Origin of the sequence: Actinomadura sp. 9N407 (assembly GCF_044326315.1) — a bacterium.
Lineage (GTDB): Bacteria > Actinomycetota > Actinomycetes > Streptosporangiales > Streptosporangiaceae > Spirillospora.
The window spans coordinates 1-53827 of record NZ_JBIRAW010000031.1; the positions used below are offsets into that span (position 1 = coordinate 1).

Annotated in this window: 56 protein-coding genes (1 of these 56 cut by a window edge); 26 read left to right on the top strand and 30 right to left on the bottom strand. The window is 71.6% G+C overall.

Annotation, left to right across the window (positions count from 1 at the left end; all coding sequences use genetic code 11):
* Positions 1 to 171: 171 nt before the first annotated feature.
* The 4 genes from ACH34Q_RS35765 to ACH34Q_RS35780 all read right to left on the bottom strand — a co-directional run bounded on the left by ACH34Q_RS35765 (position 172) and on the right by ACH34Q_RS35780 (position 4452).
* Positions 172 to 600, bottom strand: coding sequence for a hypothetical protein (locus tag ACH34Q_RS35765; RefSeq protein WP_395987587.1), 429 nt, complete (start codon positions 598 to 600; stop codon positions 172 to 174).
* An 86-nt stretch (positions 601 to 686) separates the two neighbouring features.
* Entirely contained in the window at positions 687 to 1940 is a 1254-nt protein-coding gene (locus ACH34Q_RS35770; RefSeq protein WP_395987588.1) for a CynX/NimT family MFS transporter, read from the bottom strand.
* Positions 1937 to 2638 (bottom strand): FadR/GntR family transcriptional regulator, encoded by a 702-nt coding sequence (locus ACH34Q_RS35775; protein WP_395987589.1) that lies wholly within the window; start codon positions 2636 to 2638, stop codon positions 1937 to 1939. The genes ACH34Q_RS35770 and ACH34Q_RS35775 overlap by 4 nt, the downstream gene beginning before the upstream one ends.
* A gap of 80 nt (positions 2639 to 2718) precedes the next feature.
* The gene (locus tag ACH34Q_RS35780; RefSeq protein WP_395987590.1) at positions 2719 to 4452 is read right to left on the bottom strand and encodes a DUF2207 domain-containing protein; all 1734 of its coding nucleotides are present in this window, start codon (positions 4450 to 4452) and stop codon (positions 2719 to 2721) included.
* Positions 4453 to 4565: 113 nt separating this feature from the next.
* On the opposite strand from ACH34Q_RS35780, the gene ACH34Q_RS35785 reads away from it, so the two are divergent.
* The 4 genes from ACH34Q_RS35785 to ACH34Q_RS35800 all read left to right on the top strand — a co-directional run bounded on the left by ACH34Q_RS35785 (position 4566) and on the right by ACH34Q_RS35800 (position 7681).
* A complete protein-coding gene (locus tag ACH34Q_RS35785) occupies positions 4566 to 5531 on the top strand; it encodes a neutral zinc metallopeptidase (protein ID WP_395987591.1) in 966 nt (321 codons plus the stop codon).
* A gap of 104 nt (positions 5532 to 5635) precedes the next feature.
* Positions 5636 to 6016, top strand: a complete 381-nt coding sequence (locus ACH34Q_RS35790) for a VOC family protein (RefSeq protein ID WP_395987592.1) — start codon at positions 5636 to 5638, stop codon at positions 6014 to 6016.
* A gap of 13 nt (positions 6017 to 6029) precedes the next feature.
* Positions 6030 to 6425 (top strand): YciI family protein, encoded by a 396-nt coding sequence (locus ACH34Q_RS35795; RefSeq protein ID WP_395987593.1) that lies wholly within the window; start codon positions 6030 to 6032, stop codon positions 6423 to 6425.
* Positions 6422 to 7681 (top strand): RNA polymerase sigma factor, encoded by a 1260-nt coding sequence (locus tag ACH34Q_RS35800; RefSeq protein WP_395987594.1) that lies wholly within the window; start codon positions 6422 to 6424, stop codon positions 7679 to 7681. Before ACH34Q_RS35795 ends, ACH34Q_RS35800 begins: the two co-directional genes overlap by 4 nt.
* On the opposite strand, the gene ACH34Q_RS35805 is transcribed toward ACH34Q_RS35800, so the two are convergent.
* Complete coding sequence (locus tag ACH34Q_RS35805; RefSeq protein WP_395987595.1) at positions 7646 to 8713, bottom strand: hypothetical protein; 1068 nt, start codon at positions 8711 to 8713, stop codon at positions 7646 to 7648. The genes ACH34Q_RS35800 and ACH34Q_RS35805 overlap by 36 nt on opposite strands.
* A 145-nt stretch (positions 8714 to 8858) precedes the next feature.
* Between ACH34Q_RS35805 and ACH34Q_RS35810 the strand changes: the two genes are divergently transcribed.
* The 3 genes from ACH34Q_RS35810 to ACH34Q_RS35820 all read left to right on the top strand — a co-directional run bounded on the left by ACH34Q_RS35810 (position 8859) and on the right by ACH34Q_RS35820 (position 10268).
* A complete protein-coding gene (locus ACH34Q_RS35810; RefSeq protein ID WP_395987596.1) occupies positions 8859 to 9329 on the top strand; it encodes a helix-turn-helix domain-containing protein in 471 nt (156 codons plus the stop codon).
* Positions 9326 to 9802 carry a hypothetical protein gene (locus ACH34Q_RS35815; RefSeq protein WP_395987597.1) on the top strand — a complete coding sequence of 159 codons (477 nt, stop codon included), beginning with the start codon at positions 9326 to 9328 and terminating at the stop codon, positions 9800 to 9802. The genes ACH34Q_RS35810 and ACH34Q_RS35815 overlap by 4 nt, the downstream gene beginning before the upstream one ends.
* A gap of 133 nt (positions 9803 to 9935) precedes the next feature.
* Positions 9936 to 10268 (top strand): DUF2516 family protein, encoded by a 333-nt coding sequence (locus ACH34Q_RS35820; RefSeq protein WP_395987598.1) that lies wholly within the window; start codon positions 9936 to 9938, stop codon positions 10266 to 10268.
* A 4-nt stretch (positions 10269 to 10272) separates the two neighbouring features.
* Here ACH34Q_RS35820 and ACH34Q_RS35825 read toward each other — a convergent pair whose 3' ends face one another.
* Together ACH34Q_RS35825 and ACH34Q_RS35830 are read right to left on the bottom strand one after the other, a co-directional pair.
* A complete protein-coding gene (locus ACH34Q_RS35825) occupies positions 10273 to 11127 on the bottom strand; it encodes an SGNH/GDSL hydrolase family protein (protein ID WP_395987599.1) in 855 nt (284 codons plus the stop codon).
* A 289-nt stretch (positions 11128 to 11416) separates the two neighbouring features.
* On the bottom strand, positions 11417 to 12052 hold the full coding sequence (locus ACH34Q_RS35830) for a TetR family transcriptional regulator (RefSeq protein WP_395987600.1): 636 nt from the start codon (positions 12050 to 12052) through the stop codon (positions 11417 to 11419).
* 71 nt (positions 12053 to 12123) lie between these two features.
* Between ACH34Q_RS35830 and ACH34Q_RS35835 the strand changes: the two genes are divergently transcribed.
* Positions 12124 to 14466: an MMPL family transporter gene (locus tag ACH34Q_RS35835; protein WP_395987601.1), complete on the top strand. Its 2343-nt coding sequence runs from the start codon at positions 12124 to 12126 to the stop codon at positions 14464 to 14466.
* A 28-nt stretch (positions 14467 to 14494) separates the two neighbouring features.
* Here the strand turns inward: ACH34Q_RS35835 and ACH34Q_RS35840 are convergent, their stop codons facing one another.
* The gene (locus tag ACH34Q_RS35840; protein WP_395987602.1) at positions 14495 to 17641 is read right to left on the bottom strand and encodes a BTAD domain-containing putative transcriptional regulator; all 3147 of its coding nucleotides are present in this window, start codon (positions 17639 to 17641) and stop codon (positions 14495 to 14497) included.
* A 150-nt stretch (positions 17642 to 17791) separates the two neighbouring features.
* On the opposite strand from ACH34Q_RS35840, the gene ACH34Q_RS35845 reads away from it, so the two are divergent.
* Together ACH34Q_RS35845 and ACH34Q_RS35850 are read left to right on the top strand one after the other, a co-directional pair.
* On the top strand, positions 17792 to 19033 hold the full coding sequence (locus tag ACH34Q_RS35845) for an MFS transporter (protein ID WP_395987603.1): 1242 nt from the start codon (positions 17792 to 17794) through the stop codon (positions 19031 to 19033).
* A gap of 29 nt (positions 19034 to 19062) precedes the next feature.
* Positions 19063 to 20178 (top strand): alkene reductase, encoded by a 1116-nt coding sequence (locus tag ACH34Q_RS35850; protein ID WP_395987604.1) that lies wholly within the window; start codon positions 19063 to 19065, stop codon positions 20176 to 20178.
* Positions 20179 to 20245: 67 nt separating this feature from the next.
* Here the strand turns inward: ACH34Q_RS35850 and ACH34Q_RS35855 are convergent, their stop codons facing one another.
* Positions 20246 to 20668, bottom strand: coding sequence for a PaaI family thioesterase (locus ACH34Q_RS35855; protein WP_395987605.1), 423 nt, complete (start codon positions 20666 to 20668; stop codon positions 20246 to 20248).
* Positions 20669 to 20735: 67 nt separating this feature from the next.
* Between ACH34Q_RS35855 and ACH34Q_RS35860 the strand changes: the two genes are divergently transcribed.
* Positions 20736 to 21176: a MarR family winged helix-turn-helix transcriptional regulator gene (locus ACH34Q_RS35860; protein WP_395987606.1), complete on the top strand. Its 441-nt coding sequence runs from the start codon at positions 20736 to 20738 to the stop codon at positions 21174 to 21176.
* A gap of 51 nt (positions 21177 to 21227) precedes the next feature.
* On the opposite strand, the gene ACH34Q_RS35865 is transcribed toward ACH34Q_RS35860, so the two are convergent.
* The gene (locus ACH34Q_RS35865) at positions 21228 to 21713 is read right to left on the bottom strand and encodes a MarR family winged helix-turn-helix transcriptional regulator (RefSeq protein WP_395987607.1); all 486 of its coding nucleotides are present in this window, start codon (positions 21711 to 21713) and stop codon (positions 21228 to 21230) included.
* A 106-nt stretch (positions 21714 to 21819) separates the two neighbouring features.
* Here ACH34Q_RS35865 and ACH34Q_RS35870 point away from each other — a divergent pair, with 106 nt between their 5' ends.
* The gene (locus tag ACH34Q_RS35870) at positions 21820 to 22965 is read left to right on the top strand and encodes an SGNH/GDSL hydrolase family protein (RefSeq protein WP_395987608.1); all 1146 of its coding nucleotides are present in this window, start codon (positions 21820 to 21822) and stop codon (positions 22963 to 22965) included.
* Between the two features lie 102 nt (positions 22966 to 23067).
* Here the strand turns inward: ACH34Q_RS35870 and ACH34Q_RS35875 are convergent, their stop codons facing one another.
* A complete protein-coding gene (locus ACH34Q_RS35875; RefSeq protein WP_395987609.1) occupies positions 23068 to 23736 on the bottom strand; it encodes a DsbA family protein in 669 nt (222 codons plus the stop codon).
* 174 nt (positions 23737 to 23910) lie between these two features.
* On the opposite strand from ACH34Q_RS35875, the gene ACH34Q_RS35880 reads away from it, so the two are divergent.
* Positions 23911 to 24273 carry a hypothetical protein gene (locus tag ACH34Q_RS35880; RefSeq protein WP_395987610.1) on the top strand — a complete coding sequence of 121 codons (363 nt, stop codon included), beginning with the start codon at positions 23911 to 23913 and terminating at the stop codon, positions 24271 to 24273.
* On the opposite strand, the gene ACH34Q_RS35885 is transcribed toward ACH34Q_RS35880, so the two are convergent.
* Genes ACH34Q_RS35885 through ACH34Q_RS35895 form a run of 3 tightly spaced genes read right to left on the bottom strand, consistent with a single transcriptional unit; the run spans position 24176 to position 25721 of the window.
* Positions 24176 to 24598: an MmcQ/YjbR family DNA-binding protein gene (locus ACH34Q_RS35885; RefSeq protein WP_395987611.1), complete on the bottom strand. Its 423-nt coding sequence runs from the start codon at positions 24596 to 24598 to the stop codon at positions 24176 to 24178. The two genes, ACH34Q_RS35880 and ACH34Q_RS35885, sit on opposite strands and share 98 nt — an antisense overlap.
* Positions 24599 to 24647: 49 nt before the next feature.
* Positions 24648 to 25019 carry a hypothetical protein gene (locus tag ACH34Q_RS35890; protein WP_395987612.1) on the bottom strand — a complete coding sequence of 124 codons (372 nt, stop codon included), beginning with the start codon at positions 25017 to 25019 and terminating at the stop codon, positions 24648 to 24650.
* Between the two features lie 54 nt (positions 25020 to 25073).
* Positions 25074 to 25721, bottom strand: coding sequence for a maleylpyruvate isomerase family mycothiol-dependent enzyme (locus tag ACH34Q_RS35895; protein WP_395987613.1), 648 nt, complete (start codon positions 25719 to 25721; stop codon positions 25074 to 25076).
* Positions 25722 to 25815: 94 nt separating this feature from the next.
* On the opposite strand from ACH34Q_RS35895, the gene ACH34Q_RS35900 reads away from it, so the two are divergent.
* On the top strand, positions 25816 to 26256 hold the full coding sequence (locus tag ACH34Q_RS35900) for a MarR family winged helix-turn-helix transcriptional regulator (RefSeq protein ID WP_395987614.1): 441 nt from the start codon (positions 25816 to 25818) through the stop codon (positions 26254 to 26256).
* Positions 26257 to 26263: 7 nt separating this feature from the next.
* Here ACH34Q_RS35900 and ACH34Q_RS35905 read toward each other — a convergent pair whose 3' ends face one another.
* Positions 26264 to 27160: a cytochrome d ubiquinol oxidase subunit II gene (locus ACH34Q_RS35905; RefSeq protein WP_395987615.1), complete on the bottom strand. Its 897-nt coding sequence runs from the start codon at positions 27158 to 27160 to the stop codon at positions 26264 to 26266.
* On the bottom strand, positions 27157 to 28572 hold the full coding sequence (locus ACH34Q_RS35910; RefSeq protein WP_395987616.1) for a cytochrome ubiquinol oxidase subunit I: 1416 nt from the start codon (positions 28570 to 28572) through the stop codon (positions 27157 to 27159). Before ACH34Q_RS35910 ends, ACH34Q_RS35905 begins: the two co-directional genes overlap by 4 nt.
* A gap of 92 nt (positions 28573 to 28664) precedes the next feature.
* Here ACH34Q_RS35910 and ACH34Q_RS35915 point away from each other — a divergent pair, with 92 nt between their 5' ends.
* The 3 genes from ACH34Q_RS35915 to ACH34Q_RS35925 all read left to right on the top strand — a co-directional run bounded on the left by ACH34Q_RS35915 (position 28665) and on the right by ACH34Q_RS35925 (position 31434).
* Positions 28665 to 29102 (top strand): BlaI/MecI/CopY family transcriptional regulator, encoded by a 438-nt coding sequence (locus tag ACH34Q_RS35915; protein ID WP_395987617.1) that lies wholly within the window; start codon positions 28665 to 28667, stop codon positions 29100 to 29102.
* Positions 29099 to 30010, top strand: coding sequence for a M56 family metallopeptidase (locus ACH34Q_RS35920; RefSeq protein WP_395987618.1), 912 nt, complete (start codon positions 29099 to 29101; stop codon positions 30008 to 30010). The genes ACH34Q_RS35915 and ACH34Q_RS35920 overlap by 4 nt, the downstream gene beginning before the upstream one ends.
* A gap of 149 nt (positions 30011 to 30159) precedes the next feature.
* Entirely contained in the window at positions 30160 to 31434 is a 1275-nt protein-coding gene (locus tag ACH34Q_RS35925) for an MFS transporter (protein ID WP_395987619.1), read from the top strand.
* Here the strand turns inward: ACH34Q_RS35925 and ACH34Q_RS35930 are convergent.
* From ACH34Q_RS35930 to ACH34Q_RS35940, 3 genes are all read right to left on the bottom strand, one after another.
* On the bottom strand, positions 31367 to 31837 hold the full coding sequence (locus ACH34Q_RS35930) for a pyridoxamine 5'-phosphate oxidase family protein (RefSeq protein WP_395987620.1): 471 nt from the start codon (positions 31835 to 31837) through the stop codon (positions 31367 to 31369). The two genes, ACH34Q_RS35925 and ACH34Q_RS35930, sit on opposite strands and share 68 nt — an antisense overlap.
* A 44-nt stretch (positions 31838 to 31881) precedes the next feature.
* Positions 31882 to 33345, bottom strand: a complete 1464-nt coding sequence (locus ACH34Q_RS35935) for an MFS transporter (protein ID WP_395987621.1) — start codon at positions 33343 to 33345, stop codon at positions 31882 to 31884.
* Between the two features lie 83 nt (positions 33346 to 33428).
* Positions 33429 to 33917 carry a MarR family winged helix-turn-helix transcriptional regulator gene (locus ACH34Q_RS35940; RefSeq protein ID WP_395987622.1) on the bottom strand — a complete coding sequence of 163 codons (489 nt, stop codon included), beginning with the start codon at positions 33915 to 33917 and terminating at the stop codon, positions 33429 to 33431.
* 279 nt (positions 33918 to 34196) lie between these two features.
* On the opposite strand from ACH34Q_RS35940, the gene trpS reads away from it, so the two are divergent.
* On the top strand, positions 34197 to 35159 hold the full coding sequence (trpS, locus tag ACH34Q_RS35945; protein ID WP_395987623.1) for a tryptophan--tRNA ligase: 963 nt from the start codon (positions 34197 to 34199) through the stop codon (positions 35157 to 35159).
* A gap of 89 nt (positions 35160 to 35248) precedes the next feature.
* On the opposite strand, the gene ACH34Q_RS35950 is transcribed toward trpS, so the two are convergent.
* Complete coding sequence (locus tag ACH34Q_RS35950) at positions 35249 to 35851, bottom strand: TetR/AcrR family transcriptional regulator (RefSeq protein ID WP_395987624.1); 603 nt, start codon at positions 35849 to 35851, stop codon at positions 35249 to 35251.
* A 113-nt stretch (positions 35852 to 35964) separates the two neighbouring features.
* Here ACH34Q_RS35950 and ACH34Q_RS35955 point away from each other — a divergent pair, with 113 nt between their 5' ends.
* Positions 35965 to 38172, top strand: coding sequence for a sensor histidine kinase (locus tag ACH34Q_RS35955; protein WP_395987625.1), 2208 nt, complete (start codon positions 35965 to 35967; stop codon positions 38170 to 38172).
* On the opposite strand, the gene ACH34Q_RS35960 is transcribed toward ACH34Q_RS35955, so the two are convergent.
* Positions 38065 to 38670, bottom strand: coding sequence for a DNA-binding response regulator (locus ACH34Q_RS35960; RefSeq protein WP_395987626.1), 606 nt, complete (start codon positions 38668 to 38670; stop codon positions 38065 to 38067). The genes ACH34Q_RS35955 and ACH34Q_RS35960 overlap by 108 nt on opposite strands.
* Positions 38671 to 38755: 85 nt before the next feature.
* Between ACH34Q_RS35960 and ACH34Q_RS35965 the strand changes: the two genes are divergently transcribed.
* Both ACH34Q_RS35965 and ACH34Q_RS35970 read left to right on the top strand, forming a co-directional pair.
* The gene (locus ACH34Q_RS35965; protein WP_395987627.1) at positions 38756 to 39499 is read left to right on the top strand and encodes an ABC transporter ATP-binding protein; all 744 of its coding nucleotides are present in this window, start codon (positions 38756 to 38758) and stop codon (positions 39497 to 39499) included.
* On the top strand, positions 39499 to 41925 hold the full coding sequence (locus tag ACH34Q_RS35970; RefSeq protein ID WP_395987628.1) for an FtsX-like permease family protein: 2427 nt from the start codon (positions 39499 to 39501) through the stop codon (positions 41923 to 41925). Before ACH34Q_RS35965 ends, ACH34Q_RS35970 begins: the two co-directional genes overlap by 1 nt.
* 52 nt (positions 41926 to 41977) lie before the next feature.
* Here the strand turns inward: ACH34Q_RS35970 and ACH34Q_RS35975 are convergent, their stop codons facing one another.
* From ACH34Q_RS35975 to ACH34Q_RS35995, 5 genes are all read right to left on the bottom strand, one after another.
* A complete protein-coding gene (locus ACH34Q_RS35975) occupies positions 41978 to 42913 on the bottom strand; it encodes a saccharopine dehydrogenase NADP-binding domain-containing protein (RefSeq protein WP_395987629.1) in 936 nt (311 codons plus the stop codon).
* Positions 42889 to 43722 (bottom strand): class I SAM-dependent methyltransferase, encoded by an 834-nt coding sequence (locus tag ACH34Q_RS35980; protein WP_395987630.1) that lies wholly within the window; start codon positions 43720 to 43722, stop codon positions 42889 to 42891. The genes ACH34Q_RS35975 and ACH34Q_RS35980 overlap by 25 nt, the downstream gene beginning before the upstream one ends.
* A 138-nt stretch (positions 43723 to 43860) precedes the next feature.
* Positions 43861 to 44223: a VOC family protein gene (locus tag ACH34Q_RS35985; RefSeq protein WP_395987631.1), complete on the bottom strand. Its 363-nt coding sequence runs from the start codon at positions 44221 to 44223 to the stop codon at positions 43861 to 43863.
* Between the two features lie 51 nt (positions 44224 to 44274).
* Complete coding sequence (locus ACH34Q_RS35990; RefSeq protein ID WP_395987632.1) at positions 44275 to 44532, bottom strand: DUF397 domain-containing protein; 258 nt, start codon at positions 44530 to 44532, stop codon at positions 44275 to 44277.
* Between the two features lie 389 nt (positions 44533 to 44921).
* Positions 44922 to 45803, bottom strand: a complete 882-nt coding sequence (locus tag ACH34Q_RS35995) for a helix-turn-helix domain-containing protein (protein ID WP_395987633.1) — start codon at positions 45801 to 45803, stop codon at positions 44922 to 44924.
* Positions 45804 to 46570: 767 nt separating this feature from the next.
* Here ACH34Q_RS35995 and ACH34Q_RS36000 point away from each other — a divergent pair.
* From ACH34Q_RS36000 to ACH34Q_RS36010, 3 genes are read left to right on the top strand one after another with little or no spacing between them, the layout of a single operon-like run.
* Positions 46571 to 47218, top strand: a complete 648-nt coding sequence (locus tag ACH34Q_RS36000; RefSeq protein WP_395987634.1) for a hypothetical protein — start codon at positions 46571 to 46573, stop codon at positions 47216 to 47218.
* 33 nt (positions 47219 to 47251) lie between these two features.
* Entirely contained in the window at positions 47252 to 47890 is a 639-nt protein-coding gene (locus tag ACH34Q_RS36005) for a TetR/AcrR family transcriptional regulator (RefSeq protein ID WP_395987635.1), read from the top strand.
* The gene (locus ACH34Q_RS36010) at positions 47880 to 48968 is read left to right on the top strand and encodes a winged helix DNA-binding domain-containing protein (protein WP_395987636.1); all 1089 of its coding nucleotides are present in this window, start codon (positions 47880 to 47882) and stop codon (positions 48966 to 48968) included. The genes ACH34Q_RS36005 and ACH34Q_RS36010 overlap by 11 nt, the downstream gene beginning before the upstream one ends.
* Before the next feature lie 18 nt (positions 48969 to 48986).
* Here the strand turns inward: ACH34Q_RS36010 and ACH34Q_RS36015 are convergent, their stop codons facing one another.
* Positions 48987 to 49475: a MarR family winged helix-turn-helix transcriptional regulator gene (locus ACH34Q_RS36015; protein ID WP_395987637.1), complete on the bottom strand. Its 489-nt coding sequence runs from the start codon at positions 49473 to 49475 to the stop codon at positions 48987 to 48989.
* Positions 49476 to 49521: 46 nt separating this feature from the next.
* Between ACH34Q_RS36015 and ACH34Q_RS36020 the strand changes: the two genes are divergently transcribed.
* Positions 49522 to 50271 carry a DODA-type extradiol aromatic ring-opening family dioxygenase gene (locus ACH34Q_RS36020; protein ID WP_395987638.1) on the top strand — a complete coding sequence of 250 codons (750 nt, stop codon included), beginning with the start codon at positions 49522 to 49524 and terminating at the stop codon, positions 50269 to 50271.
* A gap of 83 nt (positions 50272 to 50354) precedes the next feature.
* Here the strand turns inward: ACH34Q_RS36020 and ACH34Q_RS36025 are convergent, their stop codons facing one another.
* The 3 genes from ACH34Q_RS36025 to ACH34Q_RS36035 form a co-directional block, all read right to left on the bottom strand.
* Complete coding sequence (locus ACH34Q_RS36025) at positions 50355 to 51188, bottom strand: NAD-dependent epimerase/dehydratase family protein (protein ID WP_395987639.1); 834 nt, start codon at positions 51186 to 51188, stop codon at positions 50355 to 50357.
* Positions 51189 to 51318: 130 nt separating this feature from the next.
* Positions 51319 to 52767, bottom strand: coding sequence for an ATP-binding protein (locus ACH34Q_RS36030; RefSeq protein ID WP_395987640.1), 1449 nt, complete (start codon positions 52765 to 52767; stop codon positions 51319 to 51321).
* Entirely contained in the window at positions 52768 to 53460 is a 693-nt protein-coding gene (locus ACH34Q_RS36035) for a response regulator transcription factor (protein WP_395987641.1), read from the bottom strand.
* A gap of 115 nt (positions 53461 to 53575) precedes the next feature.
* Here ACH34Q_RS36035 and ACH34Q_RS36040 point away from each other — a divergent pair, with 115 nt between their 5' ends.
* A protein-coding gene (locus ACH34Q_RS36040; RefSeq protein WP_395987642.1) for a PepSY domain-containing protein crosses the window boundary here: on the top strand, positions 53576 to 53827 show its 5' portion. Its footprint extends 357 nt past the window's final position; the window shows 252 of its 609 coding nt (coding positions 1-252); the start codon lies at positions 53576 to 53578; its stop codon lies beyond the right edge, outside the window.

The window sequence follows — 53827 nt, forward strand, 5'->3', positions numbered from 1 at the left end:
GTACGGCGGCGAGCAGCAGGTGGGCGCGATCCGTCCAGCGCCAGGAGTCTTCTGACCTCGCCTGCCCGAGATGTTGACTCGTGGCGTGTTCGCCTCCAAGAGCGACGCCAGGGGCGAACACGCCACGAGTCAACGGGAGCGGGTGGTCCGGCGGAGGGGCATGGTCACGCATTAACCCCGGCTGGACCACCAGTGGGAGCGGCGCTTCTGGCGAGGCGCCTTCTGCTCCAGGATGCCGACGCCTCCTGGCTGGCTCTCGGGACGGCCCTCCTGCCCGGCGGCGCCGTGCGGACGCAGCGGGACCTCGGGGCTGCCCTCCTGGTCGGCGGGCGGGTCGACGTACTCGGTCTCGCCCGGTGCGTAGCTGTGCGAGTACATGCCGGGTGAGTAGTGGTAGAGGCCGCCCTCCATCGGGCCCCGGTGCGGCGACTGGTCGGGGCGTCCGGGCTTGACCTTCCTGGACGAGGCCCTGATGATCAGCGTCAGCCAGGTGATGAGGGCCAGCGCGATGATCAGCGGGCCGAACAGCAGGGTGGAGCCCGAGCCGACCTGGCCCGGGTCGGCCAGGACCGGTGCGTGGGCCAGGACCGTCATGTCCACGTGATCCACCTCCGGGGTGAGTTGCCGGAATGCTCGGCTACTTCAGCCCCTACCCCGCAGATGGCCGATGACCCGGGGTTGACCTGCTATCTCCCGGAAGGTGGCGAAACATGGGTCTGGCCTGCGGGTTCGCGGGCCGGGGCCTGGATCGTACGGTTCCGGCCGGCGGCGAGCCCGGGCAGCGCCAGCCCGGCGGTGATGGCGAGCACCACCGCGATCGGCACGTTCCAATCGCCGGTGGCGTCGTACAGGGCGCCGATGACCAGCGGGCCCAGCGCCGCGATCAGGTAGCCGCAGCCCTGCGCCATCCCGGACAGCTGGCCGGCCACCCGGACGTCATGGGCCCGCAGGCCGATGAACGCCAGCGCGGTCGCGAACCCGAAGCCTTGGCCGACGCCGAGCACGACCGCCCAGAGCCAGAGCGAGCCGGTGGGCGCCCACGCGACCCCGGCGAAACCGGTGAACGTCAACGTCACGGCCGCGAGGACGAGGGGCCGCTGGTCGCGCATCCGCCGTTCCAGGAACGGCACCGACAACGCGCCGAACGCCTGCAGGAGGCTGCTCAGCCCCAGCAGGTAGCCGGCGGCCTCCTCGCTCATGCCCCGGTCCTGGAAGATCGTGGGGAGCCAGCCGACGGTGATGTACGCCAGCAGCGACTGGACGCCCATGAACAGCGTGACCTGCCAGGCCAGCTTGGAGCGCCACACGGTCGCCGCCACGGCTCGTACGGGAGGACCGGCGGGCGCCGTGGAAGCGGCGGGGGAGGACGGGGCGGGCCTGCGGAGCAGCCGGGGCAGCCAGGCCGGCCCGGCGAGTGCCGCCGGGATCGCCAGCAGGCCCAGCGGCGGCCGCCAGCCGCCGCCCAGGGCGTTCTGGAGCGGGATCACGACGGCGGCCGACAGCGCGGCGCTGGACGTGATCGCCACCGTGTAGACCGAGGTCACCAGGGTGATCGACTGCGGATGGTCGCGCTTGATGATGGCCGGGATGGCGATGTTGCCGATGCTGATCGCGATCCCGGCGGCCAGCGAGCCGGCGAACAGCGCCACCGGGGCGTCCAGCAGCCGGACCAGCAGCGCGACGACCAGCACCGCCATGCTCGTCACCAGCAGCGTCTCGCCGCGCGGGGCGCGCCGGATGAACGGTGCCGCCAGCCCGTACGCGCCGAAGAACAGCAGCGGCAGCGTGGTGAGCGCGCCCGCCGCCGTACCGGACAGGCCGAAGTCGTCCCGGATGCTCGTCAGCAGCGGCCCGACCGCCACGATCGCGGGCCGCAGGTTGACGGCGACCAGGACGAGCAGCGCCAGCCCGGCGATCAGCGAGAGCCGCCGCGGCGTCACGGGTCCTCCCGGTCCGGGTCGGCGGCGACCAGCGACTCCAGGACGGCCAGCGTCGGCTCCACGACGGCCGCCGCGGCGCGCGCGGCCCCGGCGGCGTCCCGGGCGATGATCGCGTCCAGGACGGCCCGGTGCGCGGCCGGTCCGGCCTCGGGGACCTCGTGGTCGAGCCGGATCGTCCGCATCGAGACGCGGAGCCGGTCGAGGAAGAACCGGTGCGCCTCGATCAGGACGGGATTGCGGGTGGCCTCGACGACGCCGAGGTGGAAGCGGGCGTCGGCGTCCCCGAAGGCGTCCGCGTCGGAGGCGGCGTTGCGGGCCTCCAGCAGCCGGGTGAGCCGGTCGATGTCGTCGGCGGTACGGCGGCGCGCGGCCAGCCGGGCGGCCTGGACGTCATAGGCGAGCTGGACCTCGAACACGTCTCGCAGGGTCGCGCGGGCGACGCGGCGCAGCAGGGGCCGCGGATCGGCGCTGCTGCGCACGTACGTCCCGTCGCCGCGCCGTACCTCCAGCACGCCGACATGGGTGAGCGCGCGGATGGCCTCGCGGACCGCCGGGCGGCTCACGCCCAGCCGCGCCGCCAGATCGAGTTCGCCGGGGATGCGCTCGCCGACCTGCCAGCCGCCGCCGCTGATCTCGGCCTGCAGCTGGTCGAGGACGGCGTCGACGGTCGAGCCGCCGGGAACGGGACTGAGGGCCACGACACTCCCATCGGTAAGATGTCAGACATCTTACCGAAATCGCCCGGCCGGGCTGGGCGGCCCCAGCCGGGACCGGCGGCTCACAGCCCCCGGGACTGGGAGATCGAACCCGACGTGGCCAGCGTGAACGTGCGCATCGACTCGGCGAACTTCGACAGGTCCCACTCGGCCGGGCCCTCGTACCAGTAGAGGTTGTCGGCGCCCTCTTCGCGCTCGCCCGCGTCCTCCACGGTCTGCGCCCACTTCGGTACGGCGTCGAAGACGACCGCGTACGGCAGGAAGCGCGAGAACAGCGCGATCCGCTGCGGTGCCCCGACCGTCCGGCCCGCGCCGTCGGGCAGCTCGCCGCGTTCCAGGAACGCGCGGAAGCCGATCGTGTGCGCCAGGACGGTCGCGCCGCGCGCGGTCTTGGCCGGCATGTACTGCCCGCCGTACGCCAGCGCGGCCCCCGCGATGATCACCGCGAGCCCGACCAGGGCCAGATCCGTGAACAGCGCCAGCGCGACCGTCCCGGCCACGCCGAGCGCGGTCAGCACCATCCCGGCGATCGTCCAGCGGGACCGGACCGTGTCCGGGCGCCGCGCGAACCAGCCCTGCTCCACCACGTCGTCGTACATCGCCGACCGGACCTTGGCCAGCTTGGTCGCGAACGTCCCGCCCAGCTCCGACAGCTTCACCGAGCCGCGCACGGCTCCGTCCGGCGCGGTGAACAGGGCGTCCAGCAGCAGCCGCTCGTACCGCTGCAGGTCCTCCCCGGCGTCCCGCTCCAGCCGCCGCAGCGCCCAGTCGAGCCGGCCGGTGACCGCCCGGTCCTCCTCCTCGATCATCAGGTAGCCGCGGACGGCGAGGTCCACGATCGTCGCGGTGACGTCGATGACGTCGGCCCGCTCGTCGATCAGCGTGCCGATCTGCCCGGGACGGACGCCGTCCGGCGGCTCGAACTCCGACCCCGCGACCGGCGCGTGATCCCCCTCGGCGGCCTTCCTGCCCACCACCCGGGCGTCCCGTCCGCGCAGCAGGTACAGCGCGCCGATCCCGGCGGCCAGCAGCGCGAGCAGACCCAGCAGCGCGGCGGCGGTGACCCCGTTCACCGAGAACGCGGTCGCCACCGTGTGCCGCCGCTCGTAGATCGGCTTGCCGCCGGTCGCCCCGGCCGGAAGGCCGACGACCACGGTCAGGTACTCGCCGGAGAGCATCCGCTGCTGGGAGAAGACCCCCTGCGTGCGGGAGTGGTTGGTGTAGAACTGCGTGCACCCGATGGAACTGTCCAGCGGGCCGGAGAAGCAGTTGACGTGCCGGATCGCCGTGCCGCCGTCGACGGTGACGCGCGCCTCGTCGACCGGGACGTTCCAGCCGCCGATCGCCGTCCAGCGCAACTCCTCGAACCGCCCCATCGGCGACACCGCGCCGCGCACCTCGTACTCCAGGACGACCGTGCGCCGCCCGTTCAGGGCCGCCGCCCCGGTGACCTCGACGACGGTACGGGTGTCCTGCTCGGTGATCGCCACCTTGGTGGGACCGCCGTCGGGACTGGAGGCGCGGACACCCGAGATCGGCGTGATCCGGTCGTGGGTGATGCTGTCGTGCCGCCGGGTGACGAACGAGCGCTCCAGCCCGCGGCCGCCGCCGAACTCGTAGGTGATCGTCTCCCGGACCCGGGCGACACCGCCCGGACCGGTCGTCAGCATGACCTCGTCCTTGATCACCCGCTCGGGTGCCACGGCCGTGGCGGCCGCCGCCGGAGCGGGGACGAGCGAGGCGAGAAGGGCGGCGATGGCCAGGGAGACGACCATTGACCGCAAGCGACCCAACATGGCGGCAAATGCTAGCGGCTGCGGGCGTCCGCCGGGCCCGACGGCGCTGACCTGCGGCGCTGAGCGGTCCGGCCGGTTCGTGTCGTTTGCTGCCTGTGCGATGATTTTTCGCTATGGCAGGCCACACCCCCCGACCGGCGGCCGCGGAGGCGGCGTCGAGCGGCCTGCCCGGGGGACCGCAGGGGCCCGTCTACCGGTACGAGCCGCGCCGTCGGCCGCAGCGCCGGGCCGGTGGAGGGGCCGTCGCCGCGATCCTGGGCGGCCTGGCCTCGCTGGTCGTCCTCATGATCCTTGGGTTCGCGGCGTTCGGCGGCGGTGACGGCGGCCTGACCGCTTCCGGCCTCCGCCCCGGGGCCGCGGTGCCGAAGGAGACCGCCACCAAGAACGGGCTGTACGCGACCGGCAAGCTCACCCCGGTCGGCTGCCGCCTGCCCGGCATCGCGCCGGGCACCGACTCCATGCGCCGCTTCATGAACGTCCTGAGCGACTGCCTGGACGCCTCGTGGAAGGGGCAGTTCGGCAAGGCGCGGATGCCGTTCAGCCCGCCGTCCCGCGTCTTCTGGGACGGCCCGGGCCGCAGCCCGTGCGGGACGTACCCGAGCCCGGGCGCCTCCGCCTTCTACTGCCCGGCCAACAACACGATGTACGTGGGCCTCGAGCACATCGTGGAGACCTCCGGCGGCGAGCCGCTGTCGAACTTCGCGGTGTTCGCCCGGGTGATCGCCCACGAGTACGGCCACCACGTCCAGGACCGCTCCGGGATCCTGCTGTACGGGCAGCAGTTGATGGAACGCTCTGACCCCCTCGCCCGTACCGAGGCCAGCCGCCGCCTCGAACTGCAGGCCCAGTGCCTGGCGGGGGCGTTCCTCGGCACCGAGCGCGACACGCTCCCGATGACCCGCGAGCAGTACGCCGCGCTGATCGTCGACGTCCGGGGCCGCGGCGACGATCACCAGCCCGCCGAGGAGCGCGACCACGGCTCCAGCGACAGCTACGCCGGCTGGGTGATCGAGGGCTACAAGGACGGAGACCTCGCCGTCTGCGACACCTGGACCGTCCCCCCGTCCGACGTCGACTGAGAATTCGACCGGACTTTCTCGTCCAGGGACGTCGAAGCCCGGCCGCCGGCTCCGTTCTCTGCTGTGAGGGGCCCACCAGGGGCCGCCACGAGGGGAGGACGAGCATGGGAAATCCAGTGGTGCACTTCGAGATCATCGGTACCGATCCGGCGAAGCTCCGCCGCTACTACGGCGATCTGTTCGGGTGGGACTTCCATGTCGGCGACGCGGCCACCGATGAGGTGTCCGCGCCGGGCGGCTACGGGTTCGTGGAGGCGGACTCGGCCGGCATCAACGGCGGTGTCGGCGGAGGCGAGGGCTGCGAGGCCCGCGTCCTGTTCTACGTGGACGTCCCCGACGTCGAGGCCGCGCTCCGCAAGGCCGAGAGCCTCGGCGGCAAGCGCACGCTGGGCCCGACAGGGGTCCCGGGAGGCGATCTGGTGGTCGGCCAGTTCACCGACCCCGAAGGCCACCTCGTCGGCGTCGCCGGCCACGCCGTAACGTGAGACCGGAGGAACGATGAAGTACCTGCTCTTGATCTACAGCAACTCGGAGAACTGGGAACACCCGATCTTCCTGCGCGATCCCCGGTTCCTGGCGCTGCCGGAGGCCGAACGGGACAGGCTGTCCCAGCAGTTCGGCGACCTGCTCGAGGAGATCGGCGAATCCGGTGAGCTCGTCGTCGGCACGCCGCTGGCCGACCCGGTGAACACCCGCACCATGCGCGTGCGCGACGGCGTACCGGCGCCCACCGACGGGCCGTACCTGGAGGCCAAGGAGCAGCTGGCGGGCTACTTCGTCGTCGACTGCGACAGCCCCGAACGGGCCGCCGAGATCGCCTCGCGCTTCCCCGACGCCCGGTTCGGCGCCGTGGAGATCCGCCCGATCATGGGGCAGTCCGGCCAGGAGATGTGAGCGCGGGCACCGCGGTCGAGGACCTGCTGCGCCGGCTGGCGCCGCGGGCCCTCGCCGCGGTCGCCCGGCACTACGGCAACTTCGAGACCGCCGAGGACGCCGTACAGGAGGCCCTGCTCACCGCCGCGACGCACTGGCAGCGCGACGGGATCCCGGAGAACCCCCAGGGCTGGCTGATCAGGGTCGCCTCCCGCAAGATGGCCGACCGGCTGCGCAGCGAACGGGCGAGCCGGCACCGCGAGGAGAAGGCGGCCGCGCGCATCCCGCCGGACGAACTCCTCGCCCCCGCCGCCGACGCCGAGGAACCGGCCCGGGACGACACCCTGACCCTGCTGCTGCTCTGCTGCCATCCCAGCCTCACCCCGCCCTCCCAGGTCGCGCTCACCCTGCGCGCCGTCGGCGGCCTCACCACGGCGGAGATCGCCCAGGCGTTCCTGGTCCCCGAGCCGACCATGGCCCAGCGCATCGCCCGCGCCAAGCAGCGGATCAAGGCCTCCGGCGCCCGCTTCCGCCCGCCGCCCGAGCACGAGCGGGCCGACCGGCTCCGTCCCGTCCTGCACGTGCTGTACCTGATCTTCAACGAGGGATACACCGCCAGTTCGGGCCCCCACCTGCAGCGCGGCGAGCTGACCGGCGAGGCGATCCGGCTGGCCCGGACCGTACGGGACCTGGTGCCCGAGGACGGCGAGGTCGCCGGCCTGCTGGCCCTCATGCTGCTCACCGACGCCCGCCGTCCGGCCCGTACCCGCCCCGACGGCGCCCTCGTCCCGCTCGCCGAGCAGGACCGAGCCATGTGGAACCGGGACTCCACCGACGAGGGCCTCACCCTGATCACGAGCACCCTGGCCCGCGCCCCGATCGGCCCGTACCAACTCCAGGCCGCGATCGCCGCCGTGCACGCCGAGGCGCCCCGCCACGAGGACACCGACTGGCCGCAGATCGTCGCGCTCTACCAACTGCTCGAAGACCTCGCGCCCAACCCGATGGTCACCCTCAACCACGCCGTCGCGGTCGCCATGGCCTCAGGCCCGCACGCGGGCCTGGCACTCCTGGAACCCCTCGACGACCACCTGTCCGGCCACCACCGCCTGCACGCCGTCCGCGCCCACCTGCTGGAAATGGCCGGAGACCCCAAGGGCTCCGTCTCCAACTACCGCACGGCCGCACGCCTGACCACGAGCATCCCCGAACAGAACTACCTACGAGACCGCGCGGCCCGCCTACTCGAAGCGGATCCGCCCGAGGGCCGCTCGTGACGCTGCGACGGCTTCGGCGGAGACCCGCTCGACGGGCTGTTCGGCGCTGTAGAGGATCGTGATCAGGACGTTCCCCTTACGCGTGACGACCTGCGCTCGCGCGGAATCCTCGTACTTCACCGTGCCCATGCAGGCCTCGTCGCCCAGTCCGGAGACCATCGACGGGCAGTCGCGGTCGACCCGGGCCTGAAAGAGGGTGCGCGCCTTCTCGGAGGCGCCGCTTCCGCTGCCTACGCCGCGTTCCTGCAGTTCAAGACGGACGCTCATCTCCGGTGGCGGGTCGTCCGATCCCCAAGAGCAGGACAGGTCCTCATCGGAGACGCCGTTGTCACGGTCGGTCGCCGGGGCCCCCGGCACCAGCCGCGCGATGGTCGTACGGTCGACGACCGTGCAGGCGTCCGGGAGCCGGGCCGCCTCATCGCGTCCCGGCCACCACGCCTGGGTGGACGGGCTGGTGATGTAGAGCGCGAAGGCCGCGATACCGCACAGCATCACCAGGACCAAGCCGTCCGCGATCAGCATCGGGATCCGGCTCTTGGGGGCCACCGGGCGTACGGCCACCCGAGGACGGTGCCACCCGGCTCTCGCATAGACGGGTTCCAGCAGGGCGTTCAGTTTCCGCCTGGACGTGAACGGGCCGATGGTCGGCGAGGCGAGGGGGATCGGGCGCCCTTGCACCCTGAAGAGCATGAGCTTGTGCCCGGTCCAGGGCGGTCCGATCATCAAAGTGATGCGGACGACCTGATCCCAGGGGACACGGATCTGGGAGCGGCCGCGCCGCCGCGTCACCCCCTGGCTGTCCACCACCGTGTCCCCGCGAAGGGCCGGCGGCGCTCCGATGAACGACGGGAGGAACATCCCGACGGTACTGATCGCCATGGGCAGGAAGCCGAACAGCCACCTGCCGTTGTCCGCGGCCAAGAGCAGGCCGAAGACGAAGCACCACACGCCGGCGACCGCGAGAAGGACCAGCAGAGGCCGTCTGCGGGAGGGCTCGAGGACGAGGGGATCGGGCTCATCCGGGGAGGACATGGGCGGAGCCTAACGACGTCCGTGGGGTCTCAGGGGCGGGTCTTGTGTTAGTACGTTCCATCGGGAAACGGCATGTGAGGACTCTCACGGCCGGGTGCTAGCTAGAGTGCTTGCAATTGCAAGCACCATGACGCAGGGTGGATTCATGGCAAGTTCGAAGGTCGGTTCGCTCGGGGAGTACATCCGGGAGCAGCGCACGCGGGCGAAGATCTCGCTGCGCCAGCTCGCCGATGTCTCAGGGATCTCCAACCCGTACCTGAGCCAGGTCGAGCGCGGCCTGCGCAAGCCGAGCGCCGAGATCCTGCAGCAGATCGCCAAGGGGCTGCGGATCTCCGCCGAGGTGCTGTACGTGCAGGCCGGGATCCTGGAGGAGCGCGAGGCCGACACCGATGTGCAGGCCGCGGTCCGGGCCGACCTGATCCTCACCGAACGGCAGAAGCAGGTGTTGCTCGACATCTACGCGTCGTTCCTGAAGGAGAACGAGGCCGACGGCGTCCTCGCCGAGCACGAGCACGAGCACGAGCACGAGGACGAGTACGAGACCGAGGACGAGACCGAGGAGGCTCCGGAGGACCGAGTCCCGGAGCCCGGGGAACGAAGGGAAGAGGTCGTATGACGCTAGCCAGCAACCTCCGTGAGAACAAGGCCGTCTACACCGTCGCCGGCGCCGGCGACCTGGCGGTGGCCAAGCTCCGCGAGGTGCCCGAGCAGGTCGAGAAGGTCCGCGAGAACGCGGGCAAGTACCAGGTCGAGGTTCGCGAGAACCTGGACAAGTACCGTGACCGGTACCGCGAGCAGGTCCGCGAGACCGTCGGCAAGTACCGTGGCGAGGTCCGCGAGAACGTCGGCCGGGTCGAGGTCAAGGACCTGCCGGGTGCCGCGGTGGCGTACGTGACGCACGTCGGCACCCGCACCGTCGAGTTCATCGACGAGCTGGCCGAGCGCGGCAAGAAGGTCGTGCACCGCGAGGCCGTCGAGGTCGCCGAGATCACCGAGAAGCCGGCCCCGAAGCCGCGCGCCGCGCAGCCGAAGAAGCCCGCCCAGGGCCAGGCCGGGACCGGGACCGCCGCGAAGAAGAGCGACAGCTGAGCCGCCCCGCCTCGGCGGGAACGCCGGCTCCGATCAACGAGATGGGCCCGGCCGGGATAGTCCGGCCGGGCTCTTTCGTTGACTAGGGTGGGCACGCACGATTTCACGGCGACGAGAGTGGTGATCTTTACCGATGGAGGCCCTCTCCTACTTCTTCTGGTTCCTGGCGATCGTCGCGTTCGTCTTCGAGGTCGTGGCCCTCGTCGACATCCTGCAGGTACCCGAGGGCGCATTCCCCGCGACCGACAAGCAGACCAAGAAGCTCTGGCTGATCCTGCTGGTCGTCGCCAACGTGGTCGGCCTCGGCGGTGCGGTCGGGTTCCTGCCGCTGCTGTCGTTCCTGCCGATCGCGGCGTTCATCGTGGCCGCGATCTACCTCGCGGACGTGAAGCCGGCGGTCAAGCCGTACAAGAAGAAGGGCGGGAAGGGCGGCAACGCCGGATCCGGCCCGTACGGCGGCTGGTGACGTCCTAAGGCCTGGCCCCGGCCCGACGGCCGTCCGCGCCGTCCGCGCCGGGGACCTCCTGCTGGGTGGACGAGATCGTGGGCGCCGCGTCCGGCTGCGCGGGCGGGGTGTAGGTGACCTTCGTACGGCCGAGGACGGGCTTGTCCAGCTTCATCGCCCGCAGGTCGCCGGCCAGCCGCTCGGCGATGTGCCGGTTGCCCTGCGGGTTGGGGTGGGTGCCGTCCTGGCGGATCAGCCGGGCCGCGTTTCCGGTGCCCTTCCGCGGGTTCCCGGTGATCCACCTGCCCGCCAGCGGGTCGATGAACGGGATCCGCCGCGATGACGCGACCCCGCGCAGGGCGTCCCTGACCATCAGCGCCTTCGGGCCGGGGTCGCCGCCCCACATCGGGCCCATCAGCACCACCTGCGTGCGGGGCCAGCGTGACCGTACGGTCTCCAGCAGCGCGCTCGCCTTCTCCGTGATCACGCCGGGCGGCATCCGGACGTCGTTGTGCCCGCCGGAGATCAGCACCATGTCCGGTTCGGGGCGCCAGGCCAGCTGCGCGCCGAACAGCGAGGCGAACGACGCGGTGGTACCGATGGTGTTGGCGAAACCCGTCCTGGCCTGCCCGGCGACGACGATCTGCCAGCCGAGGGCGCGGGCGGTCTCCGCGGCGTAGGCGCGTTCGGGCGGGAGGCCGCGGATGCCGACGGTGTAGCTGTCGCCCAGCACGAACACCACCGGTGCGCGCTTCTCCGGCTCGGCGCGAGGGCCGGCGGCCGGCCGGCCCTTCCCGAACTTGTCCAGCTGGACGGCAGTGGCGACGCCGACGCACGACACGAGCACCACGGCCAGGACGGCCCAGGCCAGTCGGGGCACGCTGCAAGCCCTCCACGCTTCTCGGATAGTCCGTCGTACCGGATCGGGGAGCACGCCCCGCCCGTCAGCACGGACGAACCAGCAGGGTCCGAGGGCATCAGCCTCGACAGGTCCGCATTTTAGCCCGGCGGCGGGGCCGCCGGATCAAGATCCCGAACTGTGTCCACCAACGTCCACCCGCGCCCGGCAATGTTGACTCGTGGCGTGTTCGCCTTATACGCCAGGGCCGGAGGCGAACACGCCACGAGTCAACGGAAGGGGCGGCGCGGCGAAGGGGGCGGTCACCGCACTAGACAGGCGGGGGTGGGGCGGTCATGGCGTCGATCGAGCCGAGCCCGTGCTCGACGATGGCCAGCGCCCGGTCCAGGGCCGCGCGGGTCGAGAGCGGGTCGTACCCCTGCCGGCGGCAGTGCACGAGGACCGCCTGCATCCCGCCGATCGCGATCCCCGAGGCCGCCACCGCGTCGATCTCGCCGATCCCCGGGCACAGCTCGTGCAGCCGCGCCTCGATCTCCTCCTGGGTGTCGGTCAGCCGCTGCAGTGCCCGGGCCTGCAGGCCGGGGCGTTCCAGGACCAGCCGGATCTGGACGGGGCCGTACGCGCCCTGCTCGGAGACCAGCGCCTGCATGATGTCGATGACGGCGCGCCGCAGGGCCTGCAGCGGGGACTCGCCGGGCTCGCGCCGGGCGAGGCGTTCGGCGACCTCGGCGAGCCGGTCGTCGATCTCGGCGAAGACCACGTCCTCCTTGCTCGGGAAGTAGCTGAAGAAGGTCCGGGGCGAGACGTCGGCGGCGGCGGCGATGTCGGCGATCGTCGTCTCCTCGTAGCCGCGCTCGGCGAACAGCCGCAGCGCGGCGGCGGCCAGCGCCGAGCGGGTGCGCTGCTTCTTGCGTTCGCGCAGCCCGGGCTCGTCGGCGTGATGCATGTCACTAATATTACCATGACTGCAAAGTTGCAGCTATTGCAAAAATCTACGGTACGTGCTGATCTGGGAACATGGCGCGATTCCTGGACCGGCTCGGCCGCTTCTGCGTACGGCGGCGGCGCGCCGTCTTCGGTCTGTGGGCCGCATTGATCCTGGCCACCGGCGTCCTCGGGATCGTGCAGGGCGGCATCTTCGTCCAGCAGAGCACGCTGCCGGGCACCGAGACGCAGCGCGCCATCGACACCCTGCGCCAGGACTTCCCCGCCATGACCGGCCCGACCGCCACCGCGGTCTTCCACTCCACCGCGGACGCCAGCCCCGGCGACTGGCGGGTCGCGCTGGCGGTCGGCCAGTCGATCGACAACATCTACGCGCTCGACCGCGTCGCGTTCACCGAGAACCCCTACGTCCAGGGCATGGGCGGGATGAAGAGCCACGACGCGGTCGTGATCAGGCTCAACTTCACCGGTGACCTGAGCGATGTCGGCCAGTCCGACCTGGACGCGCTCGACAAGGCCGTGGAGCCGGCCCGGATGGCGGGGCTGGAGGTGAAGTTCGGCGGCATCACCGCGATGCTGCTCAACCAGCCCAAGGGCGGCCCCCAGGAGGGTGCCGGGATCATGCTGGCGATGGCCGTGCTCCTGCTGGCCTTCGGCTCATGGCTGGCCGCCGGCATCCCGATCCTGGTGTCGCTGTGCGGGCTGGCCATCGCCTACTCGCTGATCCACTTCGCCGCGTCGCTGTTCGAGGTCCATCCGACGGCACCGATGATGGCCGCGATGCTGGGGCTCGGCGCCGGGATCGACTACGCGCTGTTCATCGTCACCCGCTATCGCCAGCAGCTGGCCGAGGGCGACGACGTCCCGACCGCGGTCGGCCGCGCGATGGCGAACGCGGGCCACGCCGTCGTGTTCGCCGGCGGGACGGTCGTCTTCGCGATCTGCGGGCTGTTCCTGTCCGGGATCGACTTCATCGGCCGGATCGGCGTCTCCGCCGCGCTCGCCGTGTGCCTGATGGTGGTGGGCGCGCTGACCCTGCTGCCGGCGATCCTCGGTGCCCTCGGCACCCGGATCGACCGCTACAAACTGCCCCGGGTCAGACCCGACCGCGCGTCCGAGCGCTGGACCCGCTGGGGACGGCATGTGAACCGCAAGGCCTGGCCGTACGCGATCGTCGCCACGCTCATCCTGCTGACGCTGGCGATCCCGACGCTCAGCCTGCGGCCCGGGGTGATGGCCGACAGCACCGCCTCGCCGCAGATGACGTCCCGGCAGGCGTACGACGTCGTGGCGCGCGAGTTCGGCGCCGGCCACTACAGCCCGTTCGTGATCGTCGCCAAGGTCCCGGGCGTCGCGGAACGGCGCGAGAAGCCCAAGGTGGAGACCGAGGACAAGGACAAGAAGGAGGCCGAGGAGCCCTCCGGGCTGAACGGTCTGTCCGGCCTCACCGGCCCCGCGCCGGTGGTCCCGTCCGCGACCCCCGAGCCGGGCGGCGAGGCACCCGTGGTCAAGGGCGCCCCCGACCTGACGAAGAAGCCGCGCAAGGACGCCGTCCTGCTGGCCCAGGATCTCCAGCGCCGCGTCTCCGAGGTGCCCGGCGTGGCGTTCACCGCCGAGCCGATCGTCACGGGTACGACCGCGACCCTGCAGGTCATCCCGGCCGGGGCCCCGCACGATGAGGCGACGACCGACCTCGTGCACCGGCTGCGCGGCGTCGAGATCCCGGCGATCAAGAAGGCTCACCCGGGCACGACGATCTACCTGGGCGGCGAGAACCCCGCGATCATCGACCTGGCCGACACGGTCGGGGACCGGATGGTCACCGTGGTGATCGCCGTGGTCGGGGTGGCGCTGCTCCTGCTGGTCATCGCGTTCCGCTCGATCCTGGTCCCGATCAAGGCCGCGCTGATGAACCTGCTGTCGATCGGAGCCTCGTTCGGCGTGGTCACGGCCGTCTTCCAGTGGGGCTGGGGGATCGGCCTGCTCGGCGTGGACCAGCCCATCCCGATCATGTCGTTCGTCCCGCTGTTCATGTTCGCCCTGATCTTCGGGCTGTCGATGGACTACGAGGTCTTCCTGCTGTCCCGGATCAAGGAGGAGTACGAGCGCACCGGCGACCCGCACGAGAGCGTGGTCACCGGCATCGCCGCCACCGCCCGCCTGATCACCTCCGCCGCGCTCATCATGATCTTCATCTTCGCCAGCTTCGTCCCGCAGCCCGACCCGACCATCAAGATGATGGCGCTGGGCCTGGCCGTCGCCGTCGCCGTGGACGCCACGATCGTCCGCCTCGTCCTCGTACCGGCCCTGATGAGCCTGCTCGGCCACGCCAACTGGTGGTTCCCGGGCCGCAAGCGCCCGGCCGTCGTGGCCTCGGAGAAGGCTGCGAAGCAGGAACTCGAACGCGTTCCCTGATCGCCCGTGGGGGAGGCCAGGCCCTCGGTCACGGCTCCTTGGTGCGCGTGCCGCGCTCGAACGCGTCGGTGAAGGCCTCCTCGCCCAGGGCGGCGGTCGCGGCGGCCGTGACCCGGTCGACGTCGCCACGTTCGGCGGCGGGCAACGGGGCGTCCACGCTCCGGCGGGCGGCGTCGGCGGACCCCAGGAGCAGCGCGGCGCGGTCGGCTTCTCCGGAAAGCAGCAGCGCGCCCGCCAGGCCCTCCAGGGAGAGCGCCAGGGCACGGGGGTCGTCGAGCGTACGGGCGATCTCCAGGCCGCGCTGGTGGTACGCGGCGGCCCGGGCCCCATCGCCGCGGAGTTCGGCGGTGAAGCCGAACTCCGCGAGCAGCAGATGCTCCCCGATCCGGGACGAGTCGAACTCGTCACGGAGGCGCCCCAGGTACGCCTCCGCGGCGTCGAGGTCGCCCGAACGGCGGGCACCGAGCGCGAGCCCCATCAGCGCGTGCGTCTCGCTGTACCGGTGGCCCTGCTCGACGGCCAGCCGCCGCGCCCGCTCGTGCAGGTCGTGCGCGCGGTCCCAGTCGTGCGCCAGCAGGGCGAGCCGGCCGAGGCCGGAGAGCCGCGCGGAGACCTCCGTCTGGAGGCCCAGCTCGCGCGCGATGCGCAGCCCTTCCTCCTGGCGGCGCCCGGCCTCCGCGTAGTCGCCCCTGATCTCGGCGAGCGTGGCCAGCGGCGGTACGGTCTGCAGCTCTCCCCAGCGGTCACCGAGGTCGCGGAAGAGGCGTGCGGCGCGCGGGCCGTCCTCTCCGATGGTTTCCAGGTCGCCTTGGACGAGCGCGAGCAGTGCCCCCAGCCCCAGTGCGGCGGCGGTACCCCAGCGGTCGCCGGCCTCGGCGAACAGATCCCGCGCCTGGGCGTTGGCCTTCTCGCTCGCGGCCGGGTCCCCAGCGTGGAACAGCCCGTAGGCGTACAGCCAGACGGCGCGGCCATGACGCACCGGGTCGGCGATGTCGCCGTCGCCTTGCTTGCCCGCCGCGGACCGATCCCCGGTCAGCAGCGCGAACGCGGCGCGCAGGAGGCGGGGCTCGGCGGCGTCCGGGGCGGCGTCCACGACCGCTGTCAAGGTGCGCAACGCCTCGTGCAGGCGGCCGCGCAGCATCCACCACCAGCTCAGGGCCGTGGCCAGTCGTACCGTCTCGTCCACGGCCGGAAGCCGCAGCGCCTCGTCGAGCGCCGCGCGCAGGTTGGCGGACTCCAGGTCGAGCCGGTCGAGCCACTCGCGCTGGCCGGCCTCCCGCAGGCGCGGTGCGGCGCGCTCGGCCAGTTCGAGGTGGTGGCGCAAGTGCCGGTCGCGGGTGGCGCCGAGGTCGCCGGCCTCCTCCAGCCGTTCCAGCGCGTACGCGGCGACGGACTCCAGCAGCCGGTAGCGCGGCCCCGTCCGGCCCTCCACCATCGTGACCAGCGACCGGTCGACCAGCCGGGTGACCAGTTCGAGAACGTCCTCGCCGCGCACGCCGTCGCCCGCGCAGACGGCCTCCGCCGCGTCCAGGGCGCAGCCGTCCGGGTGCACGGCGAACCGGCGCAGGACGACGCGCTCGGGCGGGCTGAGCAGCTCCCAGCTCCAGTCGATCATGGCGCGCAGCGTCTGCTGCCTGGCCGGAACGCCCCGACGCCCGGTGCCCAGTACCCGGAACCGATCGGTGAGCCGCGCCGCCAGCTCCCGAGCGCCGAGGGCCCGGACGCGTCCGGCGGCCAGTTCGAGGGCGAGCGGGATGCCGTCGAGCCTGCGGCAGATCTCCGCGACGGCCTCCCTGTCACCGTCCAGCCGGAATCCAGGGGCGGACTCGGCGGCGCGCGACGCGAACAGCCGTACGGCGTCGTCCTCCTGGAGCGGTTCCACCTGGTAGACCGACTCGCCCGCGAGCCCCAGCGGCTCGCGGCCGGTGGCAAGGATCCGCAGCCCGGCGGCGGTGCGCAGCAGCAGTTCCGCCAGCGCGGCGGCAGGGTCGACCACCTGCTCGCAGTTGTCCAGCACGAGGAGCAGCCGCCGGTCCCGCAGCGCCGCGGCGAGCCGCTCGGCGGGCGCGGCCGGTACGCCCGTTCCCGCCGGCCCGGACGGCATCTCGTCGCGGATGCCCAGGACGGCGGAGATCTCCTGGGCCAGCTCGGCGGTCCCCGCGCGCTGGGCGGCGAACTCGACGAACCACACCCCGTCCGGGAAGGCCCCGGTGTCACCGGCGAGCCGTGCCGCTGACTCCACCGCCAGCCGCGTCTTGCCCACCCCGGCCGGTCCCGAGAGCGTCACCAGGCGCGCCGCCGAGAGAAGGCCGGTGATGTCGTCCAGGCACCGGTCGCGGCCGATCAGCGCGGTGAGCGGGACCGGCAGGTTCGCCCGTGCCGGTGGTGGAGGGGCCGGCGCGGCGGGCTCGGCTTCGGATCTCCCCGGTACGGGCGGGCTCAGCGCCGCGTCCTGCCGCAGGATCGCCTCGTGCAGCGCGGCGAGTTCCGGGCTCGGATCCAGCCCGAGTTCGTCGGCCAGCAGCCGCCGCAGCTCCGCGTACGAGGCCAGCGCCTCGCCCTGTCGGCCCGCCAGGTACAGCGCCCGCATCTGGACGGCCCGCAGCCGTTCCCGCAGCGGATGGCGTACCACCAGGTCCGCGAGCTCCCCGGCGAGCATGGCGTGGTCCCCGGCGTCGAGACGGGCCTCGGCCCGTTCCTCCAGTACGGCCAGGCGCTGGTCGGTGAGGCGGTCCACGGCCGCCCGCACGAACGGCTCGTCCGCGAAGTCGGCGTACGCGTTCCCCCGCCACAGCTCCAGCGCCCGGCCGAGCAGTGCGGACCGCGCCCGCGGATCGCCCTCCGCACGGGCGCTCGCGACCAGCGAACCGAACGCGTCCGCGTCGACCTCGTCGCCGGGGCCGTCGAGCCTGAGCCGGTACCCGGGCGCCTGGTGGACCACGCGGTCGCGGCCGAGGACGCGGCGCAGCATGGAGACCTTCGACTGCAGGGCGTTGGCCGACCTGCCCGGCGGGTCGTCGCCCCACAGGTCGTCGATGAGCCGGTCGGCGGACACCAGCCTTCCCTCATGGACGAGCAGGGCGGCCAGCAGTGCCCTGACCTTCACCTCGGGAATCGTGACCGGTTCCCCCGCCGCGTCCCACACCATCACCGGACCCAGCACGCCGAACCGCATGTCCGCACCGTACACACGGCGCGGCGGCGGCCGGCCGTCAGCGGGCCATCAGCGCCTCCGAAGCAGCCTGCGGGACGGTCGTTCCCGTCGGCGGTACCGCCCGCGACGCGCCGGGCTCACCCGCCGCACGTTCGACCAAGGAGCATCACCGTGAAGACCAAGGAGCCGGACTCCGCGTCCCCAAGGATTCCCACGTCCCCGAGGACCAAGGAGCCTGGCGAATCCGAGCGGAAGCTGCCCATACCGGCGCTGCTGGCGCTGGCGACTGCCGTTTTCATCACCAGTCTGACCGAGACGCTGCCGGCGGGCCTGCTGCCCGCGATGAGCGCCGACCTGCACGTCAGCGAGGCCGCGACGGGGCAGACCGTGACGATCTATGCGCTCGGGACGGTCCTCACCGCCGTACCGCTGACCGCCGCGACGGCGGGGTGGCGGCGCAAGCGCCTCCTGCTGGCGACCGTCGCGGCGTTCGCCGTCGCCAACACCGTCACGGCGCTGTCCACGGACTACCTGCTCACCATGACGGCGCGGTTCGCCGCCGGGGTGGCGGCCGGCCTCGCTTGGGCGCTGCTGGCCGGGTACGCCCGCCGGATGGCGCCCGCCCATCTCCAGGGCCGGGCGATCGCGATCGCGATGGCGGGCATCCCCGTCGCGCTGGCCCTGGGCGTCCCCGCGGGCACGTTCCTCGGCACCGTCCTCGGCTGGCAGGCGGCGTTCCTGCTCATGACCGTCCTGACCGCCGTCCTCATCGGCTGGATCACCGCCGTCGTTCCGGACTTCCCCGGCCGCCGGCGGGACGAACGAGGGAGCGCGCCGCGTCCGCGCCCGCTCCGCATCCCCGGAGTGGCGCCCGTCCTGGCCGTGACCCTGGTGTTCGTCCTGGCCCACACGATCCTCTACACCTACATCGCCACGTTCCTGAACGAGCTGGGCATGGGCGGATCCATCGACGTGGTCCTGCTGGTGTTCGGTGCCTCGTCGCTGCTGAGCATCTGGATCGTGGGCGTGCACATCCATCGCCGCCTGCGCGCGCTGACCGTCGCCGGCGTGCTGCTCGTCGCCGCGGGCGCGGGCGTCCTGGCGCTGTGGTCCGGCGGCACCGCCCTCGTCTACGTGGCGGTGGCCCTCTGGGGCCTCGGCTGGGGCGGCGCCCCGACGCTGCTGCAGACCGCCGCCGGTGACGCCGCGGGCGACGCGGTGGACGCGGCGCAGGCCCTGCTCGTCACCCTCTGGAACGCGGCCATGGCCGGCGGCGGGATCGCGGGCGGTCTCCTGCTCGGCCTGTTCGGCCCGTTCTCGCTCCCGTGGAGCGCGCTCGTACTCCTCGCACCCGTCCTGGCGGTGGTGCTCGCCGCCCGGATCCACGGCTTCCCCGTACGCGGCAACCGCTGACCAGGCACTCGTTCAGAAGGGATCACACCATGACCACCGCGACCCTCGACCCCGTGCTGCTCGTTCCCACCCGGCTGGGCGGCCTGGCGCTGCCGAACCGCCTGGCGATGGCGCCGATGACCCGCAACCGCGCCGACGCCGACGGCGTTCCCGGGGACCTGATGGCGGCCTACTACGCGCAGCGCGCCACCGCCGGCCTGATCATCGCGGAGGCCGCCACCCCGAACGCCGTCGGGCTGACCTACCCCAACATTCCCGCGATCTACGCCCCGGCGCACGTGTCCGGATGGCGGCGGGTCACCGGCGCGGTACGGGAGGCGGGCGGGCGGATGTTCCTGCAGCTCCAGCACGGCGGCCGGATCGGGCACCCCGACAACAGCGGCCTGCACCCCGTCGCGCCGTCGCCCGTCCCGCTCCCGGACACCGTTCACACCCCCGTGGGTCCGCAGGCCGCCGTCGTCCCCCGCGAGATGACCCTGGACGACCTCCGCGCCACTGTGGCCGACTTCGCCGACGCCGCGCGCAACGCCGTCGAGGCGGGCTTCGAGGGTGTGGAGGTGCACTCCGCCAACGGCTACCTGCTGCACCAGTTCCTGTCCCGCCGCACCAATCACCGCACCGACGCCTACGGCGGCACGGTCGCGAACCGCATCCGCTTCACCGTCGAGGTGACCCGCGCCGTCGCCGCCGCCATCGGCCCCGAACGCGTCGGCGTACGGATCTCGCCCGGGATCACCGCGAACGCCATGCGCGAGGACGACATCGACGACGTCTACCCGGCACTCGTCAGCGCCCTCGCGGAGATCTCCCCGGCTTACCTGCACATCGTCCACGCCGACCCTGGTCAGCCCCTGTTCCACACCCTCCGCGAACTGTGGCCCGCGACCCTGATCGCCAACCCGAAACTGCCCGATGTCACCACCGAGCACGTCGTTCACGAGGCTGGTCACCTGCTGGACGCCGGCGCCGACCTGGTGGCGCTCGGCCGCCCGTTCCTAGCCAATCCCGACCTCATCGAACGCCTCCGTACCGGCGAGCCGCTCAACCCCGTACAGGACCAGCACCTCATGTACGTGGGAGGCGCGACCGGCTACATCGACTACCCGACCCTGGACACCGTCCGCCGGCCCGCTCGCTCCCGTTGACTCGTGGCGTGTTCGCCTCATGCGTGCTCACCGGTCTTTCCAGACCCACCGTGCCCAGCCGGCCGTGTCAGCCACCGTTCGGCTGGGGCAGAGCGATGGAGCCTTGCGCGACGGCGCACAGGGTCTCCGCGCCTTCCCCGCCGACCGTGGAGATCTCGCAGCGGCAGATGACGCGGGTCCGGCCGGCGCGGACGACGTGCGCATGGGCGCGCAGCGTCGTACCGATGGCGGGCCGCAGGTAGTCGATGGTGAATCCGGCGGTGACCACGCTGCCACCCGTCACCGTGCCCGCCGCGAAGGTCAACGTGTTGTCGGCGGCGTAGGCGAGGACGCCACCGTGCACGATGCCGTTCTGCTGGAGCAGCTCGTCCTGGATGTCCAGTTCCAGCGTCGCCGCTCCGTCGCCGAAGGCCAGCAGCCGGGCGCCGAGCAGCACGCTGAACGGCTGCGCCTCCAGCACCTTCCGCGCGCCCTCCAGGTCGATCGTCATCCGCGCTCCTCACTTCACTGATGAAGTGAGCATGGTATCGGCCGGGAGCGTCTGTCAAGATCGGCCTATGTCCGAGCCCGAGCAGCGCCTGTACTTCCTGCTGCAGCGCGCGGCCCACCGGCTGCGCATCGCGGCCGACCGGCGCTGCCTGGCCGCCGCCGGGGTCACCACGGCGCAACTGGGAGCGCTGTTCGCGATACAGGACCAGCCGGACATCACCCAGCGGCAGCTCGCCCAGACGCTCGGACTGCGCGAATCGGCCGTCACCGCGCTCGTCACGCGGCTCACCGGAGCGGGACTCATCGCCCGCTCCCCGCATCCGCGCGAGCACCGGGCCATGGTGCTGCGGCTGTCCGAGCACGGTGCCGACACGCTCCGCGCAGCACAGCCGGAGATCGACCGCTTCAACGCCGAACTGCGCGCCGGACTCGGCGACGCCGCGTTCACCGAGACCGCCGCCGCTCTCAGCATCCTCGCCTACGACGACATGGCCGCCCCGAACGCGTGACCGGGGCACAAGCGCCCAGCCCTTACGGCAGATGCGTTTCGGGCTGTGAGTTCAGCTGCCCGAGGTCTCGTCGGGAGTGAGTGCGGCGGCCTCGGGATGGACGGTGTCGCGGACGATGCGGAGGCCGTCGGCGAGTGATGCGAGCTGGTCGGAAGTCAGCACCCCGGTGAACCATCGTTCGATGAAGTCCAGGTAGCTGGGCAGGACCTGCTCAAGGCGTTCGGCACCGGCGGGCGTGAGCACCGCATAAGTGGTGCGGCGGTCCTCGGCGCAGGCCTCGCGTTCGGCCAGTCCGGAACGGGCCAGCCGGTCCATGAGGCGGGTGACGCCGCTGGTGGACAGCCGGATCTGGGCGGCCAGGTCGGTCATCCGCAGCCGTTGGCCGGGCGAGCGGCTCAGCCGCATCAGGGCGTTCAGGTCCAGACCCGACAGGCCGTGCTCCTTCAGGACGGGCTGCATCCGGTCCACCAGCCCGCCGCTGGCCTCGAGGAGCAGTCCCGAGTACGTGAGGCGCGGGTCATTGAAGAGGTCGGTCACGCTACGACACTACCCGTGATGATTGATCCGGGGATAGTTGACACGAGGAATGATTCCGCTCATGCTTGCGTCAGCAATATTCCGCACAGCAAGTAATGGAGGCGTCATGCGCGATCTGCCGGGAACGACATGGGTGGCCGGGTTCCGGACCGCGGTGATCAGCCCGTACGAGGAGATCAAGCTCGCTGCGCCGCGCGGCTTCAACGGCCAGACGGTGCGCCAGGTGCTGCGGATGGCGGGCGGTGGCGAGCGCCTGCGGGTCCGGCTGAGCAACCGGTACGGACGGGACCCGCTCGAGATCGGCTCCGCACGGGTCGCGGTGCGCGAGTCGGAGGACGAGATCGTGCCCGGGAGCGACACCGGCCTGCGGTTCTCGGGGGCGGCGCAGGTGACCGTCCCGGCGGGCGGCGACGTGGTGAGCGATCCGGTGGAGATGCCCGTGAAGGCGGGCGTCGAGCTGGCGCTGAGCCTCTACCTGCCGGGTGAGACGGGCTTGGCGACGTACTCCCACCAGCCGATGCAGACGGCCTTCGTGGCGGACGGGGACCTGACCTCCGCCCCGGGACTGCCCCAAGCCGAACGCGTGCAGGCGAGGTTCTACGTGACCGGGGTGGACGTGCTCGCCCCGGAGGGCACCGCGATCGCCGTCGCCTTCGGGGACTCATGGTTCGAGGGCTTCGGGACGACCGTCGACGCCGACCACCGTTCGGTGGACGCCCTCAACGAGCGGCTGGACCAGGGCTGGGTGGTGAACCAGGGAATCGGGGGCAACCGGCTTCTGATCGACGAGATCGGCGAGCACGCGCTGGCGCGTTTCGACCGGGACGTGCTGGGAGTGCCCGGCGCGACGCACGTTCTGGTCCACTTCGGTATCAACGATCTCGGGCTGCCCGGCATGGTGGGCCGCCCGCCCGCGACGGCGGAAGAACTGATCGACGGCTTCACCGAGCTGTCCCGGCGCGCGCATGAGGCCGGCCTGGCCGTCCTGGGCGCCACCATCGGCCCGTTCGCGGGTGTCATCTACCCGGGGATCAGCACGCCCGAAGGGCTGGCCGCGCGGCGGCGGGTGAACGAGTGGATCCGTACCGGTGACGCCTTCGACGCGGTCTTCGACGTGGCGCGCGCTGTCGGCGACCCCGCGAACCCCGACTTCATCCGGCCCGAGTTCGACAGCGGTGACGGCATGCATTTCAACGACGCCGGCGCCCGCGCCATGGCCGAGTCGGTGGACCTACGAACCCTGCCCCTGTGACCCGCCCTGCCCCTGTGACCCGCCCCTGACCGCCTCGCCCTGCCCGTTGACTCGTGGCGTGGTCGCCCTTCCCCTGCCGCAAAAAGGCGAACACGCCACGAGTCAACGGGGTGCGGTAGCTCGATCCTCGGCCGCCTGGCGGAGCGCCTGCTCGAAGGCGGCCGGGTCCTGGGCGCCGGAAATGCCGTAGTGGGCGTCGATGACGTAGAAAGGCACCCCGCTGATCCCGTACGCCTGGGCCTGGGCCATGTCCGCTTCGACGTCGGCGTCGTACGTCCCGGCGCGTAGCGCTTCGAGCACCTCTTCGCGGTCCAGGCCCACGTCAGCCGCGAGATCCGCCAAGTCCTCGTCGTGCCCCACGTGCCGGCCCTGCTCGAAGTAGGCCTGGAAGAGGCGCTCCGCCATCTCGAGCTGCAACCCGCGCTTCTTCGCGAGATGCAGCACCTGGTGCGCCTTGAGCGTCTTGGTGTGCCGAACGGCGTCGAAGTCGTACGCCAACCCGGCGTCGGCCGCGATCTGGGTGACCCGCGCGAGCATCTCTCGTACCTGCGCGACCGGCATTCCCTTGTGCCCGGACAAGAAGTCCACTTCATCACCCTCGAAGTCGACCGGCGTGTCCGGAGCCAGCTCGAAGGAGTGGTACTCGACCTCGACCTCAGGCCCGGTTCCAGCGGCGTACCTGCGCAGGCCCTCCTCGAACTTCCGCTTGCCGATGAAGCACCAGGGACACGCGATGTCGGACCAGATGTCGACCTTGATGGCGTCGTTCATGCCAGCGGAAACCCCGGTCCCCTGACCGGTATTCCGTACCGCGTGCCGCTCCTGGCAGGGTGCTCGGTGTGGGCGACTACGTAGTGATCAACAGGGCCAACTGGGACGAGCGCGCCCCGGCGCATGCCGATTCCGAGGACACGGTGTCCCTGGCGCGGTTGGGCGCCAGGATGAGTGCTCTGGACTGAGACCGCCGAGCCCGGGACGTACGTACGGACCGAGGCCGTGTTCACCCTCGGGCTCACGCACGAATGGAACCACGGGCTCGGCGAGATCATCTCCGGGCTGCTCGCCGCCGGAATGCGACTGACCGGCCTGACCGAGCACGACAGCGTCCCGTGGCAGGCACTACCCGGCCACATGATCGTGGACGAGGCCGGCGAATGGCGGCTGGCCGACCGCCCCGAGCGGCTGGCCGCGAGCTACACGCTCCAAGCGGTCAAGGAGGAGAGCTCTTCAGCCAGGTCGAGGCTCGGCGGGCCGACGCGCGCGACAGCCACGCGTCCTGAACGATCTCCGCCACCTCGTCGCGGCTGAGCTCACCGATACGGCACTCCCGCAGCAGCACGGACAGATGGCCGTTGAAATGCGCGGTGGTGAAGAACGGTGTCGTCTCGTCCTGGACCAGCGCCTGCTTGTCCGCTTCGGACGCGACCCAGAAGACGATCACATCCTGGTAGCGCTCTCCGGTTTCGGGATCGACGGCATCCGGGCGCGGGTTGCGGAAGAAGACGAACGACTTCCCGCCCACCTGGTAGATCGGCCTGCCGTCGGTCCCGTAGTCATTGGCGACATGGGGCATGGCCAGCGCAAGCTCATGTACGTCCTCGACCCGGGCGGGCCGACTCCCGTCGTCCGGCATGGCCTCAGCGTAAGCGGCGCAGCGTCAGGGCGACGTCCACTCATGCCCTCTACTCTTCGCGGGCTTCCGCGTGTAGGGCGAGGGCACCCAGGGCCGCGTAGCCGCCGGTGATGGCCACCAGTCCCGCCGCTGATCCGCGTGGGACGTCCCTGCGGATCAGGTGGACGGCCCCGGCCGCGGTGTCGCAGACGTCCACGACCAGGCAGAGCCTCCGCCAGCGCCGCCGTGCCGCCGGCTCGCTCAGGAGGTAGCCCAGCCCCAGCGCCAAGGCCCGGCTGCCGAAGACCCGGATCATGTATCTGAGCTCGGGGGTGTCCCGGTCGCCCATGCCTGCCAGTTTCACGTTGAGGCCGGGCGCCGCGAGGGCCAGCGCTCCCCAGGCCACACGGCCGCCCGCTGCCGCGTCCAATGCACGCTCCATGGCGCCGACCCTCCCGCCTCCTGCTGTGACGGGTCGATTACGCCGGAGGTAATGTCACCGACCCGTTCGACCCGCGGCGCGGACTGCGAGGGCGGCGGCGCCCGGGCCGGTGAGGTCGGGCAGCATGGCGTACCGGCCGGTCAGTACGAGCAGCAGGGTGGCGATGGGAGCCTGGATCTCGGTGCCCTCTCCGGCCGACCAGGACACGTCGGTGGCGGTCAGCCGGAAGCCGCGCAACCGCCGGTCGGGGTGGAAGGGGAAGCCCCTGCGCCAGATGTGCTCGGCGGAGGCGCGGGCCGCCTCCAATGGCATGGGACGGTCGATGCCCAGGGGCAGTGCGATGTCCTGGCCGTGGACGAGGACGTCCATCATGGCGTCCGCGAGCCGCTGCCCTGGGGCCAGGTGCCGGGAGCCGGACGCCGCGCGCAGGGCCGCGACCAGTTCATCGCGCGGGCGGGCGGCCTCGCGCCGGGCGGTTCCGTCGACGAGGCGGTCGAAACCGCCCCGGGCGCGGACGATCTCGATGAGGAAGGTGCCGAGCCCGATGCGCGATCCGAGGCTCAGGTGCGCGGCCACCTCGCGGACGGTCCAGCCCGCGCACAGTGACGGATGGGCCCACTGCTGCGGGGTCAGCGAGGCGAGCAGATCGGCCAGGCCGGCCCGCTCGTCGTCGAGGACCCGCCACATCGCCGTCTCGTCCATGCCGCCCCCAGGATGGGTCAGTACGATGGGATCGATTCAGTCAGCCTCTCTGTCCAAAATAGACAGAGGCTCTGACTAACGTCAAGGGAGTCGCGTGGCCGAGAACCTCAATGTCGGGCTCCTGCTGTTCATCCCGTACCGGGCCGTGGAGCAGCGGGTGTTCGCCGCGCTGGCCGCGGCGGGGCACGACGACATCACCCTGGCCCAGGGCAGGCTTCTGCAGCGGATCGACGACGGCGGCTCCCGGGTCAGCGAGCTCGCCGAGGCCGCCCAGGTGACCAAGCAGACCGCCGGCTATCTCGTCGACCAGCTCGAACGCGCCGGATACGTCGAGCGCACCCCCGACCCCAGCGACGCCAGGGCCCGGCTGGTGCGGCTGACCGAACGCGCCCGTGCCCTGAAACCCATCGGCGACGCGGCGGTGGCCGAGGTCGAGGCCGAATGGGCCGCCCACCTCGGCCGCCGCCGCATGGAGCAGCTGCACGACACCCTCACCCGGCTCCGCGAGATCACCGACCCGTACATGAAGCCCTGATTCCCGCCTACACCTTGCCGGCGGGGGCACCGCGCTGGAAGAGGATGAAGAGCCAGGTCATCGACGGGATCAGGATGAGGGCTCCGATGCCGAGCGAGATGAAGACCATCTCCAGGACGGCGTCGTGCGCGACCGAGGACTCCAGGTCGAGGCCGGACATCCCGGCGGCGCCCCACAGCACGGCGCCGACGGCCAGTGCGGCGGTGGCCCGTACGGCCAGGTAGGACCGGCGTACGAGCAGGGCGAGGGAGAGTAGCCCGGCCGCCGCCGACAGAAGGATCAGCGGGGACTGGACGCCGAGGGTGGCCGCGCCGGGGAGCGCCAGGAGGCCCGCGGCGGTTCCGGAGAGCAGGGCGTAGCCGCGGAAGCGCAGGGACGTGCCGCGCTCGCCCATGCGGAGGGCGTCCCAGATCAGGTAGACGGCGGCGAGGTACGCGCAGAGCACGGTGGTGAGGACGCCGCCGTACACCCCGGCCAGGCTCAGCCAGGACGTCTCGCCGGTGGCGATCGTCGTGGCGACGGCGCCCAGGCAGTACGGGGTGAGGACGGACGAGATCCCGAACGTCCAGGCGTACCAGCCCTTGTCGGGGACGGCCTTGCTGAACACGAACGTGCTGCCCCGCGCCACGATGCCCAGCGCGCCGAGGGACAGCGGCACCCAGTGGACGCTCATGATGTCGGCGAAGACCGGCGGGAACGCCGTCCAGGTCATCACCATCACGAAGATCAGCCAGACATGGTTGGCCTCCCAGAGCGGCCCCATGGCGTGCTCGATGACCTCCTTCTCGGACCGCTTCCTGGAGATCAGGTGCCACAGGCCCGCACCGAAGTCGGCGCCGCCGAACAGCAGGTAGGCGGACAGGCCGAGCAGGATCAGTCCGAGGGCGACGTCGCCGTAGGTCATCGGGGGCTCCCAGCGTCGATGGTGGACTCGGGCGAGGGGACGGTGGTCTCTTCGGGACGGCGGCGCATGCGGCGCAGGACGCTGATGGTCGCGACGGCGAGCACCGCGTACACGACCAGGACGATGTAGAGGCCGAAGCGCAGCCCGGGGTTGGGGTTGACGGCCTCTTCGGTACGCATGACGCCGTACACGATCCACGGCTGCCGGCCGACCTCCGTGGTGGTCCACCCGGCCTCCATCGCGACCGCGGCGGCGATGCCGGACAGCGCGGCCAGGCGCAGGAACCAGGGCTTGAACGGGAGGTCGCGGCGGTCTTCGGTACGGCGCCGGCGCAGCCACCAGGTCAGGGCCCACCAGGCCGCCAGGGCGAGCAGGGCCATTCCGATCGCGATCATGATCTCGAACGAGAACTTGACCACCTCGGCCGGCGGCCGCACATCGGCCGGGAACGAGTCGAGCCCCCGCAGCGTCGCGTGCGCGTCGTACTTCGTCATCACCGACAGCGCGTTCGGGATCTCGAAGATCGCGAACCGGAACGGGACGCCCGCCTCGGTGTGCTCGATGCCCTCCATGGCCGCGAACTTGATCGGCTGGTTGTCGTGCACGAACCGGACGGCCCAGTCGCCGACCAGGACCTGCAGCGGCGCGCAGACGGCGCCGAGCGAGAACGGGATCGCGAAACCGAGCCGGTTGTAGCGGTCGACCCGTCCGGCCTTGCGGTCGCGCAGCAGCGCCACCGCGTAGACGGACGCGACGGCGAACCCGCAGACCATCAGCGAGGCCAGGATCAGGTGGACGGCCTGGACGGGCGTGGCCGGATTGAACATCGCGGCCAGCGGGTTCACGTCGGTTACTTCTCCGTTGACCAGCTTGAAGCCGCGCGGCTGGTTCATCCAGGAGTTGACGGTGACGACGAACGAGGCCGACAGCAGGCCCGCGATCACGACCGGGATGCCGGTGATGAAATGCGCGCGGGGCGACAGCCGGTCCCAGCCGTACAGGTAGACGCCCATGAAGATCGCCTCGATGAAGAAGGCGATCCCCTCCAGGGCGAACGCGGCGCCGAAGACCTGGCCGTACTTGTCCATGAAGCCGGGCCACAGCGTGCCCATCTCGAACGACAGCACGGTGCCCGACACCGCGCCGACGGCGAACAGCACGCCGGCGGCCTTCATCCAGCGCCGGGCCAGCTCGGCGTACACGGCGTCGCCGGTCCGCAGCGAGCGCCACTCGGCGAGCAGCGTGATCGCCGGGAGCCCGATGCCGATCGAGGCCAGGATGATGTGGAACCCGAGGGTGAACGCCATCTGCTGGCGCGCGGCCATGAAGTCGGCCGGGGACGCGGCGCCGCGGGCCGCGTCGGCGAGAGGCTCGGCCAGGAGAGGATCGGCGAGGAGCGCGAGGGTGCTCATACGACAGAATGTAGTACTACAGCTTGTAGTACTTAAGTCGGTAGTACTACCCCACGTGGTGACCTCGATCTCAATCGCATATCCTCGACACTGTGAAGGGTCTGGGAGAGCTTGAACGCACGGTCATGGAGGTCATCTGGGCGAGGGGGGACGGTGGCGCCACAGCGCGCGACGTCAGTCGAGCCTTGGCCAATGACCGCGACCTCGCGCACACCACCGTGATGACCGTCCTCGATCGGCTCGCCAAGAAGAACTTCCTCCAGCGCGAGCGCGACGGCCGGGCCTGGCGCTACCGCCCGGTCGCCAGCCGGGAGCGGTACGTCACCGAGCTGATGCTGGGCGCGCTGGACGAGACCGGTGACCGGGGCGCCGCCCTGGTGCACTTCGTCCAGTCGGTCTCCGACGACGAGGCCGCGCTCATCCGTCGGGCGCTCCTCGACCTCGGCGTAGCCGACGGGGGGCCTGGGAGGTCGTCCCCTCAGAAGCAGAGCGACCTGACGTCCGCGTCCGCCAAGGAGCGACCCGCATGACCGGTACCGCCCTGCTCGCGCTGCTCTCGATCGGGACCATCGCCGGGGCACACTTCCTGTCGAAGGCGCGCTGGACGTGGCGCGCGCCGCGGATCGGCATCGCGCTGTGGCAGGCGCTCGGGCTGAGCTGGGGCATCGCCACCATCGGGGCCCTGCTGGGCCTGGCCCTGCTGCCGTACGGCAAGGGGATCTTCGGCGGGATGCCCGGCATGTTCGGCGACCAGGCGGGCCGGCTCGGTACGGCGCACGTCGCCGCGCTGCTGGCCGCGATCAGCCTGGCGGCGGTGCTGCTGACCATGCTCGGGTACGCGGTCGTCCGCGTGGTCCGGGCCCGCAGCCGGCACCGGGCGCTGCTGGCGCTGGTCTCGCGCAGCGACTCGGCCGTACCGCGCGGCACGCTCGTTCTCGACCATCCCGGGGCCGCCGCGTACTGCGTGCCCGGGGTCCGCTCGTCCAAGGTCGTGGTCAGCGCTGGAACGCTCGAACTGCTCGACCCGGCCGAGCTGGCCGCGGTGCTGGCGCACGAGCGCGCGCACGCCCGCGAGCGGCACGATCTGGTGCTGCTGCCGTTCGCGTCGCTGCGCCAGGTGTTCCCGCAGATCCGGCTGGTCGGGCGATGCCTGGACGCGGTCGAGCTGCTGATCGAGATGGCCGCCGACGACCGTGCCCGCCGGCACCGCTCGCCGCGCGAGCTGGCCACGGCGCTGCTGCGGTTCGCCGCCGCGCGCCCCGCGGCCGCCCCGTCCGGCACCCTGGGCGTCGCCCATACCGGCCACATGCCGGTGATGGCCCGGGTCAACCGGCTGCTGGAGCCGGAGCCGGTCAGCCGTTCCACCCGGTTCGCCGCCATGGTCGCGGTCCCGATCATCGCCGGGGTACCGCTGCTGCTGTACGCGCTGCCGCACTAGATCTTCACCGTTCGGACGAACACGCCTGGGCTCCCTCGGAGGGCCCGGGCGTTCTGCGTTCCCGGGGTAGGAACCGTACGCCCGAACATGAAGTTTTCTTGCGTTTTGCCGCTAGAGTGCCGTGCACATCGGCCCCCGGGAGGACACCCATGACACCGGAACGGGACCGCCGGGCACGGCTTTCGGTCTACGCCGCGTTCGCGATCCAGGGACTCTGCTTCGCCTCCCTGGTGACGCGCGTGCCTCAGATCCAGGACGCCCACCACCTCAGCGACGGGGCGCTCGCGCTGGTGCTGCTGCTCGTCCCGGTGATCGCGGGTGTGGGCAGCGTGGTGGCGGGGAGCCTGTTCGCCCGGTTCGGCAGCGGCCCGGTGCTGCGGATCGCGCAGCCGGGCGTCTGTCTGGCGATGGTGCTCGTCGGCCTGACCGGCGGGGCGCTGATCCCGCTGTACGTGGCGGTCGCGCTGTTCGGCGTGTGCGTCGGCGCCGTGGACGCGGGGATGAACGCGCAGGCCGTGACGGCCGAGCGCCGCTACGGCAAGAGCCTGCTCACCGGTTTCTACGCGGTGTGGAGCGTCGCCGGGATCCTCGGGGGCCTGTGGGTGGCCCTGGCCAACCGGCTGGACCTATCGCTGTTCGTCGGCTTCGTGCTCCCCGCCGTGCTGGGCGTCGCGCTGTCGCTCGTCTCCGGGCGCGGGCTCTACCGCAAGGCCGAGGAGGTCACGGCGCCCAGTGCCGAGGAGCTCAAGGCCGCCGCCCGGCGGGTGCCCTGGCGGCCGGTGCTGGTCGTGGGCATCGCCATGGGGGTCTTCTACCTCGCCGACTCCGTCATCTCCAGCTACAGCGCCAAGTACCTCTCCGACGAGCTGGACGCCGGCGACTCCCTGGCCCCGCTGGCGTACGTGGCGTACCAGGTCACCATGGTCGTGGCCCGCGCGTCGGCCGACTTCGGCGTCCGCAGGTACGGCGGCGTCCAGGTCGTCCGGCTCGGCGGCATCGTGGGGCTGATCGGCATGATCGGCGTGGTGGCCTCGCCCAACGCCGCCGCCGCGATCGCCGCGTTCGCCGTGGCGGGACTGGGCCTCAGCGTGGTCGCTCCGGTGGCCTTCTCCGCCGCCGGCCAGGTCGACCCAACCGGGCTCGGCGTCGCGGTGGCGCGGCTCAACGTCTTCAACTACGTCGGCTTCGTGCTGGGTGCCGCGATCGCCGGGATCCTCGCGCCGACCGGCGGGACGGACGGGCTCCGTCTGGTCTTCGCCGTCCCTGCCGCGCTGGTCGTCGTCATCATCCTGCTGGCGCGCGGCTTCGCACCGCGTCCGGTGCCGGCCGGTGCCGCGGCGCCAGGCCGGGGGGACGCTACAGCTCCTTCATCGCCGGAGGCAGGTCCAGGGCCATCCCGTACAGCCGTTCCGCCCGGATCCTGATCATCACCCGGCCTTCCTCCACCTGCTTGCGGAACGCCTCCTCATCGGTGGCCTCGGGCAGCCCGAGGCCCGTGGCCAGCAGTTCGCGCCCGGCCGCGTCCCCGGGCTCGGTGGTCTCGATGATCTCCGCCGTTCCCTCGACGACCGCGTAGGTGGTGTGGTCGCGCGAGGCGACATAGAGCGCGATGTGCGGGTCGTTGCGCAGCTGCCGCACCTTGAGCCGGTCCGTGGTGGACGAGACGCGGGCGATCCGTTCGGCCGGGTCCCACTTGTAGATCACCTGCGACAGGTGCGGGTGGCCGCTGCGCTTGACGGTCGTGAGCGCCGCGAAGAGGTGCTCGCCCAGGAACCTGGACGCCTCCGCCTCGGTGAGGACCTCGGGGCCGGGCTGGTCGTTCGTCATGGGAGTTCTCTCTTTTCGTTTTTGTTGGTCGGGGTGTCAGGTGATCAGGCCGAGGCCGGAGTAACGATCTTTTCGGCGGGTGCCTCGCCGCTCGCGGGCGGGGCCGGGCGGCGGAGCACGATGAGGGCGATGGCCAGGGCCGCGACGAGCAGCCCGGTGCCGATGGTGAAGGCCAGGTGGAAGCCCTCGGTCAGCGCCACCGCTTCGGTACGGCCCTCGTTCAGCAGGTTCTCGGTACGGGACGCGGCCAGTGTGGACAGCACCGCGACACCGATCGCCATCCCGACCTGCTGGGTGGTGTTGAAGACCCCGGACGCGAGCCCGGCGTCGTCGTTCCCGGCGCCCGACATCCCGAGCGTGGTCAGCGCGGGCAGCAGAAGGCCGAAGCCGCCGCCCAGCAGCATCACCGGGAGCAGGTCGACGGCGTAGTTCGCGTTCACCGGGACGCGGGAGAGCAGGCCCAGCATGGCGATCAGCAGGACGAGCCCGGCCAGCAGGACGTTGCGTTCGCCGAACCGCGCGTTCAGCCGCGCGGAGACGCCCAGCGACACCACTCCGATGACGGCCGCCGCCGGGAGCATCGCCAGGCCGGTCTTGGCCGCGCCGTACCCGAGGACCTTCTGCATGTAGAGGGCCACGAGGATCTGGAACGAGAACATCCCCGCGACCGTCAGGATCTGGACCAGGTTGGCGCCCGAGACGGCGCGGGAGCGGAAGATCCGCAGCGGCATCAGCGGGGTACGGGCGGTGGCCTGGCGGGCGATGAACGCGGCCAGCAGTACGGCGGCGAGGGCACCGAAACCGAGCGTGTGCGGCGCGATCCAGCCGTGCTCCTCGACCTTGACGACCGTGTAGATGCCGAGCATCAGGCCCGCCGTGACCAGGACGGCCCCGGCGATGTCGGCTCCGGCGGAGAGCCCGAGGCCCCGGTCGGAGGCGAGCACGGGCAGCGCGAGCGCCAGTACGGCCAGCCCGATCGGCAGGTTGATCAGGAAGATCCAGTGCCAGTTGAGCAGGTCGGTCAGCACGCCGCCGGCGACCTGACCGATCGAGGCCCCGGCGGCGCCGGTGAAGCTGAACACCGCGATCGCCTTGGCGCGCTCGCGGGGCTCGGTGAACAGCGTGACCAGGATCCCGAGGCTGACCGCCGATGCCATCGCGCTGCCCGCGCCCTGCAGGAAGCGGGCGGCGATCAGCATCGCGGGGGTGGTGGCGGCCCCGGCCAGCAGCGAGGCCAGCGTGAACACGGCCGTACCGGCCACGAACATCCGCTTGCGGCCGAGCAGGTCGCCCAGCCGCCCGGCGAGCAGCAGCAGGCTGCCGAACGCGATCAGGTAGGCGTTGACGACCCAGCTGAGCCCGGCCGGGGAGAAGCCGAGATCATCCTGGATGGCCGGCATCGCCACGGTGACGATGCTGCCGTCCAGGATGATCATCATGAGCGAGGTGGCGAGCACGCCGAGCGCGATCCAGCGGGAGCGTTCGGGACGTGGGGGAGAGGCGGACATCGGCGTGCTCCTGTCGATCGAGGTGACAGGAGGAACCGTAGCAGATAGTTCCGTAACAGACTATCTATCGCGGACTGATCCGCTCAGCTGCTGCGCTGGCGCGCTCTCCGTACCGGCTTGGGGCTCTCGGCGGGCTCGGCGAGATGCCCGGCGGCCAGCCGGTCCAGCGCCCGGACGAAGACCTCGCGCTCGTCGCCCGCCAGGGCCTCCAGCACCTCCGCGTGCACCCGGTCCACGATCTCGCGGCTGCGTACGGCGAGCTCCGCGCCCGCCCCGGTCACCGCGATGATCCGGGCCCGGCGGTCGCGGCTGGACGGGCGGCGCTCGGCGTACCCGGCCTCCTCCAGCGCGTCCACGGTCACCACCATCGTGGTCTTGTCCATGTCGCCCATCTCGGCCAGCTGGATCTGCGTGCGCTCCTCTTCGAGCGCGTGCGAGAGAACGCAGTGCATCCGCGGCGTCAGCCCGATCTCGGCGAGTGCCGCGCTCATCCGGGTCTGCAGCACATGGCTGGTGTGGTTCAGCAGGAACGAGAGGTCCGGCACGGTACGGGCCGGCGCTGTGGTGGCCATACGACCCAGCGTACAACTTCGTCCGGAAAGAGATTATCTACCGGCCTTCCTATCCGCCCGAGCCATCCGGGCAAGTCATCCGGGCCCATCCGGCCGAGCCGTCCCGGGCGGGGTAGCCTGGGGGCATGCAGCGACACGCGTACCTCGGCTGGTGGCCGTCCTAGGACGGTCACTCAACCCAGGCACGATCAGGGCCGTCCCTCCGGGCGGCCCTTTCGCGTGTACGCGTGGCGATCCGCCTGGACGGGCGCCCTCCGGAATCAGTCCTCAGGAGGAACCATGCCCAGCACCATTCTCACCGGCGACCGCCCGACCGGCCCGCTCCACCTCGGCCACTACTTCGGCACGCTGGCCAACCGCGTCCGCCTGCAACGCGAGGGCGCCGACCTGTTCGTCCTGGTCGCGGACTACCAGGTCCTCACCGACCGGGACGTCGCCGACCGCCTCGCCGAGCATGTCGAGGGGCTCGTCGCCGACTACCTGTCCGTCGGCATCGACCCGGCCGCCGCCACGATCTTCCGGCACTCCGCCGTCCCCGCGCTCAACCAGCTGATGCTGCCGTTCCTGTCCCTGGTCTCGGTCGGCGAGCTGCGCCGCAACCCCACGGTCAAGGACGAGATCAGCGCCTCCGGCCAGGCCACCGTCAGCGGGCTGATGTTCACCTATCCCGTTCACCAGGCCGCCGACATCCTGTTCTGCAAGGCCGACCTGGTCCCCGTCGGCAAGGACCAGCTGCCGCACCAGGAGATCACCCGGCTGATCGCGCGCCGCTTCAACGAACGCTACGGGCCCGTCTTCCCCGTACCGGACGCCCTGCTCTCCGACGCGCCCCTCCTGCTCGGTACCGACGGCCGGAAGATGAGCAAGAGCCGGGGGAACGCCATCGCCCTGTCCGCGACCCCGGACGAGACGGCCCGGCTGATCAGGCGCGCCAAGACCGATGACGACCGGCACATCACCTACGAGCCCGAGACCCGTCCCGAGGTGTCCAACCTGGTACGGATCGCCGCCCTCTGCCAGGACCGAGACCCGAACGAGGTGGCCGCCGACATCGGCAGCGGCGGCGCCGCCGCACTGAAGAAGGTGACCATCGAGTCGGTGAACGAGTTCCTGCGCCCGATCCGCGCCCGGCGCGCCGAACTGGACCGAGCCGAGCTGCGCCACGTCCTGGACAAAGGCAACGCCCGCGCCAACCAGGTCGCCGACCGCACCCTCACAGAAGTCCGCGAAGCCATGACCTGACCCACCCCAAGGTTGACTCGTGGCGTGTTCGCCCTTACAGGGGGCAAGCATGGCGAACACGCCACGAGTCAACGGAGGTGGGCGAGGGGTCAGGGGCTGAGACCGTCCAGGAGTGTTGCGACCAGGTCGTCCACGTTCGGCTCGGGTGGGGCGCCGCCGAACAGCAGCGTCAGGACGGTCTCGTGGCACACGCCGACGATCATGGCGGTGGCGGACTCCACCCGGGCCCCCGGTGCGAGCCGGCCCAGCTCCCGTTCCGCGCGCAGGTAGCCGAGCAGCCGGTCGCGGTAGTCCTCGCCGGGCTCGTTCGCCGTCGCGAACCGGGCGAGGACCTCCGGCCGCCCGAGGAGTCCCGCCATCGCGGGCAGGATCACCCGGTGCATCTCCAGGCCGTACGCGATGTAGTCCCGCAGGTTGCCCGCCACGGTGCCGGCGCCCGGCCGCGGCAGCGCGCTCAGGCCCTGCTCGACCGTCCGCACATGCGCGCGCAGCGCGTGCGCCAGCAGCTCTTCCTTGTCGGTGAAGTGGTTGTAGAGCACGCCGTCGGCGACCCCGGCCTCCCGTGCGATCCCCCGTACGGTCAGGCCCGCCGTGCCCTGCTCGGAGATCATGCGTTCGGCGGTGGCGATCAGGTGGTCGCGCAGGCTGCGGTCCCCGCCGTCGCGCAGCACCGCGGCTCGTCTCGGTGACATCACCCCGCATCGTATGCCCGGATCCCGCGCCGGTCCGGGCGGCCGTCCGCGCCATCGTGATCGCTTAGGCTGGCCTTCTGGTGTTCGTCCCGATCGGAGGCCGAGTGCGCGGCATGAGTGCGCAACGGTCCGGCCTGCACCCGCGGACCGCGCGGACGATCGCCGTGGCGGTGCTGGCCAGCCTGGTCGCCGTGTACGTCCTGGCGTCGGCCGACGGGCCGCCGCGCACCGTGGCCGCCGTCGTCCCGCTGTCGGCCGCGATCCTTCTCCTGCAGTTCCGGTACGTGTTCCCCGGCCTCCGGCGGTTCCAGACCCGGGGCGTCATGGTGGTCCAGGCGGTCCTGACCTATCTCGTCGTGGTGCCGTTCGGCGTCACCACCGGAATGCTCGGGTTGCTGGCCGGTGCCCTGCTGCTGAGCTCGGCCTGGCGGACGGCCGTGCTGGTGATCGGCTCCGTGGTCGTGATCGCGGGGTTCAGGGCCGACGCGCCGCCGGGCCATCTCGACCTCACCATCACGGCGATCCTGACCGCCCTGGTGGCGTACGGCCTGTGCAGGCTGACCGACCGGATCGAGGCGGTCTTCGCCGCCCGGCTCACGCTGGCGGTGACGGCCGTCGAGGAGGAGCGGCTCCGGATGGCCGCCGAGCTGGACGAGGGCATCGGGCGCGGGCTGGACGCCATCGCCGGGGCCGCGGACCGTCCCGGCGAACTCGACGGGATGCTCGCCGCCGCCCGCGGCCTGCTGACCACCGCGCGGACTTCCGCCGCCGACCTGCGCAGCCTGTCGCTCGCTCCTGAGGTGGCCACCGCGCGCGGGCTGCTGGCGGCGGCCGACGTGGACGTGACGGTACGGATCGGGCACAGCGAGCCGCTCGGCCAGGCGGGCGCATTGATCGCCGCCGTGCTGCGGCAGGCGGTCACCGACGTTGTCCGGCAGGGTACGGCGCGTACCTGCCTCATCGAGACCGCCGAACGCGATGGCCTGCTGACGCTGCGCGTGACCAGCGACGGTGTCGCGACGGCCGCGCAGGGCGCCGAGGCGATGGCACCGCTCGCCGAGCGGGTGCGCGCGGCCGGCGGGCGGCTGACCGCCGGGCTGGACCCCGACGGCCGCTTCACCGTCAGCGCGACGGTGAAGGCCACCGCGCCTCCCGCCGTACCCCCCAGCGGGGAGCACCGGCTGTCGGTGATCCTGCTCGCGGTCGTGCTCGCCGGATTCTGCGCCAAGGCCCTGCTCCAGATGAGCCTGTGGGAGCAGGTCGCGGCCGTGCCCGCCCTGGTGGCGATCTGCGCGATCCAGCTGCGCTGGACCCGGCCCCAGGTCACGCACTGGGCCTGGCCGCTCGCGGCACAGGTGGCGCTGACCTACGTACCGCTGCTCTGGTACGGCGAGGCGTGGGGCGGCACGGCGGGATTCCTGGCGGGCTCTCTCCTCGTCCTGCTGCCGGCCGCCGTCGCCGCGCCGCTCGTGGCGGCCGTCATGGCGAGCCTGGGCATCATCGCCTGGGCACTGGGCCAGCCCACGCCCGTCGTGGTGAACTCGGTCGTCAGCGTCCTGGTGACCGGCCTGGTCACGTACGGGCTGGTCCGGCTCGCCCGGCTCGCCGACGAACTCCGGGACGCCGCCGCGGGCATCGCCCGGGGCGCCATCGTCCAGGAACGGCTCCGCGCCGCCCGCGACCTGCACGACCTGCTGGGGCACGGCCTGGCGGCGATCATGCTCAAGGGCGAGCTGGCCCGCAGGCTGCTGCCCACGGATCCCGGCCGTGCCCGCGCCGAGCTGGCCGATGTGGCGGCGATGGCCGTACGGGCGCGGGCGGACATGGAGACCGTGGCCGGTGCGGCTCCCCGGCTGGAGTTCGAGCCGGAGCTGGAGTCGGTACGTTCCGTGCTCGCCGCCGCAGGTGTCGAGGTACGGGTCGACTGGGAGTCGGCACCGGCCGCCGGGGCGGAGGCCGTCCTGAGCGTCGTGCTGCGCGAGGCCGTCACCAACGTCCTGCGGCACAGCACCGCTCGCCGCGTCGAGATCGAGGTCGGCGCGGGACGGCTCGTCGTGGAGAACGACGGCGCTCCGGCCGCGACCGCACCGCCGGGCTCGGGCATCGGGAACCTCGGCACCCGGCTGTCCGCGCTGGGCGGCCGGCTCGACGCCCGTCCTCTGCGCGGCGGACGGTTCCGCGTCGTCGCCGAACTGGAGCCCGCGGAACGCCCCCTAGATCCAGCCGGACTCGCGGGCGATGCGGACGGCGTCGATGCGGCCCCGGGCGTTCAGCTTGGCGACGACCGTCGTGAGGTGGTTGCGGACCGTCCCCGGCGATAGGTGCAGCCGCCCGGCGATCTCGTCGGGCTCGGCGCCGTCGGCGGTCAGCCGCAGCACGTTCTTCTCGCGCGGGGTCAGCGGATCGTCGGACAGGTCCCAGGCGGTGACCGCGAGCGCGGGGTCCAGCACCCGCTCCCCGGCGGCGACCTTGCGGATCGCGGCGGCCAGATCGTCCGGCGACGCGGTCTTGAGCATGAACCCGTTCACCTTGGCGGCCAGCGCGCGGCGCAGCAGGCCGGGCCGCCCGTCGCCGGTGAGCATCAGCGCGCGGCACGCCGGGAGCTTCTCGCTCAGGACGGCGGCCGCCGTCAGCCCGTCGGTGCCGGGCAGGTCGATGTCCAGGACGGCCACATCGGGAAGGGCGACCATGGCGGCCGGGACGATCTCGGTGCCGGTGCCCACATCGGCGACGACCTCCAGATCGGGCTCCAGATCGAGCAGCGCGACGAGCGCGCTGCGCACGACGTGCTGGTCTTCGGCGAGGAGTACCCGGATCACGTCATGAGCGTACCCATGACGATCTCATGGGTGGTCGATGACGACCTCTCTACTGATCGAACCCCCAGGTCAGCAGAGTGGAGGCATGACAGAAGCCGGGACGGAAGCCGTGACGCTGAACGCGGTGAGCAAGGTCTATGGCAAGGGGTCGAGCGCGGTCGCGGCCCTGAGGGAGGTGTCGATCGGCCTGCCGAAGGGCGGCTTCACCGCCGTGATGGGGCCGTCCGGTTCGGGGAAGAGCACGTTCCTGCACTGCGCGGCGGGCCTGGACCGGCCCACCTCGGGATCGGTCCGGCTGGCCGGTACCGAGCTGGCCGGCCTGAAGGAGGACAAGCTGACCGAGCTGCGGCGCCAGCGGGTCGGCTTCGTCTTCCAGGCGTTCAACCTGGTGCCGTCGCTGACCGTCGAGCAGAACGTGACGCTGCCGTTCCGGCTGGCCCGTACCCGCGCCGACCGCGCCCGGCTGGCGGAGGTGCTCGCCCGGGTCGGGCTGGCGGACCGGGCCGCGCACCGGCCCGCGCAGCTGTCGGGCGGCCAGCAGCAGCGCGTCGCGATCGCGCGGGCGCTGGTCACCGGCCCCGAGGTCGTCTTCGCCGACGAGCCGACCGGGGCCTTGGACACCATGACCGCGCGCGACGTCCTGCGGCTGCTGCGCGAGACCGTGGACGACCTCGGCCAGACCGTGGTGATGGTCACGCACGACCCGGTGGCCGCCTCGTACGCCGACACCGTCCTGTTCCTGGCCGACGGCCGGATCGCCGACTCCCTGACCGCCCCGGACGCGGGCACCGTCGCCGAGCGCATGACGACCCTGGGGGCGTACGCCTGATGATTTCTTACGCATGGAGCACGCTGCGGTTCCGCAAGCCCGCCTTCGCCGGGGCGTTCATCGCCCTCTTCTGCGCCGCCGCGCTGATCACGGCCTGCGGCATGCTGATGGACACCGGCCTGCGCGGCTCGGTGGAGCCCGAACGGTACGCGGGCGCGCCGGTCGTCGTGGCCGGGGATCCCGACTCGCACTTCGTCAAGGAAGAGGGCAAGCGCAAGTCGAAGGCCAACACGGCGCGCGCGCTGCTCCCCGCGACGCTGGCCGAACGGGTCCGTACCGTCCCGGGTGTCCGGTCCGTGGTCACCGAGACGAGCTTCGCCGCGGTGCTGCCCGGCGGGCCGACGTCCGAGTCCTGGGGGCACGGCTGGGAGTCGGCGGCGCTGACACCGTTCACGCTCCGTTCGGGCCGCGCGCCCGCCGCCGCCGGAGAGATCGTGGTGGACGGTTCCGCACGCCACGCCGTCGGGGCGCGGATCACCGTGCTGACTCCGTCCGGTCCCGGTACTTACCGCGTCGTCGGGGTGACCAGGCAGCGCCTCGACCACCAGAGCGCGGTCTTCTTCTCGACCGCCGAGGCCCGCCGCCTCGCCGCCCGCTCGGGCCGCCTGTCGGCGATCGGCGTCTGGCCCGCGAGCGCCGCGCCCGCCGTCCGGGACGCGGTGCGCGGCCAGGCGACCGTACGGACCGGTGACGGCCGTGGCCGGGTGGAGTTCACCGGCTCCGGCGGCGCGCGGGTCAAGCTGATCAGCATGGGCGCCGCGCTCGGCGGGACCTCGCTGATCGTCGCGCTGCTGGCCGTGGTCGGTACGTTCGGGCTGGTCGCCCAGCAGCGCCAGCGGGAACTCGCCCTGCTGCGCGCCGTCGCGGCGACCCCCAAGCAGCTCCGCAAGCTGATCGGCGGAGAGGCCCTGCTGCTCGGCGTGGCGGCGGCCGTCCCGGGCGCGCTCGCCGGGATGCTCCTCGGCGGGTGGCTGCACTCGGCGTTCGCCGAAGGAGGCGCCATCCCGGCCAACCTGCCGCTGGTCACCGGCCCGTTCCCGCCCCTCGTCGCGGTCGCCGTGACGGTGCCGGCCGCCTGGGCGGCGGCGCGGATCTCCGCCCGCCGGATCGCCCGGCTGCGCCCGGTCGAGGCGCTGGGCGAGGCCGCGATGAGCCCGCCGCGCGTCTCCTGGATCCGGCTGCTGGCCGGGACGATCGCGCTGGCCGGTGCATCCGTGCTGACCTGGCTGCTCACGACGATCAACACCGAGGCCGGCTCCGGCCCGCTGACCCCCCTCACGACGCTGGCCTGGACGACCGCGGCGGCGCTGCTCGGGCCCGTCCTGGCCCGGGGAACGATCGGGCTGCTCTGCCTGCCGCTGCGCAAGGCGGGCGGCACGCACGGCCTCGCCGCCGCGAACCTGCGCGCCAACGCCCCGCGCCTGGCCGCCGTGCTCGCCCCGCTCACCCTCATGATCGCGCTCGCCTCGACCCTGCTGTTCGCGATGACCACGCTGGCCGGGGCCGCCAGCGCGCAGGCCCGCGCCGGAACCGTGGCCGACTACGTCGTGGGCCCGATGGCTCCCGCTCCGGCCGCCGATGCCGTACGCCGCGTTCCCGGCGTCCAGTCCGTCACCGAGGTCCTGCACACCCGCGTGCGCTCGGTCAACAGCCCGTACAGCGTCCAGGGCGTGACGCCCGCGGGCCTCGCACAGACCATGGACCTGGACGTGCTCGCCGGATCCCTCGACCGGCTCGGCGACGGAACCATGGCCGTACGGGAAGGTCTCGGCATGGAGGTGGGCGACAAGGTGCCGTTCGCCATGGCCGACGGCACGCCGGTCACCCAGCGGGTCGTGGCCGTCTACCGCCGTGGCCTCGGGTTCGGCGACCTCACGCTCCCGCACTCGCTCGTGGCCGCCCATGTGGACGTACCGATGGGCACCGTACTGGTGGCCGCGCCGGACGTTCCCCGTACCGCGCTCGCCGGAGCCCTGTCCGGCTTCCCCGGCCTGGCCGTCCAGGACCAGGCGGAGGCCACCGACAGGACGAGCAGCAGCGCGGTCAACTACCTCGCGCTGGCCCTGATCATCGCGTTCGCCGCCATCTCCATGGTGAACACGCTGGCCATGGCCGTCGCCGGCCGCTCCCGCGAGTTCGCCCTGCTGCGGCTGGCCGGGGCCACCCGCCGACAGGTGCTGCGGACGCTGCGCTGGGAGACCGGCGCCGTGGTGCTCGTCGCCACGGTCCTCGGCTCGGCGATCGCCCTGGCCACGCTCACGGCGTTCAGCATTGGGATGACCGGATCGGCCCGTTCGTACGTCCCGCCGCTCGGCTACGCGGGCATCGTCGCCGGGGCCGCGCTGCTGGCCCTGCTGGCCACCGCACTCCCGGCCCGTACGGCCATGCGTACCGCCCCGGTCGAGGCGCTGGGGACCCGGGAGTGACACGACCCTGCCGAGGCGGTGGCCCGTTCAGCCCCGCCACCGCCCGGCAGGCTCACGCCGCATCGCCCGCGTCGAAGGTGTACCCGTAGGCGGCCAGCTCCTTCAGGAACCCGGCGGGCTCCACCACCTGATCGAGGTGGTGGACACCGGGCGGCATCCCCTCAAGCCCGCGTACGGCCAGCGCCGCCACCAGGCCCGAGACCCGGCTCTGCCGCTTGCCACTGAACGAGGCGCGCCCCCGTTCCGACGAGGCCACCACGGCGAAACCGTCACCGCCCACATGCACCCTGGTCAGCACGCCCAGCACCGCCGCCCGCCCCTTCGGTGTACGGACCAGCCGCGCCACCGGCCCGGTCAGGAGTGCCGTCATCAGCCGGGAGTCCACGCACAACCCCGTCCGGACATGCCCGTCCAGCGTGTACTGATCCGGGAACGGGAACCGATGAACGGCCCGGCTCCCGTACGGATCGGGGAAGCGCATCCGCCATGACGGGCCCACGTCCCGCAGCGCGTCCAGCGTCCACTCGACCGCCGCGATCCCGTGCCGCTCCCCGGAACCGAGGAGCACGCCGATGTCCACCCGGTCCCCACCGGCCAGCCTCGCCAGCAGGTTGGTGACGCCCGGCGCAAGCCCCACGCTCAGCACCGCCGTCGCGTCTCCTGCGTCCAGCGCCGCGATCTCCCGCAGGATCTCGTACGACGCCGTCACGTCGACATAGTCGATGCCGCGCTCGAAACAGGCTTGGGCGACCCGGGCGTTGCCCTGGTCCACGCACATGATCACCACATCGGCGCCCTTCAGCGCCTCGTCCAGATCGCCGCGCAGATCGACCTTCAGCGGGACCGTCCCGGGAACCTCCGGCGCCTTGGCCGGATCGCGTCCCGCGACCACGACCTCGGTGAACCATCCGGTCAGGGCCCCGGCCGCCTCCCGTCCGACCGCCCCGTACCCACCGAAGATCACTACACGTTCGCGGTGACCAGCCATGCCGTTCCCCTCGTGCGTACGGCGCCGTCCCGGACGAACGGCCGCACCCCCTCGGCCAGCGCCTGCTTGGCCTTGGCCGCCACCTCGGGCCCGACCAGCCCGAGGTGGTACTTGACCGGCCCCCAGGCCGCGAGGAACTCGGTCGCGTCGGTGAGATCGCCGCCCCAGACCTGGTCGGCCTCCACATGGGTGCACTCGACGTTCCGGAACCCCGCGTCCCCGAGCACCTGCTCGCTCCGCCGCGGATCGGCGAACATGGTCGGCCCGCTCCCGTCCGGCCCCGTGGGCTGCGGGAGGAACTCGTCCATCGCCTTGAACACCGACCCCAGATCCGTCCCGGCGAGCCCGCCCATGGCGACGAAGCTCAGCCGCCCGCCGGGAGCGAGCGCCCTGCGGATGTTGCCGAACGCCGCGACCGGATCGGCGAAGAACATCACCCCGAACCGGCTGATCGCCACATCGAACTCCCCGTCCCGGAACGGCTGGACCTGCGCGTCCCCGCGCTCGAAGGTCACGTTGCCCACGCCCTCCTCGCGGGCCCGCTCCTCGGCCCTGGCGAGCATCGGACGCGAGAGATCGACCCCCACCGCCTCCCGGCCGCGCCCCGCCGCCAGCCGGGTCAGCTGCCCGTTCCCGCACCCGACGTCGAGCACCCGGTCCCGCTCGCCGATGCCCGCCCCGTCCAGCACGAACGGATTGAACCCGCCGTTGACGGCGTCGTACCGCTCGTCGTGCGCCGCCCAGTGCTCGCCCTCGTACCCGTTCCACGCCTCGGCCTGCCGCTCGTTCACGATCACGATGCCCCCCATTGTTGTGAACGTATGTTCATGAACGTCCGTTCATAGTGACCCGCGCAGACGCGCCCGTCAACCGCCCCCGCCCCCGGCCCGGTTCTCTCGGGGCGTGTCGGCCCCGGGATGCGCTTGGTGAGGCTAACCCGCCACGAGTCAACGGGATGGGATGGCGCGGTGGCTCACGACGTTGACGATCTTTCCGTTCGGATCGCGGACGAAGAAGCGCCGGACGCCCCACTCCTCGTCCCGCAGCGAGTGAACGATCTCCAGCCCGGCGGCGGTCACGGTCGCGTACACGGCGTCCACGTCCTCGACCTCGACGCTGAGATCGGGCTGCGCCATGCCGGACGCGTCCGGCCCGAACAGGATGACCTGGGCCGTCGGATTGGACGGGGACGCCATCGTGGACACCCAGCCCAGGTCCATCACCTCGACGAAGCCGAGCAGCCCATAGAACGCGCGGCTCTCTTCGATGGAGTCCGTGGAGATGTCAGGGACGACACGTCGAATAGTCATACCGCCGACCCTAACGACCGGCGGCACGCACCCGACTTTGAGGGGTTCGCGCTATCGCGCCGGCAGATCGACCCGCCCGCTGCGGACGTCGGCCACTAAAACCGACCATTCCGAGGGGGAGAGTGCGATGACCGTTCCGCCATCGGGGCTCTTGGAGTCCTGTATGTAGATGGACGCCCCGGTCGAAGCCACCTCAACGCAGCCGCTGCTCTCGCTTGCCGACGCTTTCAGCCAGAGAATACTTCTTGAGTCTCCGTGCAGACTCAAGAACCCAGCCCTGCCGAGTGCAGAATTGGACCGTTGGCTCATTGCGTCGCATCCTCCAGCCAGGTCGAGGGCATCCAGGCGGTCCTGAACGTACGCGCTCCCCGGGACTGATTACCCAGAGTAGCGTCAAGGCATCTTCATGTAGCCGTACCGGAAAGATCTCCGTAGGCATGCTCGAAGTAAGAGAAGTCAACCAGGGAAGGGATGGTGCCGCAGCCAGATAGATGCTCAGCTCCGCTCCTGCGGGTGAGGCGGAGCGGGGGATGCCCAGGCGGCCGTTCGGCAAAACTCCAGGAAGCGGGCCTATCTGGCTGCAGATCATGTGAATTGGATTCGGTCCTGAGTATCCGGCCACAGGCGGCCACGGGTAGTACGTCGCAGTGTCGGGGCCTCGCCCGCGACACGGCCGCCCGAGCCGCCCTGGGGCGGAGTCAGCCCATCGACTCCACGATCTCCTCGATGAACGCTCCGGTCTCCTCGGCCGGAATGGCGAGCTGGCGCAGGTTCTCGAATGCGATCCGGTAGTCGGTGGTACGGGTATCGCGGTCGGCCACGGTGAGATCCCACCCACCGGCGTTCTCCAGGAAGAGCACGTCGCCGAGCCGGGCATCGTCGAAATCAAGGAGCGTGAATTCCCCCATGAGGCCGAAGTGTGCGCCCTGGGAGAACGGAATGATCTCGATGGTGATGTTCGGGCGACTGATCAGGTCGATGATGGATCGGAGTTGCCGCGGCATGATAACGGGATCGACCTGACCGCCGACCCGGCGGCGCAGCGCCGCCTCGTCCAGGACGAAGTGCAGTTGCGGGGGGTTGTCGCGGCCGAGGATCAGGTCCTGGCGTTGCATCCGCACCTCCACCACGATATCTCGCTGGTTGTGGTCCGGTACGAATTCGACGGTCACCGAGTTCGCGTACTCCTCGGTCTGCAGCAGGCCGGGAATCATCAACGGCTGAAAACTCCGGATCATGGCGGCGCCCGCCTCGTACCCGATGAAGTCCAGATACGGCTGCGCCAGGTCCTTCTTGTAGACGGCCCACCAGCCCCGTTGTCGTGCGTCGCGTGCGATCTCGGTCAGCCTCATGATCTGAGGGTCGCCGTCCTGCATGCCGTACTGCCGCAACAGCGCGCGCAGATCGGTGGTCGAGACACCGACCGCGCCTCCTTCGATGCGGATGAGCTTGGAAGGGGACCAGTCCAGGGCCGCGGCGACCTGGTCCTGGGTCGCCCCACAATCCAGCCGCAGGCGCTGAAGCTCGCTGGTCAGAATGGCGCGCTGGACCACCGGCCCAGGTCCGGAGGGCATGGTCATACCGATTCCTTACTCGCGGAGCAAAGATCGAATCCGGCTCTCCCCGAGAGGCTGACACATTGCGGTTGGCCGCCCGCCGAGATGCTCAGATTAAATCAGCGAGGTAGCAGGCTGCCAAGGGCAGGTGTGGCAAGTTGGCAGTCTGCCACCCGACATACGGCGAGTACTCGTTGGTCGGCTCGCGGCCGTCCTGTTGGCCGTCGGCCTGGTCGCGGAGCAGGAGTGGCAACAGGTCCATGGCGCTTCGGCCGGCCGCCTGCCGACGAAACGATCGTCGCCGGCCACTCGGGCGAGCGTACCGATGTGCGATACCGGCGCTGGCGGCCCAAAGTGATCGCGCGCGCAAGGGGTGCTGCGGGACCCGGTCGCACGGCCATCCACGGTTGATCTTGATATGGCGCTGATCCGGTCAAGTCGAACTTCACTCTGGCGGCATGTGGCCAGCAATCCGTTCGCTCGTGTCACACCGCCAGGTACCGCAGTGCCGGACGGCAGTGCGCATGGTCACGCCGTGCCAGGTTTCCGGTTGATATGTAAGCCAAAGGCGACCTGCCATCTGCGTGCTCGCAGATCTCCCACGAGCAATCAGCAGTGGACATGGGGTCGTTTCGAGATCCGTGATAATAGGGGTATCAGCGAGAAGACTCTCGGTTCACCTGCACAGACGACGGGGCCCTGCGGCAACAGAGGCCCCGTCATAGACCGGTCGAGCCGAACGTAGGAAAGGCCCTCGATCTGTCATGAGCATACGTCGTAACGCTCCACAAGTGCCATCGGAGCAGCCGGTGGCGGTCGTACCGCAGCGGACGCCGCTGGTCGGCTTTCCGTGGCCGACGCCGCGGGCGGTCGAACCTTGGAGCCACACTTCACTCCTCGGCCTCGACATAGTCTCGTTCAACGCGCCCTATCGGGACGAGGACATCCAGCGCCGGCTGCGGCAGGCGCTGTACGAGTACCTGCAGGAGGTCTTCGCGATCACGTGGTTGCCGTGGGCCGCCTGCCACACCGAGGACCGGGGGGACGGGGCGCTGATCGTGCTGCCGCCGGGAGTGCCGCCGTACCTGCTCCTGGACCCGCTCGCCCATCACCTCGACGCCGCGTTGCGGCGGGGGAACCGGCTGTTCAGCGCGGCGGCGCAGATGCGGCTGCGCATGGCCGTGCACCAGGGGTACGTGCAGTTCGACGCGTACGGCGTGGTCGGGCATGCCGTGAATCACATGTTCCGCCTGCTCGACTCGGCGGTGCTGAAGGAGGCCATCGAGACGGCCGGGGCCGATCTCGGCGTGATCGTGTCGGACCGGATGTTCGGCGATGTGGCCGGTCATGGCGGGATCATCGACCCGGCGCGGTACCGGCCCGTACAGGTCAGCTGCAAGGAGACGCAGGCCAAGGCGTGGATCTGGATGGCGCCATAGAACGGAATTGTACGTTCCGCTAGTATGGGTGTCATGGAGTCCACGGAGCAGGCGCCCATGAGCGGGCGCAAGGCCCAGGCGGCGCGCAATGACCAGGTCATCAAGGAGGCGGCCAGGGCGGTGTTCACGGCCGATCCCGGGGCGCCGATCTCGGCGGTGGCGGTGGCGGCCGGGGTCGGGATCAGCGCGCTCTACCGACGGTACAAGAGCAAGGAGGAACTGCTCCAGCGGCTCGCGCAGGAGGGCATGGAGCGGTACCTCGGGCAGGTCCAGGAGGCACTGGACGACGAGCGGGACGCCTGGACGGCGTTCGCCGACTTCATGCGGCGGTGCCTGGACATCGGCGCCGGATCCCTGACGATGCGGCTGGCCGGAAGCTTTCCGGTGACCGAGGAGATGAGCCGCGACGGGCAGCAGATCCACTCGGCGACGGAACGGCTGCTCGCCCGTACCAAGGAGAAGGGCGGGCTGCGGGCGGATATCGCGGTGGGCGACATCTCCGTCATGCTGGAGCATCTGCATACGATCCGGATCGGGGACGATGAGCGGATGAAGGTCCTGCAACACCGCTACCTGGAGCTCTTCCTGGACGCGATGCACCGGCCGGACGCGGGGGAGCTGCCGGGCCCTCCTCCCGGGTGGCAGGAGCTTCGGGGCCGTTATGACGGCTGAGGTGCTCGGGCGGCGGGCGCTCAACCGGGCCCTGCTGGAACGGCAGTTGCTGCTCCGGCGGCAGGCGATGCCCGTACTGGACGCGATCGAGCATCTGGTGGGGATGCAGTCGCAGGCGCCCAACCCTCCGTACGTGGGGCTCTGGAGCCGGCTGGAGGGCTTCGACTTCGACGAGCTCGCCGGGCTGATGCGCGACCGGCGGGTGCTGCGCATGGTGCTGATGCGCGGCACGCTGCACCTGGTCAGTGCCCGGGACGCGCTGGCGTTCCGGCCGCTCACGCAGGTGGTGCTCGACCGCTACCTGACGACCGCGAGGGGCGCCCCGCTGAAGGACGTCGATCTCGAGGCCGTGGGCGGGGTCGCCCGGACGTTCTTCGAGGACGAGCCCCGTACCGACAAGGAGCTCAGGGCGCTGCTGGCCGGGCACTGGCCCGATGAGGACGCGGAACTGCTCGCCTGGGCGGCGCGCATCAATCTGCCTCTCGTGCAGGTGCCGCCGCGCGGCATCTGGGGCCAGGGCGGAATCGCCAAGCACACGACGCTGGAGAACTGGCTGGGCCGGGCGATGGAGACCGAGCCGTCGATCGACGACATGGTGCTGCGGTACCTGGCGGCGTTCGGGCCGGCGTCCGTCCAGGACATGCAGCACTGGTCGGGCCTGACGCGGCTGGGGGAGGTGGCCGGGCGGCTCAAGCTGGTGACGTTCGCCGATGAGAACGGCCGGACGCTGTACGACCTTCCGGACGCGCCCCGGCCGGATCCGGAGACCCCGGCACCCGTCCGGTACGTCCCGGAGTTCGACAACCTGACGCTGTCGCATGCCGACCGGGCGCGGATCATCAGCGAGGAGGACCGCAAGCGGATCTTCACGGTGAACGGGATCATCCGCGCGACCGTGCTCGTGGACGGGTTCGTCCGCGGCATGTGGAGGATGGAGAGGAAGCGCAAGGCCGTGACCTTGAACGTCGATCTGTTCGCCCCCGTATCGGACGCCGAGCGTGCCGCCCTGGTCGCGGAGGGCGAGCGCCTGATGGCCGCCGCCCACCCCGACGCCGGATCCCGCGAGATCGTCCTCTAACCCCGGCCTGACCCCGGCCTAGCCCTGGCCGAAGATGTCCGGGGTACGGCCGTCGGGATCCAGGTCGGCGAGCAAGATGCGGAGGGTCTCGCGGAGCTGGAGGGTCTGCTCGCGGGTGAGCGGGTCGAACAGGTGGCGGCGGACCTCCTCGACGTGCCCGGGAGCCGCCTCCTGCAGGGCCGCGAAGCCGTCGTCGGTCAGCTCGGCGATGGTCGTACGGCGGTCGTCCGGTGGCTTGATCCGGCGGACCCGCCCGGACTCCTCCAGCCGGGCCACGGCGTGCGAGAGCCGGCTGGGGGACGAACGGGTCATCGCGGCCAGCTCGGTCATGGTCAGGGCGCGGCCGGGGGCCTCGGAGAGCATCGCCAGGATCATGTAGTACGTGTGCGGCATGCCGGAGTCGCGCTGGAGCTGGCGGTCCAGGGCCTCGTTCAGCAGCCGGGAGGTCCACAGGAACGCGCGCCAGGTCTGCTGCTCGTCCTCGTTCAGCCAGCGGGGCTCGCTCACGGGAGCGTTCTCGCCAATATTTGAATGTTCAAGTATCATCCTTCCCATGATGCCCGTGCTCTATCTCAGCCATGGCGCGCCGCCGCTGGCCGACGACGACGTCTGGACCGATCAGCTTGCCCGATGGGCGGGGGACCTGCCCAGACCCGAGGCCGTCCTGATCGTGTCGGCGCACTGGGAGGAGGCGCCGGTCAGCATCGGCGCGACCCGTACCGTCCCGCTGGTGTACGACTTCGGGGGGTTCGAGCAGCGCTACTACGACGTCCGCTACGAGGCGCCGGGCGCCCCCGAGCTGGCGGACGATCTGCGCGGGCTCGTCCCCGGGCTGCACCAGGACGAGGAGCGCGGGCTGGACCACGGCGCGTACGTTCCGCTGGTCGAGATGTATCCCGAGGCCGGGATTCCGGTCCTCCAGATGTCGATGCCCACGCTGGATCCGGGGCGGCTCTTCGCGTTGGGGCGCCGGCTGGCGCCGCTGCGGGAGCAGGGCGTGCTCATCGTCGGCAGCGGCTTCACCACCCACAACCTGCGGGAGATGCGGCCGGGACCGGACGCGGCACCGCCGGAATGGTCGGTCGAGTTCGACGAATGGACCGACCGCGCCGTGCTCGCCGGGGACACCGACGCGCTGCTGGACTTCCGCGCCAAGGCGCCCGCCGCCCGGATCGCGCACCCGCGGACCGAGCACTTCGCGCCGCTCTTCGTCGCGCTGGGCGCGAGCGAAGGGCAGGAGCGGCGGTCCGTCATCGACGGCTACTGGTACGGCCTGTCCAAGCGATCGTTCCAGTTCTCCTGAAGGCTCAGCTCTTCTGGACGCTCAGCCGAGGTCTCCTGAACGGTCTGAGCTCTCAGCACGCTCAGCTCAGGTGAACGCCCAGTTCAGCTCAGGTCGCCGAAGCCCGTCCGCCACGAGGGGAACTGCGGCTTCCAGCCGAGGCTCAGGGCCTTGGCGTTGGAGGCCGGACGGCCCGTCGAGGCGGCGTGCCGCGAGTTGGCGGGGACGGGAGCGCCGAGCGCCGCGCTGAAGACCGGAAGCCAGTCGGCGGTGGTCGCGGGCTCGTCGTCCACGATGTTGACCGCGCCGGCGGGCCAGTCGAGCGCCGCCAGTGCTGCGGCGGCCGCGTCGTCGGCGTGGACGAACGACGTCCAGGCGGGCGAGGGACGCAGGTTGCCGGCGCGCACGCGCTGGGCGATCGCGCCGTCGGTCGCGTACCAGGTGCCCGGGCCGTAGAGCGCTCCATACCGCAGCACCACACCGCGCGGCATCGTCGCGACGGACTCCTCCAGCGCGATGACGCCCTTGGACGGGGGCAGCGCGGGATCGAGCGGGTCGTTCTCCACCGCGGGGCGCTCGCCCGGCACGTACAGCCAGGCGATGCTCTGCGCGATCATGAGCTCGACCTCCGCCTCCCTGGCGGCCTTCACCAGGTTGCCGGTGCCGACGATCCGCAGCTTCGAGTTGGCCTCGAAGTCCTCGGCGGTCAGATCGGTCAGCTGGTGGACGATCGCGTCCGGACGTTCGGCCAGCACGGCCTTGCGTACCGCCGCGGCGTCCAGCATGTCCACGATGACGGGCGTGGCCTTCTGATCGGCGATGGACCCGGCACGCTCCGCGCGGCGGGTGGTACCGGCGACCTCGTGGCCCGCCTGGACGAGCAACGGGACCAGCCGGCGTCCCACGACACCGGTCGCACCGGCGACGAGAATCTTCAAGGGGGGTACCTCCACGATATGCGCACCATTGTGGTCGTCCCTGTCGGCAGCTTAGGCAGACGCCCGCCCCAGGTCATACCTGGACCAGTGTCGCGCCCTCCACCCGCGGATTCCAAGGGACCACGGACGGTCACCGATTTCCGGCCTGCCCGGAACCGGTGGTCCCGCAGACGGGAACCCGTACCACGAACCGCGCTCCCCCTCCGGGGGCCGCGCCCAAAGTGAGCGTACCGCCTTGGGCCCGCACCAGGTCGCGCGCGATGGCCAGCCCGAGGCCCGCGCCCCCCTCATCGCGTCCCCGCGCGTCGTCCAGCCGGACGAAACGCTCGAAGACACGCTCGCGTTCGGCGGCAGGGACGCCCGGTCCGTCGTCGGCGACCTCCAGGACCGCGTGGCCGTCCGCCTCGTCGAGTGTGATGAGGCCAACATGCTCGGCGTGCCGCTGGGCGTTGTCCAGCAGGTTGCCCAGAACACGTTCCATCCGGCCACGCGGTCCGGCGACGCGAGGCGAGGCGCGTACCGACAGGTCGAACTCGACGCCGTTCGCGACCGCGTTGCGCCGGAACGCCTCGTCCCGTACGAGGTCGGCCAGCTCCACGGGCCGCGCCTCGGCCGGGGCGGGCCGGTCACCGGCGTCCAGCCGGGCCAGCAGCAGCAGGTCGGCGGCCAGATGCTGGAGCCGGACGACGTCGTCCACAGCCCCGTCCAGGTCCAGCAGCTCGGGATGCGCGGCGGCGACCTCCAGCTGGGTCCGCAGCGAGGCGATCGGGCTGCGCAGCTCGTGCGAGGCGTCGGCGACGAAACCGCGCTGCCGCTCCGCCGACTCCTCCAGCGCGGCGAGCGTCGCGTTGGTGGTCACCGCAAGGTTCGCGACCTCGTCGCGCGAGCGCGGTTCCGGTACGCGGCGGGTCAGGTCGCCGGACGAGGTGATCGCCGCCAGCTCGGCCCGGATCGCCTCCACCGGACGCAGCGCGCGCCGGGTGACCAGCCAGGTCACGCCCGCGACCACGACCAGCAGGACCGGAAGCCCGACGAGCATGGCGCGGGCCACGGTGCCGACGGCCTCCCGCGTGGTGGCCAGGCTCGTCCCCGCGTACACGTTGAACGTCTCGCCGCTCGGCGTGGACACCTGGACGATCGCGAACCGGTACTCGGCCGTCTGATCCTCGACCGTCGCCGTGCCCGTGGCGTGCTCCACACGGGTCGAGACCTGGCCGCGAGGGGGCGCCTCGTCGTCGTCATCGTCGTCCTCCTCGGCAGCGGCGGGCGCTCGCGGGGCAGGCCGTACCCCGGCTCCGGCGATGGCGCGCAGGTCGTCGTCCGCCGCCCGGACCCGCCCGGACGCGTCGACGACCTGGACCGGATGCTCGTCGGCGTCGGGAAGGTCGAGCCGGGCGGGCTGGGTCCCGTTCGCCAGCTGGGCCGCGACCTCGCGCGCCGTCACCTCCGCTTCCAGATCGGTCCGCTCGTCGAGGCTGGACCGCAGCAGCAGCACCACCGCGAGCCCGATCGCGATCAGCGCGCCCGCGACCACCACGGTCGCGCCCGCGGTCGTCCTGGCCCGTACGGAACGCAGCACTCAGGCCCCCCTCGCCCGGCCGTCGGCGGCGAGCCGGTAGCCCGCGCCCCGTACGGTCTGGATGGACCGGCGGCCGAACGGGGCGTCCAGCTTGCGGCGCAGCGCGCTCACGTACACCTCGACGATGTTGGGATCGCCGTCGTAGGCGAAGTCCCAGACATGCTCCATGATCTGCGCCTTGGAGATCACCTGCCCCGCGTTCAGCGCCAGATACTCCAGGACGGCGAACTCCTTGGCGGTCAGCTCCACCTCGGCGTCCCCCCGCAGTGCCCGCCGGGCGCCCGGATCGACGGTCAGATCACCCACCGTGATCGCGGGCAGGCCGCCGCCGCGCGCACGGCGGCGCAGCAGCGCCCGGATCCTGGCCACCAGCACCACGTACGAGAACGGCTTGGTCAGGTAGTCGTCGGCGCCGGTGTCCAGCCCCTCGGCCTCGTCGTACTCGCCGTCCTTGGCGGTCAGCATCAGGATCGGCGTGTCGTCCCCGGCGGCGCGCAGCTCGGCGCAGACCCGGTAGCCGTTCATCCCGGGCAGCATGATGTCCAGCACGATCAGGTCGTACTCCCCGTCCAGTGCCCGGCGCAGCCCGGACAGGCCGTCGTGGACGACCTCCACCGCGAAGCCCTCCGCGGCCAGGCCACCGGCCAGCGACGTGGCCAGGCGTTTCTCGTCCTCGACGATCAGCAGGCGCATACCCCCAGAGTGCCAAACCGCACCTGAAGCGTTCTTCAGGTCGCTTCAGGTCGGCCTCAGGTACGCCCGGCAGTGTGTCGGTTGTCGAGGGAAACGCACCACAGGAGGAACCATCATGAAGAAGATCCTGATCACCGTCGCCGCCGCGGGCGTGCTCGTCGCCGGCGGAGCGGCCACCGCGTACGCCGGAGAGAACGACGACCGCGGCGACGTCCGGGCCGCCGACGTCAAGGTCACCGCCGAGCAGGCGGCCTCCGCCGCGCTGAAGGCGGTCCCGGGCGGCAAGATCGAGTCCCTGGAGCTGGACGACGATGACGACGACAACGGCAAGGCGGCCTGGGAGGCCGACGTCCTGACCGGGAACACC

Excerpts from the sequence above, each read along its gene's own strand:
- ACH34Q_RS36005 (WP_395987635.1), top strand. The coding sequence starts at position 47,252 with ATGGAGTCCACGGAGCAGGCGCCCATGAGCGGGCGCAAGGCCCAGGCG.
- ACH34Q_RS35885 (WP_395987611.1), bottom strand. The coding sequence starts at position 24,598 with ATGCCGGACGACGGGAGTCGGCCCGCCCGGGTCGAGGACGTACATGAG.
- ACH34Q_RS35815 (WP_395987597.1), top strand. The coding sequence starts at position 9,326 with ATGACGCTAGCCAGCAACCTCCGTGAGAACAAGGCCGTCTACACCGTC.
- ACH34Q_RS35850 (WP_395987604.1), top strand. The coding sequence starts at position 19,063 with ATGACCACCGCGACCCTCGACCCCGTGCTGCTCGTTCCCACCCGGCTG.
- ACH34Q_RS35890 (WP_395987612.1), bottom strand. The coding sequence starts at position 25,019 with ATGGAGCGTGCATTGGACGCGGCAGCGGGCGGCCGTGTGGCCTGGGGA.
- ACH34Q_RS35870 (WP_395987608.1), top strand. The coding sequence starts at position 21,820 with ATGCGCGATCTGCCGGGAACGACATGGGTGGCCGGGTTCCGGACCGCG.
- ACH34Q_RS35855 (WP_395987605.1), bottom strand. The coding sequence starts at position 20,668 with ATGACGATCGACCTGGAGGGCGCGCGGAAGGTGCTGGAGGCGCAGCCG.
- ACH34Q_RS35830 (WP_395987600.1), bottom strand. The coding sequence starts at position 12,052 with ATGCATCACGCCGACGAGCCCGGGCTGCGCGAACGCAAGAAGCAGCGC.
- ACH34Q_RS35820 (WP_395987598.1), top strand. The coding sequence starts at position 9,936 with ATGGAGGCCCTCTCCTACTTCTTCTGGTTCCTGGCGATCGTCGCGTTC.
- ACH34Q_RS35895 (WP_395987613.1), bottom strand. The coding sequence starts at position 25,721 with ATGGACGAGACGGCGATGTGGCGGGTCCTCGACGACGAGCGGGCCGGC.
- ACH34Q_RS35940 (WP_395987622.1), bottom strand. The coding sequence starts at position 33,917 with ATGGCCACCACAGCGCCGGCCCGTACCGTGCCGGACCTCTCGTTCCTG.
- ACH34Q_RS35780 (WP_395987590.1), bottom strand. The coding sequence starts at position 4,452 with ATGTTGGGTCGCTTGCGGTCAATGGTCGTCTCCCTGGCCATCGCCGCC.
- ACH34Q_RS35965 (WP_395987627.1), top strand. The coding sequence starts at position 38,756 with ATGACAGAAGCCGGGACGGAAGCCGTGACGCTGAACGCGGTGAGCAAG.
- ACH34Q_RS35985 (WP_395987631.1), bottom strand. The coding sequence starts at position 44,223 with ATGACTATTCGACGTGTCGTCCCTGACATCTCCACGGACTCCATCGAA.
- ACH34Q_RS35975 (WP_395987629.1), bottom strand. The coding sequence starts at position 42,913 with ATGGCTGGTCACCGCGAACGTGTAGTGATCTTCGGTGGGTACGGGGCG.
- ACH34Q_RS36035 (WP_395987641.1), bottom strand. The coding sequence starts at position 53,460 with ATGCGCCTGCTGATCGTCGAGGACGAGAAACGCCTGGCCACGTCGCTG.
- ACH34Q_RS35910 (WP_395987616.1), bottom strand. The coding sequence starts at position 28,572 with ATGAGCACCCTCGCGCTCCTCGCCGATCCTCTCCTGGCCGAGCCTCTC.
- ACH34Q_RS35795 (WP_395987593.1), top strand. The coding sequence starts at position 6,030 with ATGAAGTACCTGCTCTTGATCTACAGCAACTCGGAGAACTGGGAACAC.
- ACH34Q_RS36010 (WP_395987636.1), top strand. The coding sequence starts at position 47,880 with ATGACGGCTGAGGTGCTCGGGCGGCGGGCGCTCAACCGGGCCCTGCTG.
- ACH34Q_RS35875 (WP_395987609.1), bottom strand. The coding sequence starts at position 23,736 with ATGAACGACGCCATCAAGGTCGACATCTGGTCCGACATCGCGTGTCCC.
- ACH34Q_RS35995 (WP_395987633.1), bottom strand. The coding sequence starts at position 45,803 with ATGACCATGCCCTCCGGACCTGGGCCGGTGGTCCAGCGCGCCATTCTG.
- ACH34Q_RS35840 (WP_395987602.1), bottom strand. The coding sequence starts at position 17,641 with ATGCGGTTCGGCGTGCTGGGTCCGGTGATGGTGTGGGACGCGGCGGGG.
- ACH34Q_RS35955 (WP_395987625.1), top strand. The coding sequence starts at position 35,965 with ATGAGTGCGCAACGGTCCGGCCTGCACCCGCGGACCGCGCGGACGATC.
- ACH34Q_RS35950 (WP_395987624.1), bottom strand. The coding sequence starts at position 35,851 with ATGTCACCGAGACGAGCCGCGGTGCTGCGCGACGGCGGGGACCGCAGC.
- ACH34Q_RS35970 (WP_395987628.1), top strand. The coding sequence starts at position 39,499 with ATGATTTCTTACGCATGGAGCACGCTGCGGTTCCGCAAGCCCGCCTTC.
- ACH34Q_RS35935 (WP_395987621.1), bottom strand. The coding sequence starts at position 33,345 with ATGTCCGCCTCTCCCCCACGTCCCGAACGCTCCCGCTGGATCGCGCTC.
- ACH34Q_RS35785 (WP_395987591.1), top strand. The coding sequence starts at position 4,566 with ATGGCAGGCCACACCCCCCGACCGGCGGCCGCGGAGGCGGCGTCGAGC.
- ACH34Q_RS35790 (WP_395987592.1), top strand. The coding sequence starts at position 5,636 with ATGGGAAATCCAGTGGTGCACTTCGAGATCATCGGTACCGATCCGGCG.
- ACH34Q_RS35805 (WP_395987595.1), bottom strand. The coding sequence starts at position 8,713 with ATGTCCTCCCCGGATGAGCCCGATCCCCTCGTCCTCGAGCCCTCCCGC.
- ACH34Q_RS35925 (WP_395987619.1), top strand. The coding sequence starts at position 30,160 with ATGACACCGGAACGGGACCGCCGGGCACGGCTTTCGGTCTACGCCGCG.
- ACH34Q_RS35810 (WP_395987596.1), top strand. The coding sequence starts at position 8,859 with ATGGCAAGTTCGAAGGTCGGTTCGCTCGGGGAGTACATCCGGGAGCAG.
- ACH34Q_RS35990 (WP_395987632.1), bottom strand. The coding sequence starts at position 44,532 with ATGAGCCAACGGTCCAATTCTGCACTCGGCAGGGCTGGGTTCTTGAGT.
- ACH34Q_RS36020 (WP_395987638.1), top strand. The coding sequence starts at position 49,522 with ATGATGCCCGTGCTCTATCTCAGCCATGGCGCGCCGCCGCTGGCCGAC.
- ACH34Q_RS35860 (WP_395987606.1), top strand. The coding sequence starts at position 20,736 with ATGTCCGAGCCCGAGCAGCGCCTGTACTTCCTGCTGCAGCGCGCGGCC.
- ACH34Q_RS35920 (WP_395987618.1), top strand. The coding sequence starts at position 29,099 with ATGACCGGTACCGCCCTGCTCGCGCTGCTCTCGATCGGGACCATCGCC.
- ACH34Q_RS35835 (WP_395987601.1), top strand. The coding sequence starts at position 12,124 with ATGGCGCGATTCCTGGACCGGCTCGGCCGCTTCTGCGTACGGCGGCGG.
- ACH34Q_RS35980 (WP_395987630.1), bottom strand. The coding sequence starts at position 43,722 with ATGGGGGGCATCGTGATCGTGAACGAGCGGCAGGCCGAGGCGTGGAAC.
- ACH34Q_RS35905 (WP_395987615.1), bottom strand. The coding sequence starts at position 27,160 with ATGACCTACGGCGACGTCGCCCTCGGACTGATCCTGCTCGGCCTGTCC.
- ACH34Q_RS35930 (WP_395987620.1), bottom strand. The coding sequence starts at position 31,837 with ATGACGAACGACCAGCCCGGCCCCGAGGTCCTCACCGAGGCGGAGGCG.
- trpS (WP_395987623.1), top strand. The coding sequence starts at position 34,197 with ATGCCCAGCACCATTCTCACCGGCGACCGCCCGACCGGCCCGCTCCAC.